General features: G+C 66.4%; 55 protein-coding genes, 5 tRNA genes and 1 pseudogene (1 of these 61 cut by a window edge). 22 read left to right on the forward strand and 39 right to left on the reverse strand.

Translation table 11 applies throughout. From position 1 onward, the window contains the following. Positions 1 to 109: 109 nt before the first annotated feature. The 4 genes from WC971_06030 to WC971_06045 all read right to left on the reverse strand — a co-directional run bounded on the left by WC971_06030 (position 110) and on the right by WC971_06045 (position 3,620). On the reverse strand, positions 110 to 727 hold the full coding sequence (locus tag WC971_06030; protein MFA5844375.1) for a CDGSH iron-sulfur domain-containing protein: 618 nt from the start codon (positions 725 to 727) through the stop codon (positions 110 to 112). A gap of 45 nt (positions 728 to 772) precedes the next feature. Then, positions 773 to 1,489, reverse strand: coding sequence for an alpha/beta hydrolase (locus tag WC971_06035; GenBank protein ID MFA5844376.1), 717 nt, complete (start codon positions 1,487 to 1,489; stop codon positions 773 to 775). Between the two features lie 24 nt (positions 1,490 to 1,513). Continuing rightward, positions 1,514 to 3,322 (reverse strand): translational GTPase TypA, encoded by a 1,809-nt coding sequence (gene typA / locus WC971_06040; GenBank protein ID MFA5844377.1) that lies wholly within the window; start codon positions 3,320 to 3,322, stop codon positions 1,514 to 1,516. Between the two features lie 94 nt (positions 3,323 to 3,416). Beyond that, positions 3,417 to 3,620 carry a cold-shock protein gene (locus tag WC971_06045; protein ID MFA5844378.1) on the reverse strand — a complete coding sequence of 68 codons (204 nt, stop codon included), beginning with the start codon at positions 3,618 to 3,620 and terminating at the stop codon, positions 3,417 to 3,419. A 260-nt stretch (positions 3,621 to 3,880) separates the two neighbouring features. On the opposite strand from WC971_06045, the gene WC971_06050 reads away from it, so the two are divergent. Together WC971_06050 and WC971_06055 are read left to right on the forward strand one after the other, a co-directional pair. Next, entirely contained in the window at positions 3,881 to 4,240 is a 360-nt protein-coding gene (locus WC971_06050) for a hypothetical protein (GenBank protein MFA5844379.1), read from the forward strand. Positions 4,241 to 4,266: 26 nt separating this feature from the next. After that, complete coding sequence (locus tag WC971_06055; GenBank protein MFA5844380.1) at positions 4,267 to 4,869, forward strand: GAF domain-containing protein; 603 nt, start codon at positions 4,267 to 4,269, stop codon at positions 4,867 to 4,869. On the opposite strand, the gene WC971_06060 is transcribed toward WC971_06055, so the two are convergent. After that, a complete protein-coding gene (locus tag WC971_06060; GenBank protein ID MFA5844381.1) occupies positions 4,835 to 5,974 on the reverse strand; it encodes an HD domain-containing phosphohydrolase in 1,140 nt (379 codons plus the stop codon). The two genes, WC971_06055 and WC971_06060, sit on opposite strands and share 35 nt — an antisense overlap. An 89-nt stretch (positions 5,975 to 6,063) precedes the next feature. On the opposite strand from WC971_06060, the gene WC971_06065 reads away from it, so the two are divergent. From WC971_06065 to WC971_06085, 5 genes are all read left to right on the forward strand, one after another. Then, the gene (locus WC971_06065) at positions 6,064 to 7,536 is read left to right on the forward strand and encodes an adenylate/guanylate cyclase domain-containing protein (GenBank protein MFA5844382.1); all 1,473 of its coding nucleotides are present in this window, start codon (positions 6,064 to 6,066) and stop codon (positions 7,534 to 7,536) included. 65 nt (positions 7,537 to 7,601) lie between these two features. Beyond that, positions 7,602 to 8,126 (forward strand): MarR family transcriptional regulator, encoded by a 525-nt coding sequence (locus tag WC971_06070; GenBank protein MFA5844383.1) that lies wholly within the window; start codon positions 7,602 to 7,604, stop codon positions 8,124 to 8,126. Beyond that, entirely contained in the window at positions 8,127 to 9,857 is a 1,731-nt protein-coding gene (locus tag WC971_06075; GenBank protein ID MFA5844384.1) for an ABC transporter ATP-binding protein, read from the forward strand. Next, a complete protein-coding gene (locus WC971_06080) occupies positions 9,854 to 11,860 on the forward strand; it encodes an ABC transporter ATP-binding protein (GenBank protein ID MFA5844385.1) in 2,007 nt (668 codons plus the stop codon). The genes WC971_06075 and WC971_06080 overlap by 4 nt, the downstream gene beginning before the upstream one ends. Positions 11,861 to 11,863: 3 nt before the next feature. Further along, a complete protein-coding gene (locus WC971_06085; GenBank protein MFA5844386.1) occupies positions 11,864 to 12,364 on the forward strand; it encodes a PaaI family thioesterase in 501 nt (166 codons plus the stop codon). Between the two features lie 21 nt (positions 12,365 to 12,385). Here WC971_06085 and WC971_06090 read toward each other — a convergent pair whose 3' ends face one another. From WC971_06090 to WC971_06140, 11 genes are all read right to left on the reverse strand, one after another. Further along, positions 12,386 to 13,282 carry a formate dehydrogenase accessory protein FdhE gene (locus tag WC971_06090; GenBank protein MFA5844387.1) on the reverse strand — a complete coding sequence of 299 codons (897 nt, stop codon included), beginning with the start codon at positions 13,280 to 13,282 and terminating at the stop codon, positions 12,386 to 12,388. Between the two features lie 100 nt (positions 13,283 to 13,382). Beyond that, the gene (locus tag WC971_06095; GenBank protein MFA5844388.1) at positions 13,383 to 14,054 is read right to left on the reverse strand and encodes a cytochrome b/b6 domain-containing protein; all 672 of its coding nucleotides are present in this window, start codon (positions 14,052 to 14,054) and stop codon (positions 13,383 to 13,385) included. Next, positions 14,051 to 14,869 (reverse strand): 4Fe-4S dicluster domain-containing protein, encoded by an 819-nt coding sequence (locus WC971_06100; GenBank protein MFA5844389.1) that lies wholly within the window; start codon positions 14,867 to 14,869, stop codon positions 14,051 to 14,053. The genes WC971_06095 and WC971_06100 overlap by 4 nt, the downstream gene beginning before the upstream one ends. Before the next feature lie 14 nt (positions 14,870 to 14,883). Beyond that, positions 14,884 to 18,045, reverse strand: coding sequence for a molybdopterin-dependent oxidoreductase (locus WC971_06105; GenBank protein ID MFA5844390.1), 3,162 nt, complete (start codon positions 18,043 to 18,045; stop codon positions 14,884 to 14,886). Between the two features lie 227 nt (positions 18,046 to 18,272). After that, complete coding sequence (locus WC971_06110) at positions 18,273 to 18,869, reverse strand: hypothetical protein (GenBank protein MFA5844391.1); 597 nt, start codon at positions 18,867 to 18,869, stop codon at positions 18,273 to 18,275. A gap of 67 nt (positions 18,870 to 18,936) precedes the next feature. Next, a complete protein-coding gene (locus WC971_06115; protein MFA5844392.1) occupies positions 18,937 to 19,839 on the reverse strand; it encodes a DMT family transporter in 903 nt (300 codons plus the stop codon). Positions 19,840 to 19,986: 147 nt separating this feature from the next. Continuing rightward, positions 19,987 to 21,477: an MFS transporter gene (locus WC971_06120; GenBank protein ID MFA5844393.1), complete on the reverse strand. Its 1,491-nt coding sequence runs from the start codon at positions 21,475 to 21,477 to the stop codon at positions 19,987 to 19,989. A gap of 188 nt (positions 21,478 to 21,665) precedes the next feature. After that, positions 21,666 to 23,408 carry an LssY C-terminal domain-containing protein gene (locus tag WC971_06125; GenBank protein MFA5844394.1) on the reverse strand — a complete coding sequence of 581 codons (1,743 nt, stop codon included), beginning with the start codon at positions 23,406 to 23,408 and terminating at the stop codon, positions 21,666 to 21,668. A 318-nt stretch (positions 23,409 to 23,726) separates the two neighbouring features. After that, positions 23,727 to 24,410, reverse strand: a complete 684-nt coding sequence (locus WC971_06130) for a hypothetical protein (protein ID MFA5844395.1) — start codon at positions 24,408 to 24,410, stop codon at positions 23,727 to 23,729. Then, the gene (locus tag WC971_06135; GenBank protein MFA5844396.1) at positions 24,407 to 24,811 is read right to left on the reverse strand and encodes a hypothetical protein; all 405 of its coding nucleotides are present in this window, start codon (positions 24,809 to 24,811) and stop codon (positions 24,407 to 24,409) included. Before WC971_06135 ends, WC971_06130 begins: the two co-directional genes overlap by 4 nt. 12 nt (positions 24,812 to 24,823) lie before the next feature. Continuing rightward, a complete protein-coding gene (locus tag WC971_06140) occupies positions 24,824 to 24,970 on the reverse strand; it encodes a lmo0937 family membrane protein (protein MFA5844397.1) in 147 nt (48 codons plus the stop codon). Between the two features lie 140 nt (positions 24,971 to 25,110). Between WC971_06140 and WC971_06145 the strand changes: the two genes are divergently transcribed. Further along, positions 25,111 to 25,281: a hypothetical protein gene (locus WC971_06145; protein MFA5844398.1), complete on the forward strand. Its 171-nt coding sequence runs from the start codon at positions 25,111 to 25,113 to the stop codon at positions 25,279 to 25,281. A 247-nt stretch (positions 25,282 to 25,528) separates the two neighbouring features. Here WC971_06145 and WC971_06150 read toward each other — a convergent pair. From WC971_06150 to tadA, 7 genes and pseudogenes are all read right to left on the reverse strand, one after another. Further along, positions 25,529 to 25,619: transfer RNA gene (locus WC971_06150), tRNA-Ser, on the reverse strand. A gap of 36 nt (positions 25,620 to 25,655) precedes the next feature. Beyond that, positions 25,656 to 25,748: transfer RNA gene (locus WC971_06155), tRNA-Ser, on the reverse strand. A 78-nt stretch (positions 25,749 to 25,826) separates the two neighbouring features. Beyond that, positions 25,827 to 26,057, reverse strand: coding sequence for a hypothetical protein (locus tag WC971_06160; protein ID MFA5844399.1), 231 nt, complete (start codon positions 26,055 to 26,057; stop codon positions 25,827 to 25,829). Next, positions 26,050 to 26,385, reverse strand: coding sequence for a hypothetical protein (locus WC971_06165; protein ID MFA5844400.1), 336 nt, complete (start codon positions 26,383 to 26,385; stop codon positions 26,050 to 26,052). The genes WC971_06160 and WC971_06165 overlap by 8 nt, the downstream gene beginning before the upstream one ends. A 108-nt stretch (positions 26,386 to 26,493) precedes the next feature. Continuing rightward, positions 26,494 to 27,738: a DUF2207 domain-containing protein gene (locus WC971_06170; protein MFA5844401.1), complete on the reverse strand. Its 1,245-nt coding sequence runs from the start codon at positions 27,736 to 27,738 to the stop codon at positions 26,494 to 26,496. Next, positions 27,739 to 28,383: pseudogene (locus tag WC971_06175) on the reverse strand (DUF2207 domain-containing protein). Next, positions 28,323 to 28,790: a tRNA adenosine(34) deaminase TadA gene (tadA, locus tag WC971_06180; GenBank protein ID MFA5844402.1), complete on the reverse strand. Its 468-nt coding sequence runs from the start codon at positions 28,788 to 28,790 to the stop codon at positions 28,323 to 28,325. Before tadA ends, WC971_06175 begins: the two are co-directional and overlap by 61 nt. A gap of 63 nt (positions 28,791 to 28,853) precedes the next feature. On the opposite strand from tadA, the gene WC971_06185 reads away from it, so the two are divergent. From WC971_06185 to WC971_06205, 5 genes are all read left to right on the forward strand, one after another. Beyond that, positions 28,854 to 29,696: a DegV family protein gene (locus WC971_06185; GenBank protein MFA5844403.1), complete on the forward strand. Its 843-nt coding sequence runs from the start codon at positions 28,854 to 28,856 to the stop codon at positions 29,694 to 29,696. Between the two features lie 41 nt (positions 29,697 to 29,737). After that, positions 29,738 to 29,827: transfer RNA gene (locus WC971_06190), tRNA-Ser, on the forward strand. A 41-nt stretch (positions 29,828 to 29,868) separates the two neighbouring features. Next, positions 29,869 to 29,962, forward strand: a tRNA-Ser gene (locus WC971_06195). A 59-nt stretch (positions 29,963 to 30,021) separates the two neighbouring features. Further along, positions 30,022 to 30,097: transfer RNA gene (locus WC971_06200), tRNA-Arg, on the forward strand. Between the two features lie 146 nt (positions 30,098 to 30,243). Further along, positions 30,244 to 31,599, forward strand: coding sequence for a YCF48-related protein (locus WC971_06205; protein MFA5844404.1), 1,356 nt, complete (start codon positions 30,244 to 30,246; stop codon positions 31,597 to 31,599). 77 nt (positions 31,600 to 31,676) lie between these two features. Here WC971_06205 and WC971_06210 read toward each other — a convergent pair whose 3' ends face one another. The 12 genes from WC971_06210 to WC971_06265 form a co-directional block, all read right to left on the reverse strand. Beyond that, positions 31,677 to 32,612 (reverse strand): glycosyltransferase, encoded by a 936-nt coding sequence (locus WC971_06210; protein MFA5844405.1) that lies wholly within the window; start codon positions 32,610 to 32,612, stop codon positions 31,677 to 31,679. A 214-nt stretch (positions 32,613 to 32,826) separates the two neighbouring features. Next, positions 32,827 to 33,696 carry a dTDP-4-dehydrorhamnose reductase gene (rfbD, locus tag WC971_06215; GenBank protein MFA5844406.1) on the reverse strand — a complete coding sequence of 290 codons (870 nt, stop codon included), beginning with the start codon at positions 33,694 to 33,696 and terminating at the stop codon, positions 32,827 to 32,829. Positions 33,697 to 33,700: 4 nt separating this feature from the next. Then, positions 33,701 to 34,717, reverse strand: a complete 1,017-nt coding sequence (gene rfbB / locus WC971_06220) for a dTDP-glucose 4,6-dehydratase (GenBank protein MFA5844407.1) — start codon at positions 34,715 to 34,717, stop codon at positions 33,701 to 33,703. After that, a complete protein-coding gene (locus tag WC971_06225; GenBank protein ID MFA5844408.1) occupies positions 34,714 to 35,169 on the reverse strand; it encodes a dTDP-4-dehydrorhamnose 3,5-epimerase family protein in 456 nt (151 codons plus the stop codon). The genes rfbB and WC971_06225 overlap by 4 nt, the downstream gene beginning before the upstream one ends. Positions 35,170 to 35,261: 92 nt before the next feature. Next, positions 35,262 to 35,843: an RES family NAD+ phosphorylase gene (locus WC971_06230; GenBank protein MFA5844409.1), complete on the reverse strand. Its 582-nt coding sequence runs from the start codon at positions 35,841 to 35,843 to the stop codon at positions 35,262 to 35,264. A 79-nt stretch (positions 35,844 to 35,922) separates the two neighbouring features. Continuing rightward, complete coding sequence (locus tag WC971_06235) at positions 35,923 to 36,564, reverse strand: hypothetical protein (GenBank protein MFA5844410.1); 642 nt, start codon at positions 36,562 to 36,564, stop codon at positions 35,923 to 35,925. A 70-nt stretch (positions 36,565 to 36,634) separates the two neighbouring features. Beyond that, positions 36,635 to 37,705 (reverse strand): glucose-1-phosphate thymidylyltransferase, encoded by a 1,071-nt coding sequence (locus WC971_06240; protein ID MFA5844411.1) that lies wholly within the window; start codon positions 37,703 to 37,705, stop codon positions 36,635 to 36,637. A 94-nt stretch (positions 37,706 to 37,799) separates the two neighbouring features. Beyond that, positions 37,800 to 38,906 (reverse strand): UDP-N-acetylglucosamine 2-epimerase (non-hydrolyzing), encoded by a 1,107-nt coding sequence (gene wecB, locus WC971_06245; protein MFA5844412.1) that lies wholly within the window; start codon positions 38,904 to 38,906, stop codon positions 37,800 to 37,802. Continuing rightward, positions 38,903 to 39,973 carry a polysaccharide biosynthesis protein gene (locus WC971_06250; protein MFA5844413.1) on the reverse strand — a complete coding sequence of 357 codons (1,071 nt, stop codon included), beginning with the start codon at positions 39,971 to 39,973 and terminating at the stop codon, positions 38,903 to 38,905. The genes wecB and WC971_06250 overlap by 4 nt, the downstream gene beginning before the upstream one ends. Further along, positions 39,966 to 40,859 (reverse strand): SDR family oxidoreductase, encoded by an 894-nt coding sequence (locus WC971_06255; protein MFA5844414.1) that lies wholly within the window; start codon positions 40,857 to 40,859, stop codon positions 39,966 to 39,968. Before WC971_06255 ends, WC971_06250 begins: the two co-directional genes overlap by 8 nt. After that, complete coding sequence (locus WC971_06260; GenBank protein MFA5844415.1) at positions 40,856 to 43,048, reverse strand: glycosyltransferase; 2,193 nt, start codon at positions 43,046 to 43,048, stop codon at positions 40,856 to 40,858. The genes WC971_06255 and WC971_06260 overlap by 4 nt, the downstream gene beginning before the upstream one ends. Further along, positions 43,045 to 46,155: a glycosyltransferase gene (locus WC971_06265; GenBank protein ID MFA5844416.1), complete on the reverse strand. Its 3,111-nt coding sequence runs from the start codon at positions 46,153 to 46,155 to the stop codon at positions 43,045 to 43,047. Before WC971_06265 ends, WC971_06260 begins: the two co-directional genes overlap by 4 nt. Positions 46,156 to 46,360: 205 nt before the next feature. Between WC971_06265 and WC971_06270 the strand changes: the two genes are divergently transcribed. Further along, a complete protein-coding gene (locus WC971_06270; GenBank protein ID MFA5844417.1) occupies positions 46,361 to 47,182 on the forward strand; it encodes an FkbM family methyltransferase in 822 nt (273 codons plus the stop codon). Between the two features lie 29 nt (positions 47,183 to 47,211). Here WC971_06270 and WC971_06275 read toward each other — a convergent pair whose 3' ends face one another. From WC971_06275 to WC971_06285, 3 genes are all read right to left on the reverse strand, one after another. After that, positions 47,212 to 48,138 carry a class I SAM-dependent methyltransferase gene (locus tag WC971_06275; GenBank protein ID MFA5844418.1) on the reverse strand — a complete coding sequence of 309 codons (927 nt, stop codon included), beginning with the start codon at positions 48,136 to 48,138 and terminating at the stop codon, positions 47,212 to 47,214. A gap of 33 nt (positions 48,139 to 48,171) precedes the next feature. Beyond that, on the reverse strand, positions 48,172 to 49,896 hold the full coding sequence (locus WC971_06280; GenBank protein MFA5844419.1) for a glycosyltransferase: 1,725 nt from the start codon (positions 49,894 to 49,896) through the stop codon (positions 48,172 to 48,174). 77 nt (positions 49,897 to 49,973) lie between these two features. After that, positions 49,974 to 50,657, reverse strand: a complete 684-nt coding sequence (locus WC971_06285; protein MFA5844420.1) for a hypothetical protein — start codon at positions 50,655 to 50,657, stop codon at positions 49,974 to 49,976. Positions 50,658 to 50,815: 158 nt separating this feature from the next. Here WC971_06285 and WC971_06290 point away from each other — a divergent pair, with 158 nt between their 5' ends. From WC971_06290 to WC971_06325, 8 genes are all read left to right on the forward strand, one after another. Then, positions 50,816 to 51,541 (forward strand): SIMPL domain-containing protein, encoded by a 726-nt coding sequence (locus WC971_06290; GenBank protein ID MFA5844421.1) that lies wholly within the window; start codon positions 50,816 to 50,818, stop codon positions 51,539 to 51,541. Between the two features lie 56 nt (positions 51,542 to 51,597). Next, positions 51,598 to 52,092 (forward strand): TIGR00725 family protein, encoded by a 495-nt coding sequence (locus WC971_06295; GenBank protein ID MFA5844422.1) that lies wholly within the window; start codon positions 51,598 to 51,600, stop codon positions 52,090 to 52,092. 89 nt (positions 52,093 to 52,181) lie between these two features. Further along, positions 52,182 to 52,925 (forward strand): SDR family oxidoreductase, encoded by a 744-nt coding sequence (locus tag WC971_06300; GenBank protein ID MFA5844423.1) that lies wholly within the window; start codon positions 52,182 to 52,184, stop codon positions 52,923 to 52,925. Further along, positions 52,894 to 54,549, forward strand: a complete 1,656-nt coding sequence (locus WC971_06305; GenBank protein ID MFA5844424.1) for a hypothetical protein — start codon at positions 52,894 to 52,896, stop codon at positions 54,547 to 54,549. The genes WC971_06300 and WC971_06305 overlap by 32 nt, the downstream gene beginning before the upstream one ends. 67 nt (positions 54,550 to 54,616) lie before the next feature. Next, positions 54,617 to 55,234, forward strand: a complete 618-nt coding sequence (locus tag WC971_06310; GenBank protein ID MFA5844425.1) for a nucleotidyltransferase domain-containing protein — start codon at positions 54,617 to 54,619, stop codon at positions 55,232 to 55,234. Continuing rightward, complete coding sequence (locus WC971_06315; protein MFA5844426.1) at positions 55,182 to 55,604, forward strand: HEPN domain-containing protein; 423 nt, start codon at positions 55,182 to 55,184, stop codon at positions 55,602 to 55,604. The genes WC971_06310 and WC971_06315 overlap by 53 nt, the downstream gene beginning before the upstream one ends. 4 nt (positions 55,605 to 55,608) lie before the next feature. Then, entirely contained in the window at positions 55,609 to 55,905 is a 297-nt protein-coding gene (locus tag WC971_06320) for an Arc family DNA-binding protein (GenBank protein ID MFA5844427.1), read from the forward strand. An 8-nt stretch (positions 55,906 to 55,913) separates the two neighbouring features. Beyond that, positions 55,914 to 56,303, forward strand: coding sequence for a type II toxin-antitoxin system VapC family toxin (locus WC971_06325; GenBank protein MFA5844428.1), 390 nt, complete (start codon positions 55,914 to 55,916; stop codon positions 56,301 to 56,303). Between the two features lie 242 nt (positions 56,304 to 56,545). Here WC971_06325 and WC971_06330 read toward each other — a convergent pair whose 3' ends face one another. Further along, a protein-coding gene (locus WC971_06330; GenBank protein MFA5844429.1) for a DNA-3-methyladenine glycosylase 2 family protein crosses the window boundary here: on the reverse strand, positions 56,546 to 56,716 show its 3' end. The gene runs 438 nt beyond the window's last position; 171 of the gene's 609 nt are visible here — the last part of the coding sequence; the start codon falls outside the window, past its right edge; it ends in the stop codon at positions 56,546 to 56,548.

Consider the following 56,716-nt stretch of genomic DNA (forward strand, 5'->3'; position numbering starts at 1 on the left):
CGCAAGCTTCTGACCAGCGGGAATACGGACGCCTAGATACACGCCGTTTCTGCGCATGATCGCTCGTCTTCGCAGCTTAGACCCATCAAACGCGGACTATTCGCGGGAGTTAGCTGCGGAACCCAGGGCACAGCGTCACGCGGTTGCGGACCTCGTATCCGTCCCCGTCCGCCGCGAACACCGGGATGCCTCCCCGTACCCACAGCGGTCCGCTCACGCCGAGCCCCGGATCCTGGACGAGGCCTATCGACGGCTCGAGCGCCGGCTCGTGCGGCTCCTCGGTGTCGTGGTCGCACGCCACGTACCGGCCCGACGGACACAGCGCCGCCTCCTCCTCGACGAGAGCGACGGAGTCGGGGTCGTCGGCCGCCGTCACGAGGTTCCAGAGCCCTCCCGCGCGGTCGCAGAAGCGGGCCTCGGCGCACAGATGCCGAGCGTCGCGCAATTTCAGCGCGGGACCGGTCGTGCACGCCGCCTGGTCGACGTAGGGCTCGCGGCTCGCCGTCTCCGTCCCGTCGAAGCCAACGGTCGCGTGCCCCCCGTCGCAGAAGGGCTTGCTCCCCGAACGTCCGCAACGGCAGAGCGCGTAGCAGTCCTCGGCCGGCAATGCCTCTCCCTCTACCCACGCGACCGACTCACCGCGCTCGTTCGTGGAGATCGCCGTCTTCGACATCGGCACGCCTCCCGAGACGAAGTACGGGCCGTCGGCCGTCACGTCGATACGCATGTCGCCCTCCCATCGCGCCGGCGCGCGGCACGCGCCGCACAAGTCCTACGTACCCGTCGCGCGGGCTTCCAGCCACGCCCGCACGACCTCGAAGAAGGGCTCCCGGGCTTGCCGCTCCCGCCAGGGGCTGTGCCCGCAGGCGTCGAGCTCCACGTATTCGAGACGCGCCAGGTGCGGCTCCAAGCTCGCACGGATCATCTTCCCGGGGTGTGGATCGTACGTCCCATGCACCATGAGGACTTCGGAGGTGATCGATTCGAACGCGGCCGGGTAGACGCCTTCCGCCTGTAGCAGGAGCATGTCTTCCCATGTCTCCTCGTGCGCCAGAGCGTCGAAGGGCACCTCGCTCGGCCCCCTCGACTCGGCGTCGAAGTCGTAAGGCGAGGGAAGATGGGCGCGTTCGTCGAGCGTCGCCGTGAGTCTCGAGCGCGACTCTGTGTCGAAGGTCCCGCAGCCGATGAGGACGAGAGGTCCGGCGCTGCAGGGGTGCGCGGCCGCGTAGGCGAGAGCGAGCATGGCGCCCCAAGACTCGCCGACGATCGCCGGACGGACGCCTTCGAGTCCCGAGACCAGCTCGTGCAGGTCGGCCACGTGCAGCGCGACGGTCAGCGGCTCGCCGCCGCTGTCGCGCTGCCACGGCTCGAGCACGCGGAAAGCGTCTGAGAGCCCGCGCGCGATAGGAGCCGCCTCACCCGTGGCGGCAGGGCCGCCGTGGAGGACGACGACGAGCGGACCGCGCGCTCCCCAGGTGCGTACGCGCAAGAGCCCCCCGGCCTCCACCGCGGCCTACCCCCTCCCGGCCTTCTTCCTCTGCGTCCCGCTCAGTATCCGCTTGCGCAGCCGTATGCTCTTCGGAGTGACCTCGACGAGCTCGTCGTCCTCGATGTACTCGAGCGCCTCCTCGAGGGTGAACGTCGCCGGGGGGACGAGCTGGATCGCCTTGTCGGCGCTGGCCGCGCGCGTGTTCGTCAGCTGCTTGGCCTTCGCGACGTTGACGACGAGGTCGCCCTCTTTCGCGTGCTCGCCGACGATCATCCCCTCGTAGCACATCTCGCCGGGGCCGACGAAGAGCGTGCCGCGCGTCTGGAGCGTGTCGAGCGCGTATGCGACGGCCTTGTCGGTCGACATCGCGATGAGCGACCCGTTCTGCCGCCCGCCGATACCCGCGCGCATCGGACCGTACGCGGCGAAATGGTGGAAGAGCGTCGCCTCTCCGCGCGTCGAGTTGAGGATGCGCGTGCGCAGGCCCATCACGCCGCGGGACGGGATGCGGAACTCGAGATGGACGCGCTCGTCGCGCTGGACCATGTCGGTCATCTCACCACCGCGGGAACCGAAGATCTCGATGACCTTGCCCGCATACTCGCTCGGCACGTCGACGACGGCGAGCTCGATGGGCTCGAGGGTCTTGCCGCCCTCCTTCTTGAGGATGACCGTCGGCCTGCCGACCTGGAACTCGTGACCCTCGCGGCGCATCGTCTCCATGAGCACGGATAGGTGCAGCACGCCACGGCCGGCGACCTCCATCCCGTCGCGGTCGGGCGTCTCGGCGATGCGCATCGAGATGTTGCCCTCGGCCTCGCGCATGAGCCGCTCCTTGATCTGGCGGCCTCCGACGATGTCTCCCTCACCTCCGACGAGCGGGCTCGTCGACGACGAGAAGACCACCGACATCGTCGGCTCCTCGACGTGGATCGGAGCGAGCGTGACCGGATCGATGCGACAGGTGAACATGTCGCCGATGTCGGCGTCCTCCACGCCCACGACGGCGCAGATGTCCCCCGCGTGGGCGCTCTCCGCTTCTTGCCGCCCCATGCCCTCGAAGGTGTACAGCGCCTTCACCGAAGCCTGGTAGCGGCTGCCGTCGTTCTTGATCACGAGGATGCGCTCGCCGTCGTGGAGGGTGCCGGAGAAGACACGTCCGATGCCGATCCTGCCGACGAAGCTCGAGTAGTCGATCGTGCAGACCTGCATCGCGACCGGGCCGTCGGGATCGCAATCGGGCGGCGGGATATGGTCGATGATCGCGTCGAGCAGCGGCAGCATGTCGTCGCCCTCGTCGGTCGGGTCGAGCCTCGCGTATCCCGCGACCGCATCGGTGTACACCACGGGGAAATCGAGCTGGTCGTCGTTCGCGCCCAGGTCGAGCATGAGATCGAAGACGGAGTCGACCACCTCGTGGGGCATGCAACCCGGACGGTCGATCTTGTTGACCACCACCAGGGGCTTCAGCCCATGCTCGAGCGCGTGACGAAGCACGAAACGGGTCTGCGGCATGGGGCCGTCGAACGCGTCGACGATGAGCAGCGCGCCGTCGGCCATCTTCAGCACCCGCTCCACCTCGCCGCCGAAATCCGCATGGCCGGGGGTGTCGATGACGTTGATCTTCGTGGAGCGATAGCGGATCGAGATGTTCTTCGCAAGGATGGTTATCCCGCGTTCCCGTTCCTGGTCACTGCTGTCGAGCACGCGCTCGGCGACCTGCTGATTGTCGCGAAAGACGTGAGTCGACTGCAGGAGGCGGTCGACGAGCGTCGTCTTCCCGTGGTCGACGTGGGCGATGATCGCGATGTTGCGTATGTCGTCCTGGCGCATGACTCTCCGTGGGTGGCGGGAAGGGGACGTACGAAAGGGCGGCCCCGGGGGACCGCCCTTCCAGGGCAGACCTGGTCACTCAAGATCCGAAGAACTAGATCTTGCGGACGTTGCTCGCCTGCTGCTTGCCGTTCTGGCCGGTGGTGATGTCGAACGACACGGCCTGACCCTCGTCGAGGGTCTTGAAGCCCTCTTCCTGGATCTCGCTGAAGTGGACGAACACGTCGTCGCCACCCTCATGCGAGATAAAGCCGTACCCCTTGTCCGGATTGAACCACTTGACCGTACCTTCTGCCATTCGAACCCATCCTTTCGCCCCCGCGGGGCAAAACAAAGCGACGTGACCTTTCCGCTACGAAAGCGGTCTGTCACGCCGCAAACGTACGAGCCACGAGTTGGCCCGCGGCGACAGTATACGCGAATACCGGACCGGATGCGCAAGTGCCGCGGACAGTCTGGCGCCACGCGCACTGGAACAGGGCGGGTACACCCGGCCCCCTCTGAGGCATACTGTCCTCGTATGGCCATTGCGCGCACGCACGAAAGAGGAGGGCGCGGATGCGGGCGAACCTGGGGATCGCCGGTCGGAGGCGATCGACGGTCGTCGTGCTGACCCTCTCGCTCGGTCTCGTCCTGGTCCTTTTGGGAGCCGCGCCGAAACCGGCCGCTCCTGCGGGCGCCGTCACGACGAGCATCGCCGTCCCAGCCGGCACCGAAGACCTCGTCAAGTCGCTCAAGGGCGTGAAGGTCTCCTCCACCGGAGCGACCATCACCCTCGCGGGCGGCCAGGAGGTCGGCCTGGACTTCGGCGACATAGCCGGCGGGAAGAGATCCATCTCGCTCGGCGCCATCGTCTTCGGTATCGGCGCTCTCGGACGCCTGCTCACGACACTCGGCAGGCTGGTGAAATCCTCGTGACGGTCCGGCACCCGACAGGAGGTACCTTGGAGACCAACGAACGCCACGTCGAGAAGCTCCGCATACTGGTCGAGCTCGCCTCGCTGGTGAACTCGACGCTCGATACCCACGAGATCCGTCGCCGGGCCGTCGAGGCCGCGGCGCGCCTCGTCGACGCGGACAGGGCGAGCCTGCTGCTCATCGAAGGCGCGGGCTCGAAGATGCGCTTCGAGATAGCGACGGGGGACGAGGACGACACGCTTCAGAAGATCCGCCTCGTCAAGGGACAGGGTATCGCGGGCTTTGTCGCGGACACGTGCGAGCCGGTCATCATCGCTGACGCGCAGACCGACCCGCGCTACTTCTCCGGGCTCGATCTGCAGAGCGGGTTCGTCACGAGGAGCATGCTTGCGGTGCCCGTGATGTCGCGCGGAAAGCTCGTCGGGATCCTCGAAGCGATGTGCATGCGGCCGAACGTCTTCTCCGAGGAGGATCGGAAGATGCTGTCGGCCGCCGCGGACCAGGTCGGCATCGCCATCGAGAACGCGCGCCTGTATCAGCGCCTGCGTAGCGGCTTCTTCGAGACGTGGATCATCGCGACCTGCTCCGTGGTCATCACGGTGCTGCTCGCCATCCTTCTTCTAAAGTAGCGTCCGAGTCAGCGTCCTCACAGAGCCCTCTCTTGATGGCGGAGACGAAGGCATCGACGGCCACGGGGTCGAACTGCGTGCCCGAACACCGCTCCAGCTCCGCCACCGCCTCCTTGATCGTCCGCCCGCGGCTATAGGGCCGGTCGGTCGTCATCGCATCGAACGTGTCCGCGACCGCGATGATGCGAGCGATGAGAGGGATGTCGTCCCCGGCGATACCGTCGGGGTACCCACGCCCGTCGACGCGCTCGTGGTGAGAGCGGACACCGGGAATGACAGGTCGCAGCCGGTGGACGTGGCTGAGTATCTCCGAGGCGGCCTCGCTGTGACGCTTCATCGCCGCGAACTCCTCCTCGTCGAGCGAGCCCGGCTTGCGCAGGACTTCGTCGGGGACGCCGATCTTGCCGATGTCGTGCAGGATCGCGGCGAGCCGAAGGTCCTCCGTCTCCTCCTCGGAGAGCCCGATCTCGCGCCCGATCGCCATGCTGAACGCCATGACGCGGCGTGTGTGACCGCCCGTGTACGGGTCCCGTTTCTCGATGGTGTCGGCCAGCGCCTCCGCCGTCTCGTAGAACGCCTCCCGGAGCTCCTCGTAGAGGTTCGAGTTCTCTATCGCGATGGCGACCTGGTTCGCGAGCGACGAGAGCAGTTCGCGGTCATTCTCGTCGAATGCGCCATGCCGCTTGTTGATCGCCTCGAGCGCACCGAGCGTCCTGCCGTGCGCGACGACTGGTACGCAGACCATGTCACGGGTGACGTAGTCGGAGACCCCGTCCGGCCTGCTGAAGAAGCGCTCGTCAGACTGGACGTCGCAGACGATGACCCCCTCGCACTTGTCGACGACCCAGCCGGCGATGCCCTGCCCCGGCGCCAGCCGGACCTCCTTCAGTGCGCCGTCCGAATCGCCCAGAGCGACCTCGAAGCAAAGCTCACCGGTGTCGCGGTCGGCCAGCAGCAGACTGCCGCGCTCCGCGTCCACCAGGCGCGCCGCGGCCTCCACCGCGCGCCGCCTGATGACGGAGCCCTCCAGCGTCGAGTTCACGAGCGCCGAGAGGTCCATCAGCGCCCTCAGCTGGCGCACCAGACGCGCATGCTGCTCTTCCACCGCTTGCCTCCGCACTAAGAAGCGTCCTTGGCGCGATGATACGCCGCCGTCTGCTTGTCCGGTATCGCGAAAGGAGACACAATCTCCTCATGCGCTACCGCACCAAGCTCCTGCTGCTCTTCATCGCCCTCGCCGTGGTCACGAACAGCGTCTCGGTGGGATGGCTCTATCTTCGGGCGCGCGCCGACCTCTTCGACCAGATCAACACGACCGCGCTCTCGATCGCGGACAGCCTAGCGAGCCAGGTCGACCCCGGGCAGCACCGTTCCGTGCTCACGCGCGACGACGAGACCTCCCCAGCGTATCTTGCCCTCGTGCGGCAGTTCCGCGCCGTGCGCGACGCCAACCGCCGCGACGACGTCTACGTGAAGTTCGTCTACAGTTTCCGGCCGGTCCCGGGCAAGTCCGGCTCCGCGGCCTACGTCATCGACGCCGAGGAGGACGCCGAGGACAGGTCCCACGTCGGTGACCCGTACATCTTCAAGGAGATGGACAAGTACCCGCCGGACTTCCAGAAGCCCCAGGTGTTGCCCGTGCTCGTCGAGGACCAGTGGGGGACGTGGCTCTCCGCGACAGCGCCCCTGCTCGATGAAGACGGCACGTCCTTCGGGGCCGTCGGTGTCGACATCAGCGCGACGGACGTGGTCGCCCAGCTCCGCACGCTGCTCCTCGGAGGCCTGCTCACCCTGCTCGCGTCGCTCGTCCTCGCCGTGGCGCTCGCCTTCGTGCTCTCGCGCCATGTCGCTCGACCGCTCGCCGACATCCGCGACGCAGCCGCGGCGATCGGGGGCGGCGACTTCACCGCGCGCGTCGCCATGTCCACCCACGACGAGTTCGCCGAGGTCGGTGGCGCCATCAACGAGATGGCGGTCGGTCTGATGCAGCGCGACAACCTCAAGGCCACACTCGTGCGCTACGTGTCGCAGGAAGTGGCCGACGAGATAATCGCCTCCGGACACCTCCCGGACCTTGAGACGCAGCGGCGGAAGATCACGGTGCTCTTCGCCGACATGCGCGGGTTCACCAGCATCTCCGAGGGCATGTCCCCCGAGGAGATCGTGCTGCTCCTCAACCGCTACTTTGACCGGATGATCGAGACCATCTTCCGCAACAAGGGCTACCTCAACAAGTTCATCGGAGACGGGCTGATGGCCGTCTTCGGCGCGCCGCTCGACGATCCCTACCAGGAGGAGCACGCGGTCCGCACGGCGCTCGAGATGTGTGACGAGCTCCGCCTGCTCGAGGAGTCCTACCGCAAGGAGCGGGACATCGACCTGCGAGTCGCGATCGGCATCAACACGGGCGTCGCCGTCGTGGGCAACGTCGGCTCGCAGCAGAAGATGGAGTACACGGCCATCGGCGACGCGGTGAACACCGCCTCCCGGCTCGAGTCCGCCGCCAAGGAGATGAACCGGTCGATCATCGTGAGCGAGTACACCTACGTCGCCGTCCGCAACCTCTTCCACTTCGAACGCGTCGGGGAGATACAGGTCAAGGGCAAGACTGACCTCGTACCGGCATACGCGGTCGAAGGCGTCGCGGAGACTCCGGCCGAAGGCTGAGGACCGGGCGCGAGACTCATCGCACGGGTGTGTTTGCATGCTAATCATTCGTGTGCTAATCTTCCGTGGACCACTCACGGAAGGACCTGGACATGAAGCACCACCCCGGCTGCTCGGGCCCGCCGCACATACCTCTCGACGGCGTCGACCCGCTGTCGTTCGAGGTCTTCCGCGCACTCATGGACACGATGAAGATGAACGGCCGCCTGCTCATGAAGACGATGGCGGGTCGCGGCGGCCACCCCGGGCAGGCTGGATGCCTGTGGGCGATCGGGACGCGCGAAGGCATCAGCCAACGGGAACTCGCCGAGATGGTGCACGTCGCCCCGCCCACGGTGACCGCGATGCTCCAGAAGATGGAGAAGGCCGGGTTCGTCGAGCGTTGGGTCGACGAGGACGACCAGCGCATCACCCGGCTGCGGCTCACGGAGACCGGACGCGCGCTCAACCACGACCTTCGGGTCGCCCATGGCCAGTACATCGCCGCGACCATCGGCTCCATGACCGAGGACGACCGGCGCGAACTCGTCCGGCTGCTCGGGGTCCTCTCGCACAGCATCGGATCCGCGCTCGACCGGCTGGAGGAGTAGATGACCGACCTGCTCAAGACCTATCTGAAGCCCTACGGGAAGCAGATCGTGCTCGTCATGGTCCTGCTCCTGGTCCAGGCGATCGCCAACCTGTACCTTCCGAACCTCAACGCCGACATCATCAACAACGGCGTCGCCAAGGGCGACACCGCCTACATCGTGTCGACCGGCGGGTTCATGCTCGCGGTGACGTTCCTGCTGGGGATCGCCGCGATCATCTCAGTCTACTGGGGCTCCAAGACGGCGATGGCCTTCGGGCGAGACCTCCGCGCGGCGATCTTCCGCAAGGTGCAGACCTTCTCCCAGCAGGAGGTCAACCTCTTCGGCGCCCCCTCGCTGATCACGCGAAACACCAACGACGTCCAGCAGCTCCAGATGATGGTCGTCTTCGCGCTGAACATGATCATCTCGGCGCCGATAATGGTCGTCGGAGGCGTGATCATGGCCCTGCGGGAGGACGTCCCCCTCTCCGGCATCCTCGTCGTCATCATCCCGCTGATGGCGACCGTGATCGGCATCCTCGCATCGAAGGCGATACCGCTGTTCAAGGCGATGCAGGTCAAGATCGACGACGTGAACCGGGTCATGCGCGAGAAGCTGGCCGGCATCCGCGTCATCCGCGCGTTCGTCCGCACCGGATACGAGCAGGAGCGGTTCGACGCCGCGAACCGCGACCTCACCGACACCGCCCTGAAGGTCAACCGCATGCTGGCGCTCATGATGCCCTCGCTCATGGCGATCATGAACCTCTCGCTCGTGGCCGTGATGTGGTTCGGCGGGCTTCGCATCGAGAGCGGCGCGATGCCCATCGGCAACCTGACCGCGTTCCTCACCTACATCATGCAGATCCTCTTCTCCGTGCTCATGGCCACGATCATGTTCGTCATGGTCCCGCGAGCGGCCGTCTCGGCCGACCGCATCCAGAAGGTGCTCACGACCGAGCCGACCGTCAACGACCCCGCCACGCCCGCGCCGACGAGCGTCACGAAGGGCTTCATCGAGTTCAAGAACGTCGAGTTCCGCTACCCCGGCGCCGAACAGCCCGTGCTGTGCGACATCTCCTTCTCCGCGGCGCCCGGTGAGGTCACCGCGATCGTCGGAAGCACGGGCAGCGGCAAGTCGACGCTCATCAACCTGATCCCGCGCCTCTACGACATCACGTCGGGCTCCATCACGGTCGACGGCACCGACATCCGGGAGATGGACCGCGAGGACCTGTGGCGAAAGATCGGCTTCGTGCCCCAGAAGGCGTTCCTCTTCTCGGGAACGGTCGCGAGCAACCTGCGCTACGGCGACCAGGACGCGACCGACGAGCGACTGTGGCACGCGCTCGAGGTGGCGCAGGGCAAGAGCTTCGTCTCCGAGATGCCCGAAGGTCTCGAGGCTCCCATCACGCAGGGCGGCACGAGCGTCTCCGGCGGCCAGCGCCAGCGACTCGCCATCGCCCGCGCACTCGTCAAGGATCCCGAGGTCTACGTCTTCGACGACAGCTTCTCGGCGCTCGACTTCAAGACGGACTCGATGCTGCGGGCGGCGCTCAAGAAGGAGATCACCCACGCGACCACGATCATCGTCGCCCAGCGCGTGAGCACCATCATGCACGCCGACCGCATCATCGTCCTCGACGGCGGCGACATCGTGGGCATCGGGACCCACGACGAGTTGATGGAGACCAGCCCGACGTACCGCGAGATCGTCTACTCGCAGCTCACCCAGGAGGAGATCGCATGAGCGAGCCCACCCCCCGCTCAGAGAAGAGCGCGTCTTTCGGACCCAGGCCCGGGGGCCCGAGGCCCGGCGGCGGCCCCATGGGCGGCGGACCGTTCGGCGGTCACGGCATAGGCGCTGCAGTGGTCAAACCGAAGGACTTCGGCGCCTCGTTCAAGCGGCTCATGGGCCAGCTGAAGCCTCAGATGTGGCGCATCGTGATCGTCATGCTCCTCGCGATCGTGAGCGTGTCGTTCTCGATCGCGGGGCCGAAGCTCCTCGGTAGAGCCACCAACAAGCTGTTCCAGGGCGTGATCGGCAAGCAGCTCCCCGCCGACGTTCCGAAGGCGGCCATCGTCCAAGGGCTGCGCGCGAAGGGCCAGGACCGTCTGGCGGACATGCTGTCGGCGATGGACGTCACCCCCGGCGTGGGCGTGGACTTCCCCGCCATCGCGCGTATCCTCGTGCTGCTCGCGGTCGTGTACCTCCTGTCCGCGCTGTTCGCCTGGGGACAGGGCTACATCATGGCCGGCGTCGCTCAGCGCACCGTCTTCAAGTTGAGGAAGGACGTGGACGAGAAACTGGCGCGGCTGCCGCTCTCCTACTTCGACGGCCACGCCCGCGGCGACATCCTCTCCCGCGTGACGAACGACATCGACAACATCGCCAACTCGCTGCAGCAGAGCCTCACCCAGCTCATCACGGCGCTGTTCACCATCATCGGCGTGCTCGGCATGATGTTCTCGATCTCGCTGCTGCTGGCGTGCATCTCTCTGCTGACCCTGCCGATCGCGCTGGTCATAACCATGACGATCGCGAAGCGCTCGCAGAAACAGTTCGCGCTGCAGTGGGAGCGCACCGGCGACCTCAACGGGCATGTCGAGGAGATGCACACCGGACACAGCATCGTGAAGATCTTCGGCCGCCAGGCCGAGGCCATCGCGATCTTCGAGGAGCGCAACGACAAGCTGTTCGACGCGAGCTTCCGCGCGCAGTTCATCTCCGGGATCATCCAGCCCTCGATGAATTTCATCGGCAACCTCAACTACGTCGCCATCGCCGTCATCGGCGGCCTTCGCGTGGCGTCGGGCACCCTCTCTCTCGGCGACGTGCAGGCGTTCATCCAGTACTCGCGCCAGTTCACGATGCCGATCGCGCAGACCGCGTCGATCGCGAACGTCTTCCAGTCGGCCGTCGCCTCCTCGGAGCGCGTCTTCGAGCTGCTCGACGAGGCCGAGGAGAAGCCCGACACCGCGAGTCCCATGCGACTCGCGAAGGCTACCGGCGCCGTGGCGCTCGAACACGTCTCGTTCCGCTACAAGCCGGACGAGCCGCTCATCGACGACCTGAACCTCGACGTGAAGCCGGGCCAGACCGTCGCGATCGTCGGCCCGACCGGCGCCGGCAAGACCACCGTCGTGAACCTGCTCATGCGCTTCTACGAGATCGACGAAGGCCGCATCCTTCTCGACGGCGTCGACATCCGCGACATGACCCGGGACGACCTGCGCGCGACGTTCGGGATGGTCCTGCAGGACACGTGGCTGTTCGGTGGGACGATCCGCGACAACATCGCCTACGGGCGCGAAGAGGCCACCGAGGAGCACATCGTCGAAGCGGCGAAGGCGGCGTACGTCGACCACTTCGTCCGCACGCTCACCGACGGCTACGACACCAAGCTCGACGACGAGGCAGGCAACCTCTCGGCGGGCGAGAAGCAGCTGCTCACCATCGCCCGAGCGTTCCTCGCGGACCCGGAGATCCTCATCCTCGACGAGGCGACGAGCTCGGTCGACACGCGCACCGAGGTGCTGATCCAGAAGGCGATGCGCGAGCTGATGAAGAGTCGCACCTCGTTCGTCATCGCCCACCGCCTCTCGACGATCCGCGACGCCGACGTGATCCTCGTGATGGACCACGGCAGGATCATCGAGACCGGCACGCACGAGGAGCTGCTCGCGGCGAAGGGCTTCTACTTCGACCTCTACAACAGCCAGTTCCTCGAGAGCTTCGACGAGGCGGTGTAGGCGATGCCGACGCGTCGCGTCCTGGCCGCGCAGAACATCAGCCGCATGTGCGCGGTCTGCGGCGTCGAGAACGGCGCCGGCCTCCACGCGCGCTTCCTCGAACTCGAGGGCGGCGAGCTGCTCGGCGTCTTCCGGCCGACGCCCGAACAGCAGGGGTATCCCGGCAGGCTCCACGGCGGCCTCGCCTCGACGATCCTCGACGAGACCATCGGTCGGGCGGTGAGCATGAGCGACCCCGATGCCTGGGGAGTCACCGTCGAGCTGACCGTGCGGTTCCGGAAGCCGGTGCCGCTCGACGGTGACGTCCGCGCTCTCGCCCGGATCACCAAGGACGGCGGGCGGATCTTCGAGGGCTCGGGGGAGATACTCCTCGAAGACGGCACCGTCGCCGTCGAGGCGCGCGGCCGCTACCTCCGGATGCCTATCGAGAGCATCGCGGAGGGCGACTTCGGCTCCGAGTGGTTCACCGACGAGCGTGAGCGGCCCGCGACCGTGGAGATCTAGTCGGCGCAGAACGGAGGTCGGTCAGCCCCTGTCCTCATCGCCGGCGGGCGAGTACCCATTCGTTCGCGCGATCGCGTCGAGAGTCACGCAGACCGCGTCCTCGACGACCATCGACGTCCGCCGCTTCATCTCGTCCTCGAAGACCACCCTCAGGTAGCCGTGGCATTCGTCGCAGAGGTGGAGCCGATGCGCCGGATCGCTCTCCTCGTACGTGTAGCGCATCCTCACGGTCGCGCGCGAGCCGCAACGGGCACACCTCAGGCGCTCGAAACCCCATTCGGCATGGCACAGCGAGCACCAAAGGCCGCGCTGGCCACCCTGCAGCGCGGTGCTCTCACCCATCCGGCCCAGCGCCGCCGGCGAGCCGCAGACCGGGCAGGACCCCGAATCCCACAAGCTCCACCGAATCTCGCCCAGAGACTCGAGCGCCGCGGCCGAGGGGCCGGTGAGGAAGGGGGAAAGCGCCGAGGTCAGGACGAACGAGACGGTCGGCAAGGAGAGCGCAGTCCCGCTGTCTCCGAGCGCTTCCCAGACCTGACTCGCGAACGCCTCGGGATCCTTCACGGCATCCGCGATCCTCTCGTCGTTCAGCGCGCTGGCCAGGTCGGCCTCCCTCAGGGCGATCGCCTGCCCCGGGTCGAGACCGGCCGCATCCGCGACGTGTGCCGCGATCTTCCCCACGACGGCCCGATACTCCTCACCGGGCACCTTCGGTTCGCTCAACAGGAAGAGCGGCTGGCCCGTCACCAAGGACTCCGTCGCGGCTTCGGCGACCGGCGCCTCGTAGCCGGGAGCACCAGCCTCGGCTTCCGCCTGGATCTCCCATATCCCCTTGAAGAACCGCAACCGGGCCGCCGAGTCCTCATCGGCGGCCTCGAGATACGCGTCAGCGGCCTCGATCACTTCGTCCGTCCTCATCGGTCTCCCCTCTTGCCGGCCGCACCCATCGAGACGGCGGCTTACGGAAGGGCCGGACCCGATCCCGGGCCCGGCCCTTCCGGTATGGCCGTCGGACGATCTACTCCTGGACCACGTTCTTCCCGCTGGTGAGCTGCTCGTCCGCCCAGTGGCCCCAGTGGTACCGTGCGTCGGACTCCGATACGCGGCCGTCGCCGAACATCAGGCGCGCCGAACCGCGATACGGCTGGAAGATGCCGGCGCCCAGGTACGCGTGCGCCATCCCGATCATCGCGATCATGACGAACGAGACGTCATGCGCGAGCAGGGCGAGGCGGAGCACCATGGGATCGACGAACCTGCCCGCCCAGAGCACGACGCCGCTGATCGCTATCAACACGGCGAAGCAGACGAGCGCGATGTCGGCGAGCCTCTGCCCGGACTTCGTCTCGTGCTGCTTGGGCATGTGCGTCGTCTTCGGGGTGAACAGGTACTTGACGAACAGCTTCATGAACAGCTTGTCGTCATCGTCCCACTTGGCGAAGTTGTTCTTCACCATGTGCGAGAAACCCTTGGGCGCCGCGATGAGCGCGAACAGCGGTATCGCGATGAACGCCACCGCGAAGACCCGATGACCCAAGCGGAGGATCTGCACGACGTCGCGGCCCACGGCCTGTCCGAGAGCGGGCACGAAGACGAAGAGGCCGCTCAGGATGAGAGCGATGCAGGCGGTGGTGTGGATACCGTGCGTCCACCGCTTCAATGCGCTGTGGCGCTGTATGTAGCGAGTCACTGCCCCTCCTCCTCACTCTTGGAAGCGCCCACGTTCGACGCGTCGCGCTTGTACCCGATGCCTGTCAGGAACGAGATGCCGAGACCGCCGAAGACCGCGGCCACGCCCAGGCCGGTGAGAGGCTTGAGCAGGTGCCACAGAGCGATCGAGTCGGGGGCTTTCGGGTCGCGCACGAGCCCGTGTGCGTCGAGACCGAACTTCGCGACGAACAGCGAATGCATGCCGCCCATCTCGGACTCCCCGTAGAGTTCGGCCTTGTCGAACCCCTCGGCCTGGAGATCCTCGACGCGCTTCTTGCCGGCCGCGATCATGTCCGCCCGAGGGCCATACGAGAGCGCGTGCGCCGGGCAGGTCTTGACGCACGCGGGCAGAAGGCCCCGCGCGGTGCGGTCGTTGCACAGCGTGCACTTGTTCGAGACTCCGAGCTCCCCGCGGAACTTGGGGACCCCGAACGGGCACGCGGCGTTGCAGTACTTGCACCCCACGCACTTCGCCCTGTCGAGATTCACCGTCCCGTCATCGAGCTTGCTGATCGCACCGACCGGGCACGCTTCCGCGCACGCCGCGTTCGTGCAGTGGAAGCACGCCCGGCGGGAGAACGCCCACTCGATGCCGCTGGTGGTGTCCTCCTCGCGGAACTCGATGAGAAGACGCGTGTCGCCGTTCAGGTCCGACATGCTCTGGTATGAGCCGGTGAACTCGTAACCGTCCTTGACGAGGCTCGAGGGGAGCATGTTCCACTGCTTGCACTGCACGCTGCAGCCCTTGCACGCGCTGCACTTCGATGAGTCGTACAGGATCGCGTTCTCAGCCATGAGTCATACCCTCCCTATGCCTTCTCGACGTTGACGAGGTACGCCTTGTACTCGGGGATGGAGCTGTTCGCATCTCCGACGTTCGGCGTGAGGTCGTTCGCGATCGCGCCGGTAGCGTAGCCGGAGGCGTAGCCCCAGTGCCATGGCATGCCGACCTGGTGCACGGTCTTGCCGTCGATGTCGAACGGCTTGAAGCGCGGGGTGACCATCGCGGCCATCTCGATCGAGCCCCGGTCGTTGAAGACCCGGACCTGATCGCCGTTGGTGATGCCCTTCTCCTCCGCGAGCTCGAGCGATATCTCGACGAACATCTTCGGCATGGCCTCCGCCAGCCACGGGATGTTGCGAGTCATGCCGCCGGTCTGCCAATGCTCCGTCAGACGGTAGGTGGTGCAGACGATCGGGTACTTCTTCGGATCGCCCGGCTTCACCGATGCCGCTTTCCCGAAGGTCAAGCCGGGATTCGACTGGCGGCCGTTGAACAGGTTGGTCACTGGGGTCTCGAACGGCTCGTAGTGCTCGGGGAACGGGCCGTCCTTCATCCCGTTCAGGCCGAAGAGATGACCGGCTCCGTCCGACTGCATGATGAAGGCGGTGTTGTTCGGCGGGATCCAGCTCAGGACGATCTTCGCGTCCTTCGGGTCGGTGACCTTGAACGCGAAGTCAGGCACGTCGTTGTTCTTCCACTCGGTGCCGGTCCACTCGACGAGCATCCTGGCGGGATTCCAGGGCTTGCCGGTGATGTCCGCCGACGCGCGGTTGTAGACGATGCGGCGGTTGACCGGCCACGAGAACGACCACTTCGGGAAGAGGCCCAGTTCGCCCGGGTCGTCCTTGAGCCGCGAGCCGGTCGGCTGCTTCGTCGGATCGCCGGGGGCGTCGTTGTTGTTGTAGTAGCCGGAGTAGATCCACACGCCGCATGCCGTGGAGCCGTCCGCCTTGAGCAGGGGGAAGTTCTTGACGAGCTTGCCGTCGGCGACGGTGTAGCCGTTCATGCCCCGGGCGACCTTCGTGATGTCCGACTTGCCGTCCGTCTCGTAAGGCCAATACAGCTTGGTGAGCTGCTCAGGATTGGGGCCGGCCTCGGCCTCGAAGAGCTCCTTCAGCTTCTTGTAGAGCTCGTGCATGATCTCGAAGTCGTCCTTCGCCTCTCCTGGGGGATCGAGGGCCTTGTAGCGCCACTGGACCCAGCGGCCGGAGTTCGAGATCGTGCCCTGCTTCTCGTAGTGAGCCGCGGCTGGGAGCATGAAGACCTCGGTCTGGATCGCCGCCGAGTCGACGCCCGGCGCCTTCCAGAACTGCATGGTCTCGGTCTCCCACAGGTCGACGGCGACGAGCCAGTCGAGCTTCGCCATCATCTTGCGCTCGAACGTCGAGTTCGGGCCGGCGACGGCCGGGTTCTGACCCCAGCACATCATGCCCTTGACGATGCCTTCGCTGACGGACTCGAAGACGCCGATGTGGGTGTGGTTGACCTTGTTGAGCTTCGGGAGCATGTCGTACGCATAATCGTTCCCGAACGTGGCGTAGGGGCCGTAGACCTCCTTGAGGTAGCTGACGACCCACTTCGGCAGGTTGGTCTTGAACCCGGCGCCGGGAGTCTCCCCGGCGAGATACGCCGCGAGATCCGGGTACTTCGCCGCAGTAGGGGTGTTCATGTACGCCGGCCACGTGTTCGCGAGCGTTCCCATGTCCGTCGAGCCCTGGACGTTGGCCTCACCGCGAAGCGCGTTGATGCCGCCACCGGCGACGCCGATGTTGCCCAGGAGCATCTGGACGAGGGCCATGGCGCGCACGTTCTGCGAGCCGTAGGTGTGCTGGGTCTGGCCCATCGCATACAGGATGGTCCCGGACTTGGCGGGTGCGCCGGATGCGGCGAACGTCTCCCACACCTCGAGGAGCTTCTCTTCGGGGCAACCGGTGACCTTGGAGACCATCTCGGGCGTGTAGCGCTCGTAGTGCTTCTTCATCAGCTGCCACACGCACTGCGGATCCTGCATGGTCGGATCCTTCTTGGCGACCTTCGCAGCCGGAAGCTCGAACTTCGGGACGCCCGCGGCGGTCACGTAGGCGGTCGCCGCCGGCTTGCCGGTCTTCGGGTCCAGGCCCGTGTTCCAGGGCTTGACCTCCGCTACCTGGTACTTCCAATCGTCGACCGCGTACTTGTTCTCCTTGTCGTCCCAGCCAGAGAACAAGCCAGTGGCCTCGTCGAACTTGTACGCGGGATTCACGAGGAACGTGGCGTTCGTGTAATCCTTGACGTAGTCCTTCTGCCACAGGTCGTTGTCGATGATGTACTTCATGAGACCGCCGTAGAAGGCGATGTCGGTACCGGACCTCAGGGGAGCGTAGATATCCGCCAGAGCGGCGGAACGGGTGAAGCGGGGGTCGACGACGATGTACTTCGCGCCCTTCGCCCTCGCTTCCTGCACCCACGCCATGGTGACGGGGTGGTTCTCGGCGTTGTTGGAGCCTATAGCCAGGATGACATCAGCGTTCTTGAAGTCGCAGAAATGGTTCGTCATCGCTCCGCGACCGAATGAGGGGCCAAGACCGGCCACCGTGGAGCTGTGTCATATACGGGCCTGATGTTCGATGTAGGTCAGACCGAGCCCACGGCACAACTTCTGGAGCGCGTAGCCCTCCTCGTTGTCGAGCGCGGCGGCACCGAAGTTGGCGATGGCCTCGCAACGGTTGACGGTCACACCCGCTTCGTCCTTGAGCTCGTAGTTCTCGTCGCGGGTCTTCTTGATCCGCGTGGCGATCTCCTCGATCGCCTTCTCCCACGAGATGTCCTCCCACTCGGCCTTGCCGGCACGACGTACCTTCGGCTTGGTCAGGCGGTTGGGATTGAGGATCCGCTCGCCGGTCTTGTCGTCGTAGATGGAGCGGACGCTGAACTGGGAGGATCCCTTCGAGCAGAGACCACCGCGATTGATCGGGTGGTCCGGATCGCCCTCTATGTTGATGAGTTCGCCGTTCCGGACCGAGACGATGGTCCCGCATCCGCCTGAGCAGTAACAGCAGATGGTCGCTGTCTCCTGCACGTCGACGAGTTTCCACCCCGTCTCAGTCCCGACCGCCAGAGCGGAAGACTGGCCGACGAACTCGTACATCGCGGTCGTCATCAGCGCTGCGCCGGTCAGCTTGAGAAATCCCCGCCTTGTGACTCCCATCCCTACCTCCCATTCGTATTCGACGATTGCGAGTAGGCTGGATGTCGCCCCGGGCCGTGTCGGCGGACCGGATGAGAGCAAGAAAAATGCACCTAGATCGGTGCATCATCCAGCGTGATGGAGCCTTTGCGACTGCGGATACACTACTGACGTTATAGCACACGGAATACCCGAACGTGCGCGTCCCTGGATGTGTCCGGCGAACGGCCTCCGGTGTCGTGCGCAGCCTAGCCCTGACGCCCCTCGATAGCGGCCAGCAGGATAGCGGCCGCGATGCCGAGACGCCGGTCGAACCGGCCGGACGGGTCCATCGAGAAGTCGACGTTCACCTTGTAGACGAAGGGGTTGAACGCCTGGTCGATGCTGCCGACCTTCTGCCCGGTGGCAGGGTCGGGGAAGAAGACGTCGTACTTCTGCGGCACGAGGTTCGTGAGCAGGCGGCGAAGGAGCGCCAGGGCCATGCTGTCCTCGATCAGCGTGCCGATCTTGGTCTCGGCGGCATCGAGCACTTCCCACTCGTCGCGCAGTATCGAGCGCCCGCCTCGACGGCGCATGACGCCGACCTTCTCACCGGAGACGGAGTCGGTCACGTCGTAGGACGCGGAGAAGTCCAAGACCTGCCGCGCCTGGATGCAGAGAAGCTCGGTCGTCTTCGCGACGTCGGCGTAGACGCGGATGTCCTCCTTGAGTTTGAACGCCTTCTGCTCGCAGAACGCGGCGAGCGCGCCCTGCGCGTCCCAGACGTGGAACGCGCCCCCCGCGAGCTTGAGCACCTTGCGCCGAACCAAGTAGCGGTCCGCGACGAACGTCCCGTGGACACTCATGTGTCCTCCTCCTCGAAGGTGAGCCTACCCGCATGATGACACACGCGACGGCAGGCGGTTCGGGCCGCTACCTAGCGGCGGCGCGCTGGACGAGCCAGGCGCCCGCGAGGATCGCCGCTCCAGCCACGGCCGTGACCGGCGCCGGGCGTTCCCCGAGGACGACGGCGGCGAGCAAGAGCCCGAACAGCGGCTGCGTGAACTGGATTCCCGCGATCCGGCTGATCCCGCCCTTCGCGAGCGCCCAATACCAGGCGATGTAGCCCAGGATCGACGTGAGCAGGGCGAGCACGAGGACCGAGACCCAGGCCGCAGAGCCCGCATGGGGCCATCCCCGGGACGCGAGGGTCCATCCGAGCAGGGGCAGCAGCGCGATCGACGAGAAGCTCACACCCCAAAGCGTCGTCGACCGGGCCGGGTATCCGGATCCCGTCAAGAGCGCACCGGCAGCGTATCCCGCCGCGCAGACGACCGCCGACACGAGGATGATCGCGTCCCCCCGCGTGCCAGCGCCCGACGCGGCGCCGGCGGTCCTCCAAACGATCACCGCCGCCTCGCCGGACAGCGCGATCGCGCATCCCGCCATCCACGTCTTGGAGACCCGTCGACGCTCGAGGAGCGTCCCGAACAGGCTCGTGAACACCGGCAGCGTCGCGAGGATCAGAGCCCCGTGCAGTGCGGAGGTGACGTGCTGGCCGACGGTGAACAGGAGCGGGAAGACGACGAACGCGGCTAAGCCGGAGAAGCCCAGCAAGGCCTTGCCCCGCGAGTCCGCGGGGAGGGGCTGGCGCCACGCGATGACGAGCGGTAGAGCGACGCAGCCCGCCAGCACGGTCCTGAGGATGCCTACCAGCAGGGGGTCGATCTCCGCGGCTGCCACCTTGGTGAACAGCGGCGTCCCGCCCCAGACGACCATGACGGCGAGAGCGACCGCGACCGGGATGCCGACGGCTGTGTCCTGCTTGACAGACATGCGGCTCCCTCTGACGACGCGGCGCGAGCACGGACAACGGTACCAGTACGCCACCCGGGACGCATCGTCGCAGGAGCGCGAAACGCCCGCCCCCATCCCGGGGGCGGGCGTCTTTCGCTCATCGCGCTTCCCGCGCGAGGACCTTGTCTAGACCTCGTCAGGGGCGATCTGCGGAAGCCTGCTGGCGTGCTCCGCATGCATCGCGTGCGACTCGCCTGAGTGGATGTCGATCTGCTTGGTCTCCGGGAGCAGGACCAGACCGACGAAGAAGCACACACCCGCGACGATCATCGGGTACCACAGACCGGCGTAGTTGTTGCCGGTCGCGCCCAACAGGCTCAGACCGATGATCGGGACCATCCCGCCGAACACGCCATTGCCGATGTGGTACGGCAGAGACATCGACGTGTAGCGGATCTTCGTCGGGAAGAGCTCGACGAGGAACGCGGCGATCGGACCGTAGACCATCGTCACGTAGATGACCTGGACGAAGATGCAAGCGCCGAGCACCCACGGGTTGTAGCCCTGGTACGGGAAGATGAACTGCTGGAACTCGACGATCGCGGCGGGATTGGCGGCGATGGCCGGCGACGACCCCAGCGCGGCAACCGCAGGCTGGTTGTACGTGGCAGGCGCGAAGGCGGCCATGAGACCGTAGAGCGGGTACCACGTCAGCACGGCCAGTGCCATGCCGCCCAGCATGATTGGCTTGCGGCCGATGCGATCGGACAGCGAACCGAAGAACACGAAGAACGGTGTCGCCACGAGCAGCGCGCCGGCTATGATGACGTTCGAAGGGATCAGGGCGACGTGGAACACCTTCTGAAGGTAGAACAGCGCGTAGAACTGTCCCGTGTACCACACGACGCCCTGGCCCATGGTCGCGCCGAACAGCGCGAGCAGGACCCACCTGAGGTTGTACGGGTTGCCGAAGCTCTCCTTGATCGGGTTCTTGGAGAGCCCGCCGGACTTCTTCAGACCGGAGAAGAGCGGAGACTCCTTGAGCGAGATGCGGATGTAGAGCGAGACCAGGACGAGTATGGCCGACACGAGGAACGGGACACGCCAGCCCCACGCATCGAACTTCACTTCGCCCAAGATGCTGCGCGTGGCGAGGATGACGCCGAGCGACATGAACAGACCGGCGGTCGCCGTGATCTGGATCCAACTCGTGAAGAAGCCGCGGCGACGCTCCGGCGAGTGCTCGGCCACGTACGTGGCCGCGCCACCGTACTCGCCACCGAGCGCCAAGCCCTGCAGGATGCGCAATCCGATCAGGATGACGCCCGCGATCGGACCGATCTTGTCGATCGTGGGGAGCAGGCCGACGGCGAACGTGCAGATACCCATCAGGGTCATGGTGACCATGAAGGTGTACTTGCGGCCGATCAGGTCGCCGATCCTGCCGAACACGATCGCGCCGAACGGGCGGACGACGAAACCGACGGCGAACGCCGCCAGCCACGCGATCATGTTCCCGAGGCTCGTGCCCGTCTGGTAGAACTTGCTGGAAATGACCGTAGCCAAGCTGCCGAAGATGTAGAAGTCGTACCACTCGACCATCGTGCCGACCGACGAGGCCGCAATGATCTTGACGATCCCTTTCTCCGAGACCGTGTTCGCTGCGGTGTCTGCCATCTCCCTGCCTCCCTTGCCGTCGCCTGGCGCCCTATGCCGACGAACACACCTGGGCGCGCGGTAGCCTTCCTGGCAGCGATGATAGGGGTGTTCGGAGCGTCAACAGAGAAGCACACCCGCGAACGGGCTTCCCGTGCCAGGGAACGGCGGCGTTTCCTCGGCAAACGGTAGGGCGGTCGGCCGCGCGTCTACCGCGTCGCCTCCAGCACCGACGCATACCCCTGCGTGAACCAAGGGTCGCCCTGCGCGTTCGTGCCCGTGCTCGGCGACGTCACGCGCAGGCGCTCCAGGAGGGCGACTCGGCCGGTCCCGACCAGACCGTCCACGACGAAGGCCTGCTCGGCGTCGATGTCCGGGGCGATGTGATGTGTCGGCAGCGGGATCGTGCTCCCGATCTCCAGGCGAGAATCGAACGACGCCGTCGCGACCCAGACCGGCACTCCGGCGAGCGTGACATGCGTCCGCCAGAAGCGGGCGTGATGGCGCCGGCGCACGGTGGCCACGCCCTCGTGCTTCTCGAACGCGATGTCCTGCACCGCTCCTCCGAGGAACGTGGGCGTCACCGGTGCGGTCGGGTACGGTCGATTCCCGAGTGCGGCGAAGACCGCTCGGGTCAGCGTCGCGAACGAAGGCTTGTCGGCGACCTGCCACCCGGCGGCCTCGAACGCCGAGGTCAGCATGGCGGGCGTGCCGACGAAGACGATCCCGATCGGCTCTTGCGGTGAGCCGTCGAGCTTCTCGGAGTGGAGCGGCAGCCGCCGGAGGTCGGCCGAAGTCGGAAGGGGCCGGCCTGTCGGGCCGGTCGCGACGACCCACGGCCGAGCAGGCGTCTCGGCGGTCACCTTCGCAAGCAGCGGGTCGACCTGTGCTCCCGCGACCACGGCGGCGACCGCGGCGAGCGAAACGGCGAGTGTCGCGACACGGCGGGACCGCAGGCCGGACCACACCGGCCATGCTTCTCGCATCCCCCCATACCGGACGAGCATCAGGTAGCAGCCGCACGTGACGCTGAGCCAAGCGAGCGCGAGCGACCATGAAGCGAACACGTCACTCGTCCAGTGCACGCCCAGGTAGACTCGCGACAGTCCCACGGCGGCAACGGCGGATCCAGCGACGAACAGGACCGCGAGCCGGACCCGAAGGTTCCCTGATCCTCGCCAGAGCACGAAGACGACGACACCGGCCAACAGCAGACTCTCGAACGCGTGTCCCGACGGGAAGCTGAACGACGACGGCTCCTTGATGAGTGCGAAGGCGACCGGAGGCCGTGGCCGACGGAACGCCAGCTTCAAGAGCGTCTGAAGCACGACCCCGCTGGAGAGCGTGATGACGAGCATCGCCGCCTCACCGCGTCGGCCCCACATCGTGAGCAACAGGGCCGAGATACCCGCCAGGAGCAGGATCACGCGGGAGTCGGCGAGAACGGTCGCGATCCACAGCAGACGCGTCAGCGCGGGCGTCCGGAAGACACGCAGGAGCGCCGAGATCCGCGGGTCGTAGCTCGTGATCGCCCGGGACAGAGCGAGCGACCGCGCGATGGACACGAAACCCGAGAGGAAGTAGAGAGCCGAAGCGGTGGTCAGAGTCAGGTAGAGCCCGCCCGGTCTCTCTCGCGAAGTCCGTCTGCCGAGCCATCCGAAGAAACGCGGGTGGCGCCCGACAAGGGCGCGGACCTCCGTGTCGTCTCGCAAGGCGCGCCAGACGCTTGCGCCCACGCTTCGAGCGGACCGCCAGAGGCCGGGACCGAAGGACGCGACGAACCAGTCGAGGAGCAGGACCAGCGCGGCGATGAAGGCGCCGAACGTCACGAAGGCGACGGTGCGATCGGCCCACGCCGACACCAGTCGCAACGCCCACAAGAGCGCGATGCCCGCCGTAAGCGCGACTACGACGCGAGAGCGAGTTCCGACCCGACGCTTCGTCCTGGACACCCCCACTCGTCCGGTGGACAGAGCCTATCACGGGTCTCGCCGACCCGACGCACGAAGGCCCGCCTCTTCCGGGGCGGGCCTTCATCATGTCGCTCTGGCGGAGAGGGGGGGGTTCGAACCCCCGTGACGGGGATACCGCCAAACGGTTTTCGAGTGCGAGGGAGCGCATACCGGAGGGGAACGGACGAGAGCATCTGGTGCTGCTCCGTGCGCATAGTGAGCCATTCGCATCCGCTTCGTGTCACGTCATGACAGCCGCTGACGGTCGACCCGCTAGCAGATGGCGTCTCGTGCCGGTCCATGATCCCTCACCCCTTATCACCCCTTGGCGATGTTGATGGCGCGGGCGACCAGCATGAGCACGATCCCGAACGAGATCGTGCTCTCCAGTCCCATCAGGAACTTGGCCGTCCTCGAGTACGGCATGGCGTCGGTAGGTGAGAATGCCGTCGCGGTCGTCACGGAAACATACAGGTAGTCCGAGAAGGCCGGCGTCCAGCCCTCCGGCGCGAGCCCCTCTTGATCCGCCTGCTGCTGCGGGAAGACGAGATCGGGCAGTCTCCCACTATCCCCGGCGCGGTCCTCGGGTCCACCGCCGTCGACCTCCCAGTAGGCCAGTGCGAACACCGCGAGGTTGACCACCCAGAGCACGACGCCGGCAAGAAGCAGCCCGAACGGGTCGAGTGTCGATCCCCTGAAGACGTTTCGGACGAGCAACAGCAGACTCAGAGTATTGGCGAGGGCAAGCATCGCCACGACCCCGCGCGCGAGCCATCGCATGTGGACGCTCGGCCCCTCCAGGTCCGACCGGTAGACGGCAGCGGAGGCGAGCAGCAGGGCGGCCGACAGGACCGGGAACAGCCAGACCGGTCGAAGCGCGAGGCTGTTCGCCAGCCAAGCCTGTCCGGCGATGATGATGACGGCGGCAAGGAAAGTCGACCCACGCGAATCCGCGTAGGCCTTCAGCTCCGACCAGAGCGTCCGGTCATCCTCAGCCGTCACTGATCCCTGACGTCCTCATCCGTCTCGACACGCTCCACGGTCCCGGAGTGCTCGCGCGGGTTCACGGCGCGGATCATCGCGACGATGCCCCACGCGATCAGCGCGTAGACGGCGATCGCGACGATAGCGCTCCATTCGAAGACGGCCCCCGACACGCGTGCCGTGCCGAAGATCGTGGCGAACGGGGCCATGAGGACATCGGACACCCCGTACATCATGCGAACGAATCCCGCGCCACTGTTGGCGCCCAACATCTTGAGGACGAAGCGGATGGCGATGAGCACCTCGATCACGCCGAAGACGAACCATACAACCCGAGACACCACCGCTTCGATCGGCGCGCGGACCTCGGTATGGACCTGACTGCGACGATCGGTCGAAGCTGTGTTCACGTTCGACATGAAGTACTCCCTCTACGCGGCCCGACGGCCAGAGATCAGGTTGAATATGAACAGGACGAGTGCGATGACCAGCAGCGCGTGGATCAGTCCACCGCCGATGTGCCCGATGAATCCTAAGAGCCAGAGCACGAACAGGATGACGATGATCGTCCATAACATCGCGATCGCCCCCAAACGACGATGGATCGACAGGTCCGTACATGGCGTATGTACCCGCCTGACGGCCGACGTTTCATTCGACGAGCACTCCGGGAATACACACGGTCGTGCACCTGCCACCTGAAGGAGATGGATAAACGATGATGGGATTCGGTCGCGGAATAGGAACCGGCTTCAACAACATGATGGGTAGCGGCTGGTCCGGTGGCCTGCCGATGTTCCTGCTCGGTGCGCTCGTCGTCGCAGGGATCGTGCTTCTCGTGATCTGGGCGATGCGGAGACCGGGCAGCAGAGAACACCGCAGCGGCTGAGATCGCCGGAGTGAATCGCCCCGGGTTCAGTGGAGAATCGATTCCTTGAGTCCGACTGTATCGTTCGCGGCCCACTCGATCCCGTAGGGATCCTCGGACTCGACCGGTGACATGTCGCCGATCGGCTCGAGCAGTCGCCGTACGTAGGTGACGTCCGCGACCCAGAGCAATCCGGTAGCAATACCCCAAAAGCACGTGGCCCCGTTCCTCTTTTCCAGAGGCTCCGGGACCACGTTTTGCCTGCATATGGCGGAGAGGGGGGGATTCGAACCCCCGTGACGGGGATACCGCCAAACGGTTTTCGAGACCGCCGCATTCAACCACTCTGCCACCTCTCCGCGAGGTGCTACGGCGAAGGATCGCCGGGGTGTCGCTGGCGGAGAGACAGGGATTCGAACCCTGGATACGGTTCAACACCGCATACACGATTTCCAGTCGTGCGCCTTCAACCACTCGGCCATCTCTCCAACGCGCCCCCGGTCCCGGCCGAGTGGCTGGCCGGACGGGTCGCTGGCGCAAGCGCGAGTATACCCAGTCGCCGCGCGCTACGCCAGGTCGCGCACGCGCTGCGCGGCCGCCTTCGCGAGGTCCTCGCCCACGAGCAGCCGCAGCTGACCGACGATGTTGTCCGCGATGACCGGCAGGTCGCCGCGCACGAGCGTATCGGACGTCTTGCCGATGCGGCGCGACTCGAGATCGACGGACACGGTCGCGAGCACGGTCCCCACGATCGGCCGGAGGGTCTCCTCTATGCGCGTCCCGAGCAGGCTACCCATCCGTGCCTGCCTCGCCACGCGCCGCGCGCATGAACAGCACCATCGACCGGCGCACCAGGTAGAAGTAGACGGCGAGACACGCCATCGAGACGATGATGAGCCCGTCGGAGCCCATCTCCGCCATCTCGGACGACAGCCCGAGCGGCAAGAACCTCGCGACCCAACCCACGAGCACCGACGCCGCCAGACACACGACGCCGGCGAGCACGTACGTCATGTTCTCGGCGATCATCGAGCCCTCGGAGACGCGCTGGAGCGCGAGCACGCTCACGAGCAGGCCCGCTGCGAAGACGAGCGCTAGCACTCCGAGTATGTCGGCAGACGTCATGGCGAGCAGGCCTCTCGTTTCGGCGTCATGTGCGCACGGTCACTATCCTAGTTTCGGCAAGGTTGGCCCGCGGATTTAGCCCAGACAGGCAGGAATGCCCTGTCGCGGTCAGTCCGCGCCTCCCCCTCCGCCCCCTCCTCCGCCTCCGCCGCCGCCCGAGAATCCGCCTCCGCCGCCGGAGGAACTCGACATCTCGGAGCGCGCCACGGCCGCCGCGGACGCGAAACCGGTGGACAGCGCGCCGACCGGCGAGGAGTAGCCTTGACCCGCATATGCCCACCAGTAGACCGTGCGGAACGCCGGGTCCTCGACGACCTCGGGGATGCGCACGCGCATCGCTTCGATCACCTGCTCGGCGATGCCGAAGACGACGGCGAGCACCAGGAACCTCTCCCAGAGCTTCACGTGACCCGGCGGCGCCTCGCTCAGCCGGGAGAAGTCGCGCAGGTAGTCGTGCACGCCCTTGTAGCGCGCGTACAGGTCGTTCGCCTCGCGCGAACGGCGGCTCATGCGCGTCGCCGCGAAGCCCATCGCGACCACGCACGGCAGGCCGACGAGCACGGGCAGACCGCTCTCGGCGATCGCCACCGCGAAGACGGTCGACACCGCCACCGCCACCGCGAGCATCCAGGCGCCGGCCTGAGCGTACGCCCCCGCGCTCTCGAACCAGCCGCGCGCGGACGCCTCTTCGGCGACTTTCGCGCGCCACTTCTGCATCCCGCTCGCGAAGACCTGCGGGTTCGCCTTGGCCTCGGCCTTGAGCTGCGCCAGCGTCAGCACGCTGCTCCCCGCGATGGTCGTGAAGACGAGCGAGAGCAGCTCCTGGTCGAGGACGTGCAGCTCACCCCAGCGTGACGCGTCGAGGGTGAGCTCGTAGGTCTGCTCCTCCTTGGCGCCGAAGAGACCTTGATGGGAGACGCTGAGCGGCCGCATCGAGAGCACGCCGCGGTCCGCGAGGTCCATGAACGTCGCCGCGACCTCGGGATCGCCCACCTTCCCGAACCGCCAGAGCGCACCGACGAGCGCGGGATGCGTGTCGGGCGCCGGGTCCTCCCGCAGGTAGCCGCCTGGGAAGTCGCTCTTGTGCTCCTTTCCGAAGCGGAAGAACAGCCCGGCCACGATGGCGAGGCCGAGCAGCGGCAGCGCCACGCCGGCGCCGGTCGCCGCGGCCACGGTGCGTCGCGCGGCGGCGCGCTTCGCGTTCGCCTCGTTCGCCCAGCGCCCCTCTTCGGCAAGCACTTCCTGCTCGCGAGCGGCCGCGATGGGCGCGGCCTTCGGCAGGGCTTCGACCGGGAAGAGCACGCGCCCCTCGACGAAGGTCCGCGCGGGGAGGTCGGAGACGGACAGCGACACGCTCGCGTCGGGTTCGATGGTGACGACACCGGTGAGTGGTCCGTGCGCCCACGCGCGGACCTGCTCCCTCGTCACGCCGGGCGGCAGGATCAGCTTGACGCTCACCTCGCCGGTCGGGAGTTCCCACTAGTCGCCGACGAACTTCCAGTACAGCTCGCTCGTGTCCGAGTAGCGTTGGGCCGCCCCGCGCACCACGTAGCGCAGCGCGAACGTCGCCTGGGTGTCGGCACTCCGGTGGAACGCCTCGACGAGCACGCGCGAGCCCTCGTCGGTGACGCGGTACGTCCCCGGAGGCCGGGACTCGCCGGCGCTCGGGTCGGTCGTGAGGGCGAACTTCCCGTCGGGTCCGCCGACGCCCTGGATCTCGATCTCGCGTCCGCTCTTCTCGAGATACCAGTAGACGCGGCTGTAGTCGCCGGAGAAGTCGAAGGACCGCGACTCGATGACGGAGAGCGAACCGTCCCCCGCCACGACCCCCGCGATCTCCACGCGCGGCATCGAGTAGCTCTTGGCGAGGGCGGCCGCCGGCGCGACGAGCAGCACGGCGAGGACGAGCAACAGAGCGACGAGCACGCGCGAGTATCTCATGCGTCCTCCTTCTTCGTACGCAATCCCGCGAAGAAATCGCGCAAGAGCGCGGCACATTCGTCCGCGAGCACGCCCGCCGTGACCGCGAAGCGGTGGTTGAGGCGCTCGTCGCTCGACAGATCGTAGAGCGTCCCCACAGCGCCCGCCTTCGGATCGGCGGCGCCGTAGACGCAGCGCTCGACTCTAGCCTGGTGCATCGCCCCGGCGCACATCGGGCACGGCTCCAGCGTCGCGTAGACGGTGCAGTCGGAGAGCCGCCAGCGGCCGAGGCGGCGCGACGCCTCGCGGATCGCGATGAGTTCCGCGTGCGCCGTGGGATCGGCGTCCGTCTCGCGCCGGTTCCGTGCCCGCGCCACGACCGCTCCCTCGCACACCACGACCGCGCCGATGGGCACCTCGCCCTCGGCGGCGGCCAAGCGCGCTTCTTCGAGCGCGAGCGCCATGAACGCGATGTCTGCCTCCATGTGAGAATGTTAGCATCGGAACGGGCACAACCGTCGTACCCGACTGAACCGAAAGGCCTGCCGATGCGCGACTTCACCGTCATCACCGACAGCACCGCCGACATCTCCTCCGAGATCGCGCAAGAGCGCGGCATCACGGTCGTGCCCCTCTCCGTCACGTTCGGCGAGGAGACACTCGCCGACGGCGTTCTCACGCAGACGGAGTTCTTCGAGCGCATGGGCGCCGCGCCGCAGCTTCCCAAGACGTCGCAACCATCCGTCGGCGCCTTCGTGGAGGCGTACGAGAGGGCGCTCGCCGAGACCGAAGAGGTCATCTCGATCCACATCTCCTCGCGGCTGTCCGGCACGATCGGCTCCGCCCTCCAGGCGGCCGAACGGTTCGCCGGCAAAGTGCACGTGTTCGACTCGCTGAACCTCTCGTGGGGCCTCGCCCTACAGGTGCTCGACGCCGCCAGATCGGCGGCCGAGGACATCAGCGCGGCTGCGGCGCTCCAGCGTCTCGAGCGCACGCGGGAGCGTGCGAAGATGATCGTCGGCGTCGACTCGCTGGAGAACCTGAAGCGGGGCGGCCGCATCGGCCGCGTCTCGTCGTTCCTCGGCGCGATGCTCGACCTCAAAGTGACGTTCACCGTCGACGGGAACGGCGAGTTCGTGCCCGTGCGCCGCGACCGCGGCGAGAAGGCCGCGCTCGAGCACACGCTCGCGTGGGTCGCCGATCGCATGGGCGATGCGAAGCGCGGCGCCTTCGCGGTCGGCTACGCGATGCGCGAGGAGCGCGCGCAGAAGCTGCGCGAAGCGCTCGAGGCCGCCTACGAGGTGACGGAGATGTTCGTCTACCCGGCGGGATCGGTCATCTCGACGCACACCGGCACCGGTTGGAGCATCGCGCTGCTGCCCGAGGCGTGAGCGTCGCGACCGGCCAGGATGCTACACTCGGGCCTGGATGCGGAGGGATGGCAGAGTCTGGCTTATCGCGGCGGTCTTGAAAACCGCTGGCCCCTCGGGGCCCGGGGGTTCGAATCCCTCTCCCTCCGCCAACCTGATATACTCCCCTCTGCGCGCCTGCGGCGCCTTTCGCGGAGAGTTGGCCGAGTCGGTTGAAGGCGCTCGCCTGCTAAGCGAGTAGAGGGCTAATCGCTCTCTCGAGGGTTCGAATCCCTCACTCTCCGCCAGTTGACATACCGCCCTCGGCGATGGCAGGATGGCCGGGCTCCAGGGCTGGACATGCTATGCGCCCTTAGCTCAGTGGATAGAGCGTTCGGCTACGAACCGAAAGGTCGCAGGTTCGAATCCTGCAGGGCGCGCCAGAACGACCAGCGGGGACTTCGGTCCCCGCTTTCGTTTTGCGGGGGCGTGGAGGACTGCGAGGCAGGCTCGGCCGTCCACCAAGCGTGATACGCTGAGGCCGCAGTCTGGAGGCGCGCGGGGGGCCACCGCGCCGAGAGGAGACTCCATGTCGTTCTCATCGTGGACGGATACGTTCCGCTGTCCGGGAGGACGGACGGGTCGAGCGCCCGCGCGCCGGCTTCTCGCCGGCGTCGGCATGACGGTCGCGGCGCTGGTCCTGTCGCTCGCAGTCGCACCGAGCGCGATCGGCGACGCCGCCCGGACCATACAGACGTCGGGCACGACGAACGAGCTGTCCTCCGTACACTTCGTGAACGCCACCACCGGCTGGGCGGTCGGCTACCACGGCACTATCCTCAAGACCACCAACGGCGGCACGACCTGGGCGGCCCAGAGATCCGGCACGACGAACTGGCTCCGCTCCGTCCACTTCGTCAACGCCACCACCGGCTGGGCGGTCGGCGGTGGCGGCACCATACTCAAGACCACGAACGGCGGCACGACCTGGACGGCTCAGAGATCCGGCACGACCGGGTTCCTCCGCTCCGTCTACTTCGTCAGCGGCACCACCGGCTGGGCGGTCGGGGATTGGGAGAACATCCTCAAGACCACGAACGGCGGCACGACCTGGACGCGTCAGGTCACCGGCTCAGGCTCGAGCCGGCCCCTCTACTCGGTCCACTTCGTCAATGCCACCACGGGATGGGTGGTCGGAAGCTGGGACGTCATACTCAAGACCACGAACGGCGGTGCCACATGGAGCGAGAGGGGCTCCGGCCAGTCGGGGGGGAACGTCCTCTACTCGGTCCACTTCGTGGCTGCCACCACCGGATGGGCGGTCGGGAACGGCGGCACGATCCTCAAGACCACGGACGGCGGTACAACGTGGACGGCCCAGAACTCCGGCACGAGATGGGACCTCTACTCCGTCCACTTCGTGAACGCCACCACCGGCTGGGCGGTCGGATACGGCGGCGAGATCATCAAGACCACGAACGGCGGCACGACCTGGACAGCCCAGAGCTCCGGCACGACGAACACTCTCGAGTCTGTCCACTTCGTCAACGCCACCACGGGATGGGCGGTCGGGAGCCGTGGCACCGTCCTTCGCTTGGGTGCTGCGCCCACCCCCGCACCACGGTCGGCACCGACGCTCTCGGATCCCGTCGCCCCCGCGACGATGTCGCGCACCGGTTCGTACGTCGTATACGCCACCTTGAAGCCTCGTCACGCCGCAGGCTCGTACCCGGTTCGCATCTACAGGTACCGCCTCGTGTCGGGCGCATGGAGGGCCTACGGCTACGTGAACGCGAGAGCAGCGGACTACTCGACCTTCACGAGATGCTCGGCGAGCGTGAGGCTGCCCTACGTCGGCAGGTGGCGTCTGAAGGCCTACGCTCCCGCTGACAGTGCCCATACCGCCAAGTGGTCGAGCGGCTACGACTACGTGACTGTGAGGTAGCGAGCGGCTGCTCAACCGGACACACCGGCGGCACAGCGCGACGCAGGACGCCGTTCGGTCCCCGCTTTCGTTTTCGGCTAGACTTCCGGCTTCCGCACGGGCTCGTCGAGCCCGAACGCGTCGATCCACTTGCCGATGTGGCGGTCGATGGTGCGCCTCTCGGCGGTGACGCGGGCTGCAGCGCCCAGGCGCGAGCGCAGCTCCTCATCTTCGATGAGGCGTTTGATCGCCTTCAGCCAGTCCGCCGGCGAGTTCACAAGCAGCCCGTTCTCCCCATGCCGGATCGACTTCTCGTACGGAACCACCTTCGAGGCGATCGCCGGGATCCCGCAGATGCCATACTCGACGAACTTCAGATCGCTCTTGGCGCGGTTGAATCGGCTGTCGAGGACCGGTGCGAGACCGACATCGAAGCTTTGAACCATCTTCGGGTATTCCTCGACGCTGGTCGGCGGGATGATATCGATCCGCTCGTGCGGCGTGAACGGGATCTCGCACGTTTGCGAGAACGCGAAACGCACCTGCGGATAGTATTCGAGGATCGTCTCCACCACGCCACACAACTTGCGCAGATCCGGGCCGTGGCTCGAGCTGCCCGCCCAGCCGACGACTACGGGCGGCTCGTGGACCACCGGCTTGGCCTCGGTGGGCCAGAACTCGGGAGGGAGCATGTTGCGGATCACAAGTACGTTCTTGTTGAAGGGCCTCATGAGCTCTGCGAGATAGTCGGTCGCGACGGTCACCATGTCGGCCGCGCGCGCGACCTCCCGCGCGAAATCCCCAGCACCAGGCTGGCTGTAGTGCTCGTATCCTGGATTGTCAGGGTGCAGCGCCCACACGTCGTCGTCGACGTCGAGCACGCAGAACTTGCCGAGCGACTTGGCGTACTGGAACGCCTGCCACAGAGTTCCGTCGACCCAGTATCGCGTAGCGAACACGTCGCAGCCCTCGACAAGCTCGCGAGCGGGCTCCTCCCGAAGCACCACTTCGTATCCCATCTTGTACAGCTCCATGCCGGGAACATGGGAGCGATACCACGCGCTCGCCCACAGCGATCGCGAACAGAACAGGATGTTGCGGCGTTCTGTGCCGAGCTCAGGCATACCGGCTCCAGTCGATCGCATCGATCCGATCGACGCCATCTGTGACTCTCGTTGCGAACATGTCCCCTCCTCGGATGCGTCCTCGTGGTGAAAGGATACCTGAACCGCCAGGAGCGACGGACAGTCAGCCCAGATCCCCGAGAACGAAATCAGCGAGCGAGTCGTGCCAGTCGCGCATCGTCACGCCCGAGCGCGCGGCCTTGGCGCAGTCGAGCACCGAGTTCGCCGGGCGCGCGGCTCTGGTGGGGAAGGCGTCGCTCGTCACGGGCTCAAGGGGTGTGTCGACGCCGGCGAGTCTCAACGTCTCTGCGGCGAGTTCGAAACGCGAGCACGCGCCCGAGCCGACGAGATTGTACAGTCCCGAGGCACCCGCCTCGACGAGCCCGACGATACCGGCGGCCAGATCGAGCGTGTAGGTGGGCGAGCCGACCTCATCGGTGACGACTTTGAGCGCGGGGCGCGTGCGCGCCGCCGCAAGGATCTTGACGGGAAAGTTCACGCCCGCCGGACCGAAGGCCCACGCGGCGCGCGCGACAAGCGCATCCGAGTCGGCTTCAAGCACACCGCGCTCCCCATCGAGTTTGGAGCGGCCGTAGACCGACAGCGGGTTAGGCGCGTCTTCCTCTGTGTATGCGCCGGACTTGGTGCCGTCGAAGACGAAGTCGGTTGACACGTGGACGAAGCGCAGCCCGGCGTCGCGGGCGACTTCGGCGAGCAGCCGCGGCGCGCGCCCGTTCACGAGCTGCGCGACCTCCGGTTCGTCCTCGGCACGCTCGACGTCGGTGTAGGCGGCGGCGTTCACGAGCACGCCCTCGGTGCCGGGCTCGAGACCGGCTGCGAAACCGTGGACGACGCGAGCCACCACCCCTTCGTCGGTGATGTCGAACGAACCTTCCGGCGGCGCTTCGAGACGCTCGCCGCGTGCGACCAGCACGCGCTGGAGTGCGGTCCCCAGCATGCCGCCTGCTCCGGCAATGAGCCACGCGCGAGGCATGCCGCTACCGCTCCTCGTACCAGCGCTTGCGCCAGTCGGCGAACTCTCCGGAGTGATGCTTGATCTTGCCCCACCACCACTCGTTGTCGCGGTACCACCGGATCGTCTCGCGCAGGCCGGACTCGAACTCGACGCTCGGCCGCCAGCCGAGCTGCTCGCCGGCCTTCTCGCACGAGATCGAATAGCGGCGGTCGTGGCCCGGGCGGTCGGTCACGTACTCGATCGCGCCGTCGTCGAGCGAGAGCTCGTCGAGGATGATCGAGGCGATCTCGCGGTTCGTGCGCTCGTTCCCGCCACCTAGGTTGTAGACCTCGCCGGAGCGGCCGTTCAGCAGTGCGGCCTCTATGCCGTCGGCGTGATCGTCGACGTGCAGCCAGTCGCGCACGTTGAGACCGTCTCCGTACAGCGGTAGCTTCTCGCCCTCGAGCGCGCTGGTGACGAAGAGCGGGATGAGCTTCTCGGGATACTGGTACGGACCGTAGGTGTTGCTTCCGCGCGTGACGAGCGCCGGCGTCCCGTAGGTCGTGTGGTACGCGAGCACCTGCAGGTCGCCGCCCGCCTTGCTCGCCGAGTACGGGCTCGACGGGCGCAACCGGTCGGTCTCACAGAAGGAGCCGGAGTCGATCGAGCCGTAGACCTCGTCGGTCGAGACCTGGACCATCTTGCCGATGCCTCGATCGCGCACGCGCTCGAGCAGGCTCTGCGTGCCGAGGATGTCGGTGCGCAGGAACGAATCGGGGTCGTCGATGGAGCGGTCCACGTGCGTCTCGGCCGCGAAGTTCACGACGGCGTCGACCGGTCCGTCCTCGTCGAGGACGCGCTCGACCGCCTCTCGGTCGCAGATGCAGCCCTGATGGAACGAGTAGCGCGGATCCTCGGCGACCGGCAGCAGGTTGTCGAGGTTGCCGGCGTAGGTGAGCTTGTCCAAGACGACGATCCGCCAGTCCGGGTGCTTGCCGAGCATCCGGCGCACGAACGCCGAGCCGATGAAGCCGGCACCACCGCAGACGAGCAGCCTCATCCGTTCTTCACACCCCAGTCGTAGCCGATCTCCGGATCGTTCCAAGGGCGGCGGTGCTCGTCCGGATTCTCATAGTCGTAGAGCTCGGTGGGCAGGTTGATGATGCTCGCCGGCTCAGTGCCCACCGGGGTGAACCCGTGGTAGACGAGCCGCGGGATGATGATCATCCGCTGTCGCTGGAAGCCGATGACGAACTCGTTGGTCTCGCCGCAGGTGGGCGAACCCTCGCGGTCGTCGTAGAGCACCACCTTCGCCATGCCCGAGACGCACACGAAGTGGTCGACCTGCTTCTTGTGGTAGTGCCACGCCTTGACGACGCCCGGATAGACCATCGTCATGTAGACCTGGCCGAACTTCTGAAAGTCCGGGTCGTCGCTGCGGAGCATCTCCATCAGAAGGCCGCGCTCGTCGGGAACGACCTTGAGGTCCTTGACCTTCACTCCGTCGATCATCTGCTCGATCTCCTAGTCCCCGGTGATACGAGGTCTCACACCTGCGCGACCATCATCGTACCAACAAACGGTCCCCATCTCCGAGCCGCCGCTCACTGCCGAATGACACCAGGAGCGGCGACCCCGAAGGCGAGCAGCGTGGCCCGAACCAACGCGAGCCCCTCGCCTTCCCATAGCGGGAGCGTACGGACCGCCTCAAGCCGATCTCCAGCCCGGTCCTCGTACAGGCAAACCGCCAAGCCATCGTCGTCGTGACGCGGACGCCACTCGAGTCCAGAGGCTCGTGGGTTCCACGCCATGATCGCCCGCCCCCATATGCGTGTCTGCGGGTACTCGCTAGCGTCCGAGTGCACAAGCCACGTGTTCTGACCGACTTCGGCGAGCCCCGCGCCGTGCAGCGCGACGAGGGACAGGCCTCGGGTCGCCCGCAGCTCCGACACGCAGCGCGCGGCGAGGGCTGCCGCAGACAGCTCCCGGCCACCGCGAGCATCGAACGGCAGGTCACGCAGCAGCGACTCGACGACTGCGGTCTCCGGCGAACGCGCAGCGTAGAGGAAGGGGGGCTCGCCGCCCGGACTGTCGAAGCGCCCACCGCCTCCCGCCTCGAGCGAGTTTGGGTCGGTCGGGTTGAACTCGGTCGGCCCGAAACGTGCGGAATGCACACGGAAGAGCACCGTGTCCGCATGCAATACCGAGATCTCGGCCCTGTGCGGCGCCTTTTCCGGCGGAGGGTACCAGCTCACGTCGGGAGACTCAGCCGACCGGCGCGACAACCGCGCGCGCGGCACGCAGCACGTCGTCAACCCTACACTCGTCGGCGGCCAGGTCGGCAGGACGTACGCCGCCAAGACGCGCATTGTCCGAGAACCACCACGAAGCCACGCCCCACGGGTCCTGCGCAGCGCCCAGCAGCCCGTTCACTGCGACGGCCACGGGTAGCACGCGTCGGCGATCGCTGTCGATCTGGAAGGCCGGGAAGAGGTAGCGATTCGCGACTCGCAGGCCGAGAAGCTCACCGCGGCGACGGCGCAGGTTCGCGTACTGGCTGAGGTTGACCGAGCGCGAGCCAAGAGCTCGCGCCACCGAATCGGCCTCCATAGCCGGCTCGTCGAGCACGCGCCGACGAGCGGCCGCCCGCACCACGTTCTCTCGAGCGACTTCGGCGACGACCTTCGCGGGGCCACCCGCCATCACCCCGGCAGCACTCGCGGCGCCGAGCACGCTCTCCATGGCGAGTACCAGTTCCCAGCGGTAAGCCGTGAGATCGGGCACTTCGTCGAGGACCGCGCCTATGCGCCGGACGAACTCGGCGCTCAGGTTGCCGCCCGGCTCGATCTGCTCGAGTCGTCTGACCGCGGCCTTGTATCGTGATGCCCTTCTGCGATTCGGCGACATGCGAACCTCCGGAACATAACGCACATATACACCGAAGGGATTATACCACGTATGCGCCAGGACTGGCGGGTCAGCCGAGGATGACTTCCGAGTTGTCGCCGATCATGATGCGGTGCCCGGCGGGCTTGGAGTGACCTTTGCGGACCGACGCGCCGACGCCGAGCAGCGAATCCACCACCCGCTCGTGGCCCACGTCCTCGAGGACCGAGTGGTGCAGCAGGATCGAGTGCTCGACCTCGCTTCCGCGCACGACGCAACCGTCACCCACGGAGGTATAGGGGCCGATGAACGCGTTCTCGATGATGGCGCCCTCGCCTATCGCCACCGGCCCTCGCACCGTGGAGTTGGCCACGCGCGCGCCCTTGGCGATGTGTACCCGGCCGTGGAGCGAGTCGGGATCGTCGACGTCGCCCAGTACCACGGTCTCGATCTGGTCGAGCATGATGCGGTTGGCCTCGAGGAGGTCGCTCAGCTTGCCCGTGTCCTTCCACCAGCCCTCTATGACGTGCGGACGCACGGTGCGGCCGTGGTCGACGAGCCACTGGATGGCGTCGGTGATCTCGAGTTCCCCGCGTGCCGACGGCTCGATCGAGTCCACCGCCTCGAAGATCGTGTTGTCGAACAGGTAGACGCCGACGAGGGCGAGGTCGCTCGGCGGGTTCTCGGGTTTCTCGATCAGGCGCGCGACGCTGCCGCCGGGCCCAAGCTCCGCCACCCCGAACTGGTTGGCGTTGGGAACGTGGGCGAGCAGGATCTGCGCGTCACAGCCGTCGGCTCGGAACTCGTCGACGAAGCGGGTGATGCCGTCGGCGATGAGGTTGTCACCGAGGTACATCACGAAGGAGTCGCCGGCCATGAACTCCTCGGCGATCTTCACGGCGTGCGCGAGGCCGAGCGGTGCCTCCTGCGGGATGTAGGTGATCCGCACACCCCAGCGCGAACCGTCGGAGAGGGCGCCCATCACCTCATCGGCGGTGTCACCGACGATGACGCCGATGTCGGCGATACCGGCGTCGCGGATCGCCTCGATGGCGTAGAAGAGGATCGGCTTGTTCGCGATGGGCACGAGCTGCTTGGCCCGCGTGTAGGTGATCGGCCGGAGCCGGGTGCCTTTGCCGCCTGCGAGGATGAGGGCCTTCATGAGGGCAATGGTGACGGTGGGAGGGCAGGTTGGCAACCAGCGGCACTGTCGGTCGACGAGGCGGCGCGAGATGGTTGCTCGAATGGGGGCGGGACTAGAGGGGTCGGGTGTCCGAGCGGAGCAACGGCTCGGAAAGCAGTATCTTGACGACGGTCCTCGAGACGCTCGTATCGAGGTACCCCGCGGGCGGTTCCCAGTCGGGTGGCTTGGCAAGGACGGTGGAGACTGCCCTCAGGATGCCGCCCGATCCGACGCCCGCCAGCATGTTCGAGCCGGCTTCGATCGTCTCGGGACGCTCCGTCACCTCCCTGAGAGTGACACTCGGGACGCGGAAGATGGAACATTCCTCCTGCACCGTGCCACTGTCGGTCAACACACAACGCGCGGATTTCTCGAGCGCCACGAAGTCGAACAATCCGAGCGGCTCGAGGTAGCGGATGCCGGTGCCCTCGAAGCTCATCCCGGCTCGCGCCATCCTGTCCCGCGTGCGAGGATGCAGGCTGCAAAGGACCGGCCGGTCGTACGTGTCCCTGATCGCCTCGAGCGCCGTGACTAGGCTGCCGAGTCGTTCCTCGGAGTCGACCGTCTCAGCCCGATGCATCGTCACGAGGAAGAACTCGCCCGCCGTCAGACCCAGCCGGTCGAGAACGTCGGTCGAGTCGATTGCCGCTTCGAAGTGTGTCAGCACCTCGTTGATCGGATTCCCAGTGACGAAGATGCGATGACACGGGATACCCTCCCGTAGCAGGTTTTCCTTGCTCCTTTGGGTGTACGGCATCAGGATGCTACTCGCGTGGTCGATGAGCCGACGATTGACCTCTTCCGGCACTCGATCGTCGAAACAACGGTTCCCCGCCTCCATGTGGAAGACCGGGATTCCGGCCCGTTTCGCGACGATCGCCGAGAGGCCGCTGTTGGTGTCGCCCAGCACGAGAAGCGCGTCCGGACGACACTGCTGGATGATGCCTTCGACGGCTGTTAGCATCAAGCCCACCTGCTCGCCGAAAGACGCGCCCCTGATGTTGAGAGCGTGGTCGGGCTGCCTGATCCCGAGTTCCTTGAAGAAGACATCCGACAGGGTCGCATCGAAGTTCTGACCCGTGTGCACGAGAACGTGGTCCACCAGTTCGTCCAGCCCAGGGATGATCAGGGAGAGACGGATGAGCTCGGGACGCGTCCCCAGTACGGTCAGGACCCTCATGCCAGCATCTCGCCCGTCCGCTCACGACCGACATCGGTCAGCAGATGCTTCTCAAGGAGACGCGTGAGCGCGACCCTGTCCAACAAGCCATTCGCCGAGCTATATTCGGCCTTGAGCGCAGGGTCCGGCTCTGGGCCCTCGTGGAGTTCGGGGAGCATGGGTCGGATGGCGTAGTACTCGTCCCCCACCTCGACGGTACGGTTCGACTCCTCCTCGCTCACGAGGATCTCGTGGACCTTCTCACCGGGACGAATCCCAGTGATCACGGTCCTCACGTCGCGCTCGCCGATCATCGCCGCCGCGATGTCGGTGACCTTGGCCGATCCCACGCGAGGGATGTACGTCTCACCGTGCCGTGCACGCCTCAACGCAGCGAAGACCGTGTCGACCGCGTCGTCGAGGCTCAGCAGGAAGCGGGTCATCTCCGGCGTCGTAATCGTGACGGGACCGCCCGCACGAATCTGCTCCGTGAAGAGCGGGATGACGGAACCGCGCGAAGCGAGCACGTTCCCGTAGCGGACGCAAATGAACCGCGTACCGTTGCAGCGCAGGTTCCCCTGGATGAAGACGCGCTCCTGGATCGCCTTGGTCATCCCCATGACGTTCACCGGCTTGCATGCCTTGTCCGTGGACACCCCGACGACGGTCTGCACGGGCAGGTCGTGTTCCTGGATGGCGGTGACGATGTTCTCCGGACCGGCGACATTGGTCTTCACTGCTTCCCAGGGGAAGTACTCGCAGGTCGGAACCTGCTTCAGAGCGGCGGCGTTGAAGACCACATCCACGTCACGGAGCACGGCACTCACGCAGTGGAAGTCGCGGACATCGCCGATACGGAAGTCGAGGACGTCCTCGGCATGCTTGAAGATCACCTCGTCGGTCGGTTCGCGCAAGTGCTTGAAGGCCACACGCATCGCGTGCTGCTTCGCCTCGTCGCGACTGAACACCACGACCTTCTCGGGCCTGCCGAGTTCCCCCGTCAACAGACGGCGCACGAGCACCTGACCGAGGGAACCAGTGCCTCCGGTGATCAGAACACGCTTGCCTTCAAGAACCTTGTCAGTCATCTGTCGACTCTCTCCACTGACGGTAGCGCGGCCATTCCGCCGCCAGACTCCCGAGCATATCGTCCCAACTGGGAGCCCGCCATCCCGCCGCCGCCTCGAAGCGCTCCCCGACGAGACTTCGGTCGCAGGCGAACTCATCGTCCGGCTCGATGATGATATCACCCCAGCCCAGCTTCTCTCGCAGCCTGACCAGCAGGTCGTACTTGCTCAAGGGCTCGCTCGCGACGTGATGGACGCCGGATAGGTCCGGTCGGGTTCGAAGCACGTCGGCGATGAGGTCTGCTATCGCGGCCGTGGATACTCCAGAGTAGATCGCCTTCCGGAACCCGCCGATCCGTTTGCCGCGCTGCGTGGCGAACCACTCGAGGAGCCCAGTGCGCCTCTCTATCTCCCATCCGATGATCGACGTCCGAAGCGTCAGGCAGCCCGGCCGGTCGACCTCACCCAACAACTTGGACCGACCGTACAGGTCCGGCGGATCGGGCAGGTCGGATTCGGTGTACGAGCCGCGGCGTCCCGAGAACACGCAGTCGGTCGACATGTGGACGAGCCGCGCGCCGGCCGCCTCGCACACGTCGGCGAGCTGATGCGGGAAGAGCGAGTTCGTGACGATCGACGGGATGGCAGCCTTCGCCTCATCGCGATGCTTGATGATCCCAATCGCATTGACGACCGCCTCGGCCTCTGAGAGGGCGAGCACGCGACTCACGCACTCCAGGTCTGTGATGTCGATTCCTCCGAGCAGCCTCTCCTGCGGCAAGAGCCGATACCTGGCGTAGTCGAGGGGATCGCCCCTAACGGTCCCCCAGACGTCGAGCGAGGTCGCCAGCCGGAGGCACAGCTGGTGTCCGAGCATGCCGTTCGCGCCAAAGACGACGACTCTCACGCCAGCATGCTCCTCAGCCGCTCGACCTTATCGGCGTCGAAACGAGTGCCGAGGATGTCCTGAAAGACCGGGACGAAGCGGTCGAACTGGTGCCGCATCGAGAACTCCTGGATCGTGGAGAGGCCCCTCTCGGCGAGTCTGGTGCGCAGGTCTTCGTCGGCGAGAAGCCGCTGGATAGCCCCCGCGAGCGACTTTGGGTCGTTGGCCGGAACGACAAGGCAATCCTCCTCCGACGTGCAGAAGCCGTTCGTGCCTTGGTTGTCTGCCGTGATGAGGGGGACGCCACAAGCCATCGCCTCCGCGGCGGGAAGACCGAAGCCCTCGTACCAGGAAGGGCACACGACGACAGCGGCCGAATGGTACCGCTCGCGCATCGCGTCGGCCGTGAGAGCCTCTGCCATCTCCTCGCGGAATCCGGCACCGGACGGCGCCGGGTGGGAGACCCCATGGGCGCATGCGATGTCGAGAACGAGTCTCCACTCGGGGTTGGCAGCGGCGACGATCGCCAGCGCCCTCTCCAGGTCCTGAATCCCCTTGGCAGGCGAGGTGGGATCGCCGACCACGAGTACCCTCATCTCGTCGCCGGCCGGCAGCATCGTCCGAGGGAAGAACACGCGCAGGTCCACGCCGTTCGGGATGACGTGGACAGGCTCGTTCGCTTTCTTCCGGAACAGCTCCCGAAGATGTTCCGACACCGCGATCCGCGTCATCGGGAGCCGGTGCAGGAAGTCGAAGTAGGGCTTCTCTTGCATCCGCTCGGCGTAGGTCGTCCCATAGTGGAACCCTTCGTACCCCTGACAGAGATGGCAGAACCGCTTACCCTGATTGTCGTTCCGGAGCGCCGGCAGGATCTCGAGCGCCGAGTAGAGGACGACGATGGGCTCGGTGATGGACGAGTAGCGCTGATCCCAGTCGGGCACTGTCGAGAAGCTGGCATCGAGTTCTATCCATGTCGGCGGCGGCTTGTCCGAGTAGATCCCGACTTCGACACCCAGAGCGCCGAGCCAGTTCACGTAGCGGTACAGCACTATCGCGCCGCCCCCGCGCACGCCGCCGTCCACGATGGTGAAGGCGATGCGCTTCCGGTCTGCCTTGCGCTTGGTGCCCTTCGCCGCGGGACCGGGCTTGCCGCTCTCCGCGGACGTATTCGTCGCTGCTCTCACCGGCCGGAACGGGGCCATGGACGCAAGCGACCGGGCGGCCGCCGAGATGCTGTCGAGGTTGCCCAGGACTACCGGATGTGCGCCCTGCGCGCGAATCTCCTGGACCATCATCCCGAGTATCTGGATGACATCCTGGTCCGGGAATCGCCGCTTCAGGTTCCCGGCGAACCACTCCCAGAAGACCTCGTTCAACGGCTGCGAGTTGATCCAGGAATGCTCCCAGAGAACCGAGCACAGCACGTAATCGAGCGTGCGGCCCACAGCCTCATCAGTGCCGAGCGAGAAGCCCTGCGCCACCTCCTCTAAGGAGTGCCGCCTGAGGATCTCATGGATGATGACGTACGAGTCCATGAGACAATCGGGAACTTGCGTCGCCGATCCCTGCTCGGGATGCACCCGATATGCGACGAGCACTTCGTCCAGCCATGCGATGGGATATCGTAGACAGATTCGGGTCCACATGTCGTAGTCCTGCGCGTAGCGGTAGCGGGTGCTGAACGGACCGACACGCTTGATAACGTCCATCGGCACCATGATGGTACAACCGTTGATAAAGTTCCCGTGCAGGACGAGGTTGGCCTCGGGATGACCGACGGCCTCGGGGTTGGCAACGAAGGTACCGGTCACCTGCCCTGACGGGTCGATGTTCTGGTAGCCGCTGACGACGATCCCGGCCTTCCGATGGGTCGTGTCGAACGCACGGATCTGCGCCTCCAGCTTCCCGGGCAGGTACATGTCGTCGGAGGACAGCCAGCAGAAGTAACCGCCGGTGACCTCTGCGAGGCCGGCATTGAGCGCCGAGGAGATACCGCCGTTCTCCTTGTGGATCACCTTGAAGCGGGGGTCGCGCCGAGCAAAATCGTCCGCGATCGAAGCGGTGTTATCCGTCGAGCCATCGTTCACGACGATGGCTTCCCAGTCGCCGTACGTCTGCCCGAGGATGCTATCGAGCGCGAGCGGCAGGTACTGCGCCTGGTTGTACGTGGGGACGACGACGCTCACCCGGTTAGACCGCTTCTGTTTCACCGGCCCACCTCACCCTCCGGTGGATCCGAGCGGGCGCGTTCGGTAGCGATCTCCTGGAATACCTCCTCGAGCAGCACACGCCACCGCCGCATGGAATCCTGCACGGTGAGGCCCTTTGACAGGATGACCTCGCGAGGACTGAACTCGAGATCCTTGATGTCTGCCACGGCGGACGCGAGATCGTCGCCGATGACGCCGGCCTTGCGGCGCTCCTCCTCGCTGAACTGCTTGAGGATCCCCACGCTGCGCATGATCACGGGGGTGTCGCAGAGACAGGCTTCCACCGCGGCGAGGCACTGCGTCTCGACAGGCGAGCCCACGATGAAGAAGTCCGCGCAGTTGAGCAGCTTGACCAGGAGCTCCTGCGGTATCCGGCTGTAGACCCTCGCGTTCGGCGCCTCGAAGGACTCGTCCTTCTTGGTGACGAGGATCCACGTGATGTCCGGATACATGCGCACGCACGCCTCGACGCTCGACCACCCCTTGACCTCATCGAAGCTGCCCACGAAGATGCCGATGCGCTCGTCGCCGAAGCCGAGCTCCTCGCGCAACGGCGCCCTTTCTATGGGCCGGAACAGGTCGGAGTCGACTCCCACCGAGATGATGTCGAAGTCGTACTCGGGGTACGAGATGGCCGTCTGGATGGAGTTCGTCACCAGTCTGCGCGCGGCGCGCATGTTCTCTTCCTGCTGCGACGTATCCCTTCCCATGGCACGAAGGTTGTCCTGCAGGAAGGCGACCGTGTAGCGGGACGGGTCGACGGTGCCGATGAACGTCGCGTTCTGGATGATGACCTCGATGCTCTGCAGCGTCTCCTGGATGTAGCTGCCCGCCAGACGCGCGTAGTCATCGTTCAGCCCGACGACCCGAGTGTCGACGCCGATGGACGACGGGAGAGACTCGAGCATGAAGTCCCAGAGGACCCTCTCGCCCATCGATCCGGTCACGATGTCGTTGCAGATCGCGACCTTGGGCCGGGACTGCTCGCCAGGGATCGGCGCCGAGTCCTTCTCGCCCTCCTGGAAGTGGTAGACCACGCTGCTGAAGACGGTCTGGTGCCGGATCGAACGACTCCGCAGCTTGTCGATCAGCACCTTGTCGCCGGTGATGCAAGGCTCTCCTTGCCGCGTGATCACCGGCGCTAAGAGGTCGCTCTCCGGCTGTATGTTTCCTTCGGGGTACCCTCCTACTTCCAAGAAACGGTCTCTTCGCACGAGCAACGGCATGTACAGACCGTCGTCCGCGACCCGGTCCTCGGCGACGGAGCCGGCGAACCCGAGGAAGGCGGCCTCATCGTACTCTTCGGCCTCGGTCCCGAAATCGCGTTCGATGCCGTATTGGCCGCTGCGCAGCTTGCCGGACTCGACCAGTCGCGAGACGACGCAGTTGGAGCCGTCGTAGCCCGCCCAGAGCGACTCCAGCCAGCGCGGGGAGAAGGCCATGTCGGTATTGATGAAGACGAGGACGTCGCCACGAGCCTGCTGGGCGCCGAAGTTGTAGGCACGGTAGACGTTGTTGATGTACCACTCGGCCTGCTGCTCGGGCGTGTTCTTCCACACGACGTGGGGCAGGTAGTTGTCTCGCAGATACTCGAGAACCTCGTCGCTTGCGTCGTTCGCAACGAAGAGGAACTCCTTGTCGCGCATGTCGGTGTGCCTGAGCACCTGGCGATGTACGAACTTCGCCCAGTCCACGCTCTTGTACACGAGGGAGATGATGGAGAAGCCCGGCCTGAAGACCTCTTCGCGATACCGCTCGACGAAGGACAGGGACTCCTCGAAACTGAGAGGACCCGGCGGCGGATCGTCTCTGCGCAAGTCCGCCGGGAACAACTCAGCGGGGACTCTCTCGAGGTCGAGCCTCTCTTCGCTCACCAGCCGGTCGAGCATGTCATAGCCTCGCTGGCCGTGTCTGCGATAGACCAGGTACTTATGCGAGAGGTTCCGCTCGTTCGCGAAGCCGTAGTGGAGGACCCCCAGATCCCCACTCTTCTCGATGCGCTGGATGGTAGAAGGGTACTGCGCCTGGTGGAGGCCGGGGCCGGCCACCTCATAGCCCATGCCGGGCATGACTCTCCAAAGGCGCACGAACCAACCCAGATCGAACAGGCTGTCCAGCCGGCGCCAGGAGTCACTTCGCCAGATGTTCACCTCGTGCAACTGGACACCGTCGATGCCGTGGGCCGCACTCCACCCGCACACCTGTTGAAGACGCTCTCGGTCCTCCGTCGCGAGGACCTCGTCGGCATCAAGCCACAGTATGAAATCCGGTGCGAGCTGGAGGGCGCGGTCGAGCAGGACCTGCTTGTGACTGATCTCGTTGGCGAAATCGTTGTGCACGCCGCGGATGACGTGGGGTGTTCTCCCCAGCATGTACTCGTACGTGCCGTCGGTGCTCCCATCGTCATACACGACCAGCGCATCCACGAGCGGGATGACATGGTCGACGAAGCGCTCGAGATTGCCCTTGCGCAGTTCGTTGTACACCTGAGCGATGCATACGATCCTGAACTGCTTCTCGGGCGCGATCGGTACGGGCGACAGCGACGCCACCTCGCCCTCCATCCACGACAACTGCGATGCCCGCTTGCGGCACAGGGTAAGGCCCGGCGAGATGGGAATGGTCATCATCTCGTACTCGCTCGTGTCCCGGGACAGCTCCTCCACCGCCTGATAGCCGGTGCCACAGTAGCCGGGCTGAGTCAACTCGGCATCTCCGGGATGCGAGTCATGAAGAAGAACAATGCCGTGGGGACTCACGAAGGAGAAGTAGTCCTTGAAGTCGCGCAGCACTGACTCCCGCGAGTGATCCGCGTCAATGAACAACATGTCGATTGACATGGGGCTCTCATGAAGCTGCCGGGCGAAGTCCTGCGTCGTGGCACACACGAACCGAGCATTCGGAGCAGGCTCCATGTACTCGCCGGATGCAGGGCCGGCGTCAACGCCTACGAGCTGTTCTGCGAAGGGGATCACCTGATTGAACAGCTCGCACTGGTAGAGACCAAGCTCGACGTACACACATGGGCGGAGAAGGGCAGCCAGGCGGACGATGAAGTCCACATGCCAGTTCAGAGGTGCCGGGGCTCCCACGCGGTTCGTTGCCATATAGCGTCCACACTCGAGTCTCGCCGAAGACGCCGACCGGACGAACAAGATGCAGTCAGCTTGTCTGAGCGTAACTGGCGCGTCAAGCCAGCTCCAACGGCCCTTCCTCCGTGGTGCCGCCGCACGCAACGCGCGGCGTTGGGCAGGGCGCGGACTGTCGGCATACTATGATAGCGACCCGTCATACGCGCCCAATGGAGGACGCATGGAGACTGAACGCCCCTACATCACCGAAGGTCAGTTCGGCATCCGCTACCTCGTCCACCCGGAGTCGGCGTTGGACAAGCACATCGTCGACAGCGGCATGTTGCCGGACTGGATAGCCACGAGGCTCGGCGAGCTGATCCCGCCCGACTCCGTCGTCTTGGACATAGGCGCGAACGCGGGGCTCGTGACACTGCCCCTCGCGCGACTGGCCGTACCCGAAGGCACCGTCCATGCGTTCGAGCCGGACTTCCAGAACGCGAGCCAGCTGCAGACAAACGTCGAACTGAACAGGCTGAGCAACGTGGTCGTGGTTCCGGCTGCGGTCCAGGACGACCCATCTGTGGAAACCGTGACGCTCCACGTGAGACGCGCCATCGATGGCGACGGCAAGACGAACCGTGGACTGTCGAGCCTGCATCGGCTCTCGGTGCACGAAGTCCGCGACGAGCACGTACTGGCCACCACAATCGACCGGTATGTGAACGAGAACGACATCGGCCCGGTGCGGTTCATGAAGGTGGATGTCGAGGGAGCCGAGCTGGAAGTCCTTCGTGGCGGAGATGCCACCATCCGCCGAGACCTGCCGATCATCCTTTACGAGTACTCGTCGATCATCGACGGCCTCGGCGGCGGCGACGGCAGTCTGCGCAGCTTCTCGCACCTGTCGAGCATGGGATACAGACAGTACGAGATCGACCGCGAGATCAGGCTCATCGCGCTCGACGAGCCGCGAAGCGAACCGATGGACTCGAACGTCCTCTGTATCCACAAATCGAGTCCCGTGCGGATCCCGACCGACTGGTTCGAGGCACAAGAATAGCGCGCCAGGCCGGCAGGATCCGGCGGAGTCTACGTCCGCCGCCGCATCCAGAAGCTGCCGCTCCCGAGCTTGTCGGCGGCGGGGTCGTAGTGCGGGAATGCGCGCCTGAAGACGTCGAGGTGGCGGGACTGGAGGAACGCCATTGCGAGCAGCACCTCGAACTCGCTGTTGAAGGCCAAGAACGCCTTGAGCAGGTACTGTTCGGTCCAGAACATCGGGGTGGAGCTCGTGGCGTAGCTTCGCGGATACTCGTCGGGCATGGGGATGTCGTGGACGTGCACCACCACGCCGGGCTGCAGACGCGGAATGACCTCCAAGAAGAGGAAGTTCACGTCCCCACCGATACGCACCACGTGTCCCGAATCGATGAAGAGGATGTCGCCGCTACCGAGCTTGTCGAAGAACGACGGCTCCAGGAGCTCGACGCGCTCCTTGACGAGCGTGGTCCGCTCGCCGACCCCTCGCGTGACCGCCGCTTCCACCGGGTAGGGATCGACGATCGTGTGCTCTCCCGCGCCATTCAACTCAAGCGCCTTGGCGATGACGCGGGAGGACATGCCCGAGCCGATCTCGATGACGTGGCGCGGCCTATGGTGCCGCACCATCATGTGCGTCGAGCCAGCGCAGCCGAAACTGAAGGAACCGTTGTCGGTGAAGAACCCGTTCGACTCGGCGTCGACGGTGGCCGGCCACGCGCACTCGTCGCCGAACTGCGCGCCGAGCGAGAGCAGGAGATCCTTCTGATCATCGGCGCGGAAGTCCACGCCGGGCAGCTCGCTGCACGTAGCCCACACATCGCGCTCGACCAGGTCCCCCACGTCGGGTATCGGGTGGTAGAAGTGGATCGGGACCGGAAGGAACCCCTGCTGCAGACAGAACGCGGTGTACCTGCCGGTCGTCAGCTCCGAGCGCAGCTGCATCAAAGCCATTGCCATCTGCTCGTCGGACAGGCGCATGTGTCCTCCCGGTTCCGATGAGGTTTTCGGCTCTCAGCCCTTCGCCGAGATCGCTTCCCTGTAGATTCGCTCCATCGTGTCCGCGACGAGCCGCGAATCGAACCTGCTCATGTCCTTGGGCGGCTGGTGCAGTTCGTAGCCGAGGATCTCCCCGGCCTCGTCGACCTCGTAGATCCACCCAGGCTTGCCACACGCCCACCCCTCGATGGTCGTGCGACCGAGGAGCACGCCGGCGGTCTCGGTGGCGTCATAGATGTAGCGCTCGATGTCCCAGACCGGCGCTTCGACCGTGACGTGCGGCAGATCGACGTTGTCGAGGTAGTCGGCGTGTCGCTGGCCGACGATCCGAAGGTCGAAGTCCTCGGCGGTCGACCGCTCGACCAGATTGAGGATCGTGTTCTGTCTGAGCGGGTCGATCGTGCCGACGAAGACGGTCCGCCGGCGCGCATGTGGCTCCATCTCGACCGGGCGGAACCGCGTGAAGTCGATCGGGTTGTATACGACTGCACACCGCTCCGGAGCGATCTGATGATCCGAGACGATGTGCTCCATGATCTCGGGCCGTATGCAGATGTACCTCTCAATGCGATCGTCCACCAGCGGTGTCTCTATGTCGTACTGCGAGTGCACCGTGGCCACGGCGGGAACGCTCGGGAACATCTTGAGCGCGATCTCGGCGGGCTGGAACTGGCTGACATGCAGGATATCGGGGCGCAACGACCGGTACGGCGCGCTCTGCACGTCGTAGACCTCCACGCCCAGCTGCCGCGCTCGTGCGTCGACCACACCGCCGGTCTGTGATATCACCGTCACCCGATGGCCTCGCTCGCGAAGCTCCCTGCACAGCTCGTACACGTACAGCTCCGAACCGGTGAGGAACCGGAAGTTGAGCAGTGTGAAGAGGACGTGCAGCCCTCCGTCGGTCGTGCGGGTGACCGGCGGCGGGGCCGAGGTCCGTCCGGGGACGGTATGCAGCCCCGTGCGCAGCTTGTCGAACCACTTCTGATAGAGCCTTGCGAAGTTCTGCTCGAAGTATCGCCCCGGCGAGTCCGGGGCGTCGCCCTTCGAGTTGACCGTCGTGCCCCAGTAGTGCGTCAGCCGGGACGCAGGCTGGTACATCACCCGGAACCCCTTGTCGCGCACCGCGAGGTTGAAGTCAACGTCCTCGAAGTTCGCGACGAAGTAGCCTTCGTCCATGCCGTCGACGCGGTCCCACACCTTCTTCGTGGTGAGCAGGCAGGCCGCGGTGACACCCGGCACCTCCTCGAGGACGTTCGCCTCGGGAAGGTCCTCCGGTTCCTTCAGGTAGCGATGGTATGGCCAGAAGTGCGGCACGGGCTCCTTGTTGTACTGGAACTCGATGCCGCAGTGCTGGAGCGTCGTGTCGGGCAGCATCAGCTTGCTGCCCACGATCCCCACGTCGCCGGAGAGCACCTCCAGCATGGCATCGAGCCAGCCTTCCATCGGGACCGTGTCGTTGTTGAGCAGGCAGATCGTGCCGTACTTCGAGGCGGCGACCCCTTGGTTGCAACCTGCCGCGAAACCGGCGTTCCGGGTGTTGAAGAGCGCGCGGACGTGCGGCTTCTCCTCGGCGAGCTTCTGGAGGAACTCCGGGGTGCCGTCGGTGGAGGCGTTGTCGACTATCACGATCTGATGACCCGAGGTCGTCTCGTCGAGCGCCTCGAGGCACTCCTGCGTGTACCTCAGGTTGTTGTGAGTGAGGATGATGATGGAGACACCGCGCGGCTGCTTCTTCATGCTTGCGGCTCCGAAATGCTTCTCTGAGCGGTGCCCGGCGACATGGTGCAGCGATTGTAGCAAATGCTGAGGCCGTACTATCCCCCAGCGGCCTTCCGGCGCTCGAGGTACTTCACGATCCAATCGGTGACCGCCATACCCGCGCCCGCGAAGACACCGGCCGCCAGGATGAAGGCGCCCGCCTCGTTCTCGGGGTTGCTCCGCATCGCGAGCACCACGACCACCGCGAACACCACGATGATGACCGTCGAAGCGAGACGCGCCACGTCGAGACGCACGTGTTCGCGGCGCGAGGGCGAGAGGTCGCGGACGGCGGCGATGTCGAGCCACACCACGAAAGCGAGCACCGCCACCGCCACGATCGCCGCTGCCGCGACCGGTCCCGCGAACTCCCAACTCGTGAACGGCTTCGCGGCAAGGCTGGTGACGGCCACCAAGAGCATGGCCGCGATCCAGATCGCGTTGCCGCCGACGAAGTGTCCCCCGAGCGCGGACAGTACGACGGTCCGGTCGATGCGACGACCGTGGAGCACCCACGTCAGCGCGGGCCCGACGACCGTCCCAGCGAGGCTGAGGATGGCGACGGCAGCCATGAGGAACATCTCCAAGGGAGTCTTCGGAGCGGTCCCGAGAGGCGTCAGCCCCCCGAGGGAGAAGATCGCGAGACTGAGCCCCGTGAACAGGCCGAACGTGCCCGCCGTGATCAGACAGGCGTCGCCGGCGAGCTCGACGCGAGAGCCGGGCTTGAAGGTCTCTCCCATGGTCCCCACCCCCTGTTCGGAGTATATACCTCGCCGACGACCGCGAACCGCCCACGGCGGCACGGCGTCCGAAGGGGTGGCGGTCGCTTCCGGGCCGCCGATGGGAACCATCCCGATGTGGGCCCGCACACGCGGGCTCCGGCGAGAGGAGGCGCGGCATGAAGCGGTATCTCCCCGCGCTGCTCGCGGCGCTCCTGGCCGTGGCGGCGCTCGGTCTGGCCGGCTGCCAGACGAAGGTGGTGACGTCGCCTGGCGGCGGCGCCCCGATCGACACCGTCACCGCGCAGGGTAACGGCAAGGCGCTCACCGCGCCCGACAAGGCGGAGATGACCTTCGGCGTCAGCATCACCGACTCCGACGCCAAGCGCGCGCTAGACCGCGCCTCGACGACCGCCCGGGCCATCACCGACGCACTGCTTTCGGCTGGCATCGCGAAGGACGACATCCAGACCGCGGGCATCACGCTCTTCCCTCAGCGCGACAACAGCAACCACGTCACCGGCTACTCCTCGTCGATCTCGGTGCGCGCCGTCGCGCGCGACTTCGCGAAGCTGGGCGCGGTCATCGAAGCGGCCACGAAGGCTGGCGCCACGGAGATCGGCGGGCCGTCGTTCATGGTCTCCGACGACAATCCCGCCAACGACAAGGCGCTGTCCGCCGCGGTCGACGACGCGCGCAAGCGCGCCGGGACGATGGCCAAGGCCGCCGGTAAGAGCGTCGGCCGCATCGTGAGCGTCTCGGAGGCCGGCGTGCAGTCGCCGGGGCCGATCTACGATCAGCGTTTCATGGCCTCCGCGCGGTCGCGCGGCGCGGCCGCGCCTCCGGTCGAGCCGGGCAGCATGGAGACCGTCGCTCAGGTTACGGTCGTCTTCGAGCTGAAGTAGCCCCGGGTAGCGCCCACCACCCCCGTTCGGCTACGCTCCGGCACGGGGGTGGTGGCATGCGCACGGTCGTCGGCGTGATGGGCTCGGGCGAACCGCTCGACCCGGCGGGCTACACGCGGGCCTACGAGGTCGGTCGGCTCGTCGCCGGCCGCGGCTGGGTCCTCGTCAACGGCGGACGCGCCGCCGGGGTGATGGACGCCTCCGCGAAAGGCGCCCACGACTCCGGTGGCCTCGTCGTCGGTGTGCTCCCCGACGCCGACGCGGACGAGGCTTCGACGCATCTCGACATCGCCGTGCGCACGGGCATGGGAGAGGCGCGCAACGTCGTCAACGTCCTCACGAGCGACGTCGTCATCGCCCTGCCGGGAGGCGCGGGCACGCTCTCCGAGATCGCGCTGGCGCTGCGCGCGGACGTCCCGGTCGTCGCGCTCGACTTCCCCCTCGGCGTCGCCTTCGCCCGGTTCGAGAGCGCGGGACTGCTCTCGAACGCGAGCACCCCCGAGGAAGCCGTCGACCTCGCCGCGCGAGAACTCGCGAAGAGAGGGCTCTAGATGCCCGCGAAGCCCTCCGGACCGCTCGTCGGCAAGACCGTCGTCGTCACCGGCTCCTCGCGCGGCATCGGACGGGCGATCGTCGAGGCGTGCGCCGAGGCGGGCGCCAATGTGGTCGCGAGCTCACGGACCCCGAAGCGGTCGAGGACCTCGTCGCCGAACTGCACTCGAGGCACCTGCGCGCCGCCGGCGCCGTCGCGGACGTGCGCTCCGATACCGACCTCGCGCGCCTGCTCGAGACGGCCCTCGCCGCGTTCGGCCGCGTCGACGTGTGGCTCAACAACGCCGGCGTCTCGGCCGGCTACCGGCATCTCGACGACCTCTCACCGGAAGAGGTGCGTGAGATCGTCGACATCAACGTCACCGGCACGCTGCTCGGTTGCCGTTTGATGGCGCCGTACTTCGCGGAGCATGGAGGCATCCTGGTGAACATGGCCGGACGAGGCTGGGGCGGCGAGGCGACCCCTCACACCGCCGCATACGCCGCCACGAAAGCCGCGGTCGCGAGCATCACCCGCAGCGTCGCGGCCGAGAACCGCGGCCGACGCATGTCGGTCCACGCGTTCGTGCCCGGCATGGTGCGTACCGACTTCTACCGCGACATGCGCGTGAGCCCGCGTCTGGCGGCCAGCGCCGGCAACGTCGAGTTCGCGCTCGACGCGTTCGGCGTGCCCCTGCCCGAGGTCGGCCGGGCCTTCGTGCGCGTCGCGTCGCAGGAGCCGGGCCGCGTCACCGGCAAGGTCTACTCGGCGCTCACGCCCGGGCGCACCGCTCGCGGTATCGCTCGGATGATGTACTTCCGTGCCAGCGGACGCATGCGCGAGCCGGGCTAGAGGGAGGCGCATCTCAGAGGCGATGGGAGACTACGAGTACCGGCGCCGCGAGCGCCATTCACCCGCCAGCCGCCCGGCCGCGAGCCGCCGCGCGCCGGTGGGCCGCATCGTAGCCGCGAGCGCGCTCGGCGTGCTCGCATTCCTCGCCGCGGGCGCGTGGGTCACGTGGGCGATGACGCGCCCGGCCGTCGCGCTCGTGACCGCCGATCCGGCCGACGCCGCGATCACCCTCACCCCTCTCGGCTCGGCAGAACCGCCGTCGACGGCGCGCGGACGGTTCTCGACCTCTACGCTCGAGCCCGGCCCCTACCACGTCGTCGTCGAGCGCAAGGGCTTCCGCACCTTCGAGCGCGACGTGCATCTCTCGCGCGGACGCTTGATGCGCCTTGCGTGCGTACTGCGTCCGAAGCCGTTCGCGCTCAGCGTCAGCGCTCACCCCAAGGGCGCGACGGTCGAGGTGCGCGCGGGCGGGCATTCGATGCGCGGGCGGGCGCCCTGGCGAGGCGCCGTCGCCGCCGGGCCAGTCACCGTCACGGTGACCGCGACGGGCCGGGACCCCGTCGTGCGCCGGCTCTTCCTCGACGCTTCCGCGACCATCGACGCTTGGCTCGACCCCAAGGGTCAGATCGTCTCGTGCGCCGGGGTGCTGCGCTGCGGCCCGGCGCCCAAGGCGATCGCACTCACGCCCGACGGACGCGAGGCATGGACGACGCTGCTGGGCGGACCGCCCTCGGTAGAAGTGTGGGACCTGCGCTCCGGTCGCCGCGTCGCAGCGATCGACCTCGGCAAGAACGGCGCGGTGGAAGTGACGTTCTCGCGCAACGGGAAGCGCGCGTACGCGAGCCAGATGGAGACGGCCCGCGTCTTCGAGATCGACACCCGCACGCACCGCGTGCTCCGCTCGCTTCCCACCCACAGCTCGTGGACGAAGGTCGTCGCGCTGTCGCCGGACGGGAGCACGCTCTTCGCCGCCAACTGGGTCGGCAACGACGTCTCGGAGATCGACCTGATCACCGGAGAGGTGCGACGGCGCATCCCCACGGTGCGCACGCCGCGAGGGTTGTGGCCGACGAGGGACGGGAAGTCGCTCTACGTGGCCGGCTTCGACAGGGGCGATCTCGCGCGCATCGACCTCGCGACCGGGCGAAGCTCCGTCGTCTTCCGGAGCGGCGGAGCGCTGCGCCACCTCGTCGCCGACGAGCAGCGCGGAGTCCTATACGCGTCGGACATGGCCCGCGACTGCGTGTGGGTCCACGACCTGGAGACCGGCGGTACCCGACGCTTCGTCACGACCGACCACAAACCGAACACCATCGACCTCTCACCCGACGGGATGATGCTCTTCGTCTCGTGCCGGGGAGCGAACAACCCGCGCTCGTACTACCTGCCTGGCCCGGAGTGGGGATCGGTGCTGATCTTCGACACGAGGAGCGGCCGACCGCTCGACGCGGTCGTCGGCGGCGATCAGTGCACCGGACTCGACGTCTCGGACGACGGCCGCACGCTGGTGTTCTCGGACTTCCTCGGAGACGCGCTGCGCGTCTACCGCGTACCGCCGTACGCCACGCTCGAGGCCGGAAGCGGCGGACGCTACCCGATGCACCTCGCCGACCTGCGCAAGTAGGAGAGCGGGCGGCTAGAGCAGCGTATGCTTCGTGCATACGTGTGTATCTAAATGCTATACTTCATCCATGCTGAACAGACTCCTGGGATCCAAGACCAGAGCGCGGCTTCTGACGTTGTTCATGACACACGCGCACCGTCGCTTCTACCTGCGCGAAGCCGCTCGAGAAGCCGGCGTGCCGCTGCGTGGGGCCCAGCTCGAGCTCGCCAACCTCACCGCGCTGGGCATCCTCCGTCGCCAGCCCGAGGGCAGCAACGTCTGGTTCGCCGTGGCGGAGGACCACCCGATCTACCCGGAGCTCCGGCTGCTCGTGCTCAAGACCACCGGGATCGGCGCCGTCATCAGCGATGAGTTGCGAAGCCACGATGCCACCGGCATCGAGGCGGCGCTCATCTTCGGCTCGGTGGCCGAAGGGACGGACGACGCCGACAGCGACGTCGACCTCATGGTCGTGACCGACGGAGCGACCGACCCTGTCTACGAGGCCGTCGAGGCCGCGGAAGAGATCGTTAAGCGTCCGGTCAACGTCGTGGTGTTCACTCGTTCCGAACTCGAGCAGCGCCTGACGTCGGCCGACGGCTTTACGCGACGCGCACTCGAGGGGGCGAAGATCTTCCTGATCGGCGGTACGGATGGGATTCCAGGATCTCCTTCAAGCGGGGCTGATACGACCGGTCCGCGCTGACCCGGAAGAGATCCGCGCACGCTTCCAAGTAGCGACCAGAGACGCCGAGCTTGCCGAGGGCCTGTTGTCGACCGACCTGGACTGGGCACTGATCGTCGCGTACAACGCCATGCTCCAAGCGTGCACAGCATCGATGTTCGCCCAGGGATTCCGGCCGCGCGGGACCGACCATCACCGGACGGTGATCCGCTTCATCCGATCGACCCGCCCCGACCTCGAAGATATGATCCGCAGGCTCGACGGGCTGCGCCGTCGCCGGCATCGCGCGGTCTACGAGGTAGTGGGCAGCGTCTCCGCATCCGACGCGAAGCGAGCTGTCGCCATGGCGAGCCGACTCATCGCTGCTCTGGGCGGTCGTTCTAAGGAGTGATATCATGTCGGTATCGTCAGTCACCAAGACCGAGGTGGGCACGATACCGAACTTCCTGCTTCGCAACATGGACCCGGAGCTCATGGAGCAGATGCGCCGCCGCGCGAAGGAGCACGGCCGCTCTCTCCAGGCGGAGATCCAGACCACCCTTCGGCGCTCGCTCGCTCGCGAAAAGCGGGCGGCGTTCCTCGAGCAGGTCGACCGGTTCCTGGACGAGACGCGCGGCCGAGAGGCGTTCGACGCGACAGCCGCCATCCGTCACGACCGCGACGCCGGTCACAAGCCGTGGCTCGGGTACTAGACGCGAGCGTGCTGCTGCACTGGCTCGCGGACGAGCCGCTCTCGGCGCAGGCGCGCGCCCTGCTCGCGTCCCAGGACGATCTGCTCGCGCCCGTCCTCGCGCGCTCGGAAGTCGGCAACGGCCTCTGGATGCAGGTCCGCTGCGGCCGCATGACGATCGAAGAGGCGAGCGTGCGCATGGAGGCGCTGGCGGACAGCGGCGTGCGCTTCGTGGACGACCCGGCCCTGCAGGTCGCGGCGCTGCACATCGGAGCCCGCCTGGAGCACCCCGCCTACGACTGGGAGTACGTCGCGCTCGCCATCGCCGAAGGCTGCGACCTGGTCACCGCCGACGATGCGCTGTGGCAGCGCGCATGCGAGATTATCGGCGAGCGCGCGGTGTGGCTGAGCGACGTGTGAGGCGGTGTGCAGATCTACCACCGCGTGGTAAGCATGGTAAGAATTTCACCACGCGGTGGTAGATCTGCAGGGACGTCAGAGTCCGTCCGCAAAGACTACAAGGCGTTTGTGACCGGCGCATTCGAAAACATGAAGACGTTCCTGCTTACTCAGGTCCTCAGCAGCCAAGAGGATGACTAATTCCCACTATCGGAATGTCACCCCGACGCCCGCTCCCCCTACCCCTCTCCCAGCACCAGCCCTCAGTCCAGCGCGTCCCACAGGTAGAGCGACGCGACCGACCGGTACGGTCGCCAGCGGTCGGTGATCACCGCCAGCGCCTGCGCGTCGTCGAGCACGCGCGGGCCGTAGAGCAGGCCGATGCTGCGACGCAGCCCCGCGTCATCGAGAGCGAAGACATCCGGCCGTCCGAG

The sequence above is a fragment of the Coriobacteriia bacterium genome (genome assembly GCA_041658765.1).
In the GTDB taxonomy this organism is placed as follows: domain Bacteria; phylum Actinomycetota; class Coriobacteriia; order Anaerosomatales; family JBAZZO01; genus JBAZZO01.

What these genes read in the sequence shown, in the direction of transcription:
- WC971_06030 (MFA5844375.1), bottom strand. Translation starts at nt 727, where the DNA reads ATGCGTATCGACGTGACGGCCGACGGCCCGTACTTCGTCTCGGGAGGC.
- typA (MFA5844377.1), bottom strand. Translation starts at nt 3,322, where the DNA reads ATGCGCCAGGACGACATACGCAACATCGCGATCATCGCCCACGTCGAC.
- WC971_06045 (MFA5844378.1), bottom strand. Translation starts at nt 3,620, where the DNA reads ATGGCAGAAGGTACGGTCAAGTGGTTCAATCCGGACAAGGGGTACGGC.
- WC971_06050 (MFA5844379.1), top strand. Translation starts at nt 3,881, where the DNA reads ATGCGGGCGAACCTGGGGATCGCCGGTCGGAGGCGATCGACGGTCGTC.
- WC971_06065 (MFA5844382.1), top strand. Translation starts at nt 6,064, where the DNA reads ATGCGCTACCGCACCAAGCTCCTGCTGCTCTTCATCGCCCTCGCCGTG.
- WC971_06075 (MFA5844384.1), top strand. Translation starts at nt 8,127, where the DNA reads ATGACCGACCTGCTCAAGACCTATCTGAAGCCCTACGGGAAGCAGATC.
- WC971_06080 (MFA5844385.1), top strand. Translation starts at nt 9,854, where the DNA reads ATGAGCGAGCCCACCCCCCGCTCAGAGAAGAGCGCGTCTTTCGGACCC.
- WC971_06085 (MFA5844386.1), top strand. Translation starts at nt 11,864, where the DNA reads ATGCCGACGCGTCGCGTCCTGGCCGCGCAGAACATCAGCCGCATGTGC.
- WC971_06090 (MFA5844387.1), bottom strand. Translation starts at nt 13,282, where the DNA reads ATGAGGACGGACGAAGTGATCGAGGCCGCTGACGCGTATCTCGAGGCC.
- WC971_06100 (MFA5844389.1), bottom strand. Translation starts at nt 14,869, where the DNA reads ATGGCTGAGAACGCGATCCTGTACGACTCATCGAAGTGCAGCGCGTGC.
- WC971_06110 (MFA5844391.1), bottom strand. Translation starts at nt 18,869, where the DNA reads ATGAGTGTCCACGGGACGTTCGTCGCGGACCGCTACTTGGTTCGGCGC.
- WC971_06115 (MFA5844392.1), bottom strand. Translation starts at nt 19,839, where the DNA reads ATGTCTGTCAAGCAGGACACAGCCGTCGGCATCCCGGTCGCGGTCGCT.
- WC971_06120 (MFA5844393.1), bottom strand. Translation starts at nt 21,477, where the DNA reads ATGGCAGACACCGCAGCGAACACGGTCTCGGAGAAAGGGATCGTCAAG.
- WC971_06135 (MFA5844396.1), bottom strand. Translation starts at nt 24,811, where the DNA reads ATGTCGAACGTGAACACAGCTTCGACCGATCGTCGCAGTCAGGTCCAT.
- WC971_06140 (MFA5844397.1), bottom strand. Translation starts at nt 24,970, where the DNA reads ATGTTATGGACGATCATCGTCATCCTGTTCGTGCTCTGGCTCTTAGGA.
- WC971_06145 (MFA5844398.1), top strand. Translation starts at nt 25,111, where the DNA reads ATGATGGGATTCGGTCGCGGAATAGGAACCGGCTTCAACAACATGATG.
- WC971_06160 (MFA5844399.1), bottom strand. Translation starts at nt 26,057, where the DNA reads ATGGGTAGCCTGCTCGGGACGCGCATAGAGGAGACCCTCCGGCCGATC.
- WC971_06165 (MFA5844400.1), bottom strand. Translation starts at nt 26,385, where the DNA reads ATGACGTCTGCCGACATACTCGGAGTGCTAGCGCTCGTCTTCGCAGCG.
- tadA (MFA5844402.1), bottom strand. Translation starts at nt 28,790, where the DNA reads ATGGAGGCAGACATCGCGTTCATGGCGCTCGCGCTCGAAGAAGCGCGC.
- WC971_06185 (MFA5844403.1), top strand. Translation starts at nt 28,854, where the DNA reads ATGCGCGACTTCACCGTCATCACCGACAGCACCGCCGACATCTCCTCC.
- WC971_06205 (MFA5844404.1), top strand. Translation starts at nt 30,244, where the DNA reads ATGTCGTTCTCATCGTGGACGGATACGTTCCGCTGTCCGGGAGGACGG.
- WC971_06210 (MFA5844405.1), bottom strand. Translation starts at nt 32,612, where the DNA reads ATGGAGCTGTACAAGATGGGATACGAAGTGGTGCTTCGGGAGGAGCCC.
- rfbD (MFA5844406.1), bottom strand. Translation starts at nt 33,696, where the DNA reads ATGCCTCGCGCGTGGCTCATTGCCGGAGCAGGCGGCATGCTGGGGACC.
- rfbB (MFA5844407.1), bottom strand. Translation starts at nt 34,717, where the DNA reads ATGAGGCTGCTCGTCTGCGGTGGTGCCGGCTTCATCGGCTCGGCGTTC.
- WC971_06225 (MFA5844408.1), bottom strand. Translation starts at nt 35,169, where the DNA reads ATGATCGACGGAGTGAAGGTCAAGGACCTCAAGGTCGTTCCCGACGAG.
- WC971_06235 (MFA5844410.1), bottom strand. Translation starts at nt 36,564, where the DNA reads ATGTCGCCGAATCGCAGAAGGGCATCACGATACAAGGCCGCGGTCAGA.
- WC971_06240 (MFA5844411.1), bottom strand. Translation starts at nt 37,705, where the DNA reads ATGAAGGCCCTCATCCTCGCAGGCGGCAAAGGCACCCGGCTCCGGCCG.
- wecB (MFA5844412.1), bottom strand. Translation starts at nt 38,906, where the DNA reads ATGAGGGTCCTGACCGTACTGGGGACGCGTCCCGAGCTCATCCGTCTC.
- WC971_06250 (MFA5844413.1), bottom strand. Translation starts at nt 39,973, where the DNA reads ATGACTGACAAGGTTCTTGAAGGCAAGCGTGTTCTGATCACCGGAGGC.
- WC971_06265 (MFA5844416.1), bottom strand. Translation starts at nt 46,155, where the DNA reads ATGGCAACGAACCGCGTGGGAGCCCCGGCACCTCTGAACTGGCATGTG.
- WC971_06270 (MFA5844417.1), top strand. Translation starts at nt 46,361, where the DNA reads ATGGAGACTGAACGCCCCTACATCACCGAAGGTCAGTTCGGCATCCGC.
- WC971_06275 (MFA5844418.1), bottom strand. Translation starts at nt 48,138, where the DNA reads ATGCGCCTGTCCGACGAGCAGATGGCAATGGCTTTGATGCAGCTGCGC.
- WC971_06280 (MFA5844419.1), bottom strand. Translation starts at nt 49,896, where the DNA reads ATGAAGAAGCAGCCGCGCGGTGTCTCCATCATCATCCTCACTCACAAC.
- WC971_06285 (MFA5844420.1), bottom strand. Translation starts at nt 50,657, where the DNA reads ATGGGAGAGACCTTCAAGCCCGGCTCTCGCGTCGAGCTCGCCGGCGAC.
- WC971_06290 (MFA5844421.1), top strand. Translation starts at nt 50,816, where the DNA reads ATGAAGCGGTATCTCCCCGCGCTGCTCGCGGCGCTCCTGGCCGTGGCG.
- WC971_06295 (MFA5844422.1), top strand. Translation starts at nt 51,598, where the DNA reads ATGCGCACGGTCGTCGGCGTGATGGGCTCGGGCGAACCGCTCGACCCG.
- WC971_06310 (MFA5844425.1), top strand. Translation starts at nt 54,617, where the DNA reads ATGCTGAACAGACTCCTGGGATCCAAGACCAGAGCGCGGCTTCTGACG.
- WC971_06315 (MFA5844426.1), top strand. Translation starts at nt 55,182, where the DNA reads ATGGGATTCCAGGATCTCCTTCAAGCGGGGCTGATACGACCGGTCCGC.
- WC971_06320 (MFA5844427.1), top strand. Translation starts at nt 55,609, where the DNA reads ATGTCGGTATCGTCAGTCACCAAGACCGAGGTGGGCACGATACCGAAC.